Raw genomic sequence first — 57,671 nt, forward strand, 5'->3', positions numbered from 1 at the left:
GTCAGGTTCCTGGCCGCCCGGATATCGGAGGCCCTCGACGAGGCCGGGGCCCTCGAGGCCGAGACGGCGGGGCTGCTCGAGGGCGACGAGACCTACGCGTGCCTGCTCACCGTGCCCGGCATCGGCCCGAGGACCGCGGCGCAGCTCGCGGTGTCGGTCGACATCGCGAGGTTCCCGGACCACGACCACCTGGCCTCGTACCGCGGCATAGCCCCGAGGGTGAGGAGCTCCGGCACGTCGGTGAGGTCGGTCAGGGCGTCCAGGCGCGGCGACGCGAGGCTCAAGTCCCTGCTGATCTTCTCGTGCAACAGCCTGGTGAGGTCCTCGGGGCGCTACGGCGAGTACTACCGGGCCTGCAGGGCGCGGGGCATGGGGCACGGGCGGGCGCTCAAGGCCGTCGCGAGGAAGCGGCTCAGGGCGATATACGCCGTGATGCGCGACCGGGTGCCCTACCGGGAGTAGCCCCGACGGTTGACAAAACTATAGGAACACCCAACGACTAGTCATTGGGGACGTTCTTCAACGACTAGTTGTTGGGGACAGTCTTTGCCAAAGGCCCCGTTGGGCGAGATGTCGAACGGGAAGGTGCCGCAGCGATTGAACGCGGCGATAAACATGCGGATGGCGTTGGACGGCGTGGTGCCCACGAGCTGGGTTGCCACCGCGAAGGCCGCCTTTTCCTCGGGCAAGACCTTCGCGACAACCGGGGTCATGTGTTCTGCCATGGCGCTTCCTTTTTGAAACGACGGTGGTGCGGATAGATGCGGGCCACGCGGCTGGGCGACGGGCTGTGAAGGCAACCCGATTGGCCCGCATCCGGAGTTTGTTTCTGCGGCGTTGGTATTACTTGGTATTCCTAAGTATTACCCCGCAGATAGAATACCACATTCGCCCTACCCTTACAGGTAGATTTTTGGGACATGCCCGTGAATCTACTTTTGAGTCTTCGAGCGACGGATCGGAACGCCCGTAAAGCAAAAAGGTGGATTTTCGGGCATGTCCCAAAAATCCACCTGCAAGGCGTTATGAGATTGGAGCTTTTTAGGATGGGGCGAAAAGCGTACTTTTCCCAGTTGATAGGCTGAGCAAATTAGGACACGGCTCGGCACGCAGTAGTCCCCGGCGGCAGTTCATTGCCGTCGGGGACTACTGGATAAAGGCGTTATCAACCGCTCCTCACGTCAATGCATAAGCAAAGCGGTCAAGCGGCTATCCCTCCTGCTGGGTTCCAAAACGACCCCAGAGGCCAAAGGAGAGCACAGCAGCGATAACCCATGTGACCGCGATGCATGCCACAATCATGATGAGGTTCATCGGATTGCCGCTAGGATCAGCATAGACGGGCAGCGAGGTAATACCGGGCATTACAAAACCAAAGCACTTGGCACCCAGAATAACCGTAAGCGCGCCGCCGATTCCGTCCGCGATCATGGCAGCGGCGAGCGGGGTCTTGTTGGGCACCTGAACGGTAAAGAGCGCCGGCTCGGAGATGCCCATAAAGGCCGAGAACGCGCAGGTCATTGCTGCGGACTTAAGCTTCTCATCCTTCATGCGCAAAGCCGCTCCAAAGGCCGCGCCGCTCTCGGCAAGGTTATGGCAGAACGAGACGGGCAACAGATAGTCGTAGCCAAGCGTTGCGATGTTCGAAATCTGGATCGGGCTCGTGGACTGATGCATGCCAAAGAGAACGATCAGTGGCATAAAGAAGCCGAGCAGGAAACCGGCGACAGGCCCCAGAGTCGAGAACAACCAGACAATACCGTTTGCAAGACCGATGCCGCACCAAGCACCGATGGGTGCCAGCACAAAAAGATTGACGGGGATAACGATGGCCAGCGAAAGCGCTGGTACCACAACGAGCTTGAACAGGTCGGGGATAAACCGATCAATTGCGCGGTACACATAGGCCAGGCCGATCACGCCAAAGATCACCGGGAACACCGAGTCCGCATAGCTAAATACGGGAACGGCCATGCCGAAGAGCGTGAGCGGGGTCTCACCCGTGCCCACAGCGTTAACGAGCGTGGGATACATCAACGAGCCGGCAACGCACAGGGCGAGAGAGCAGTTAACATGGAATTTGTCCGCCGTCGACATCGCCAGCAAAAACGGCAGGAAGTAGAACGGGATATCGGAGATCATGTTAAAGATCGCAAAATCGCCCGCACCTGTATCGATTCCAAAGGCCGCAACCACAGCTAGAATGCCCTTGACGATACCGCCGGCCACCAACGCCGGAATGATCGCGGAAAAGATACCGGTAATGATGTCAAAGATGCGTGCCGAGCGCCCACCCGCGGAATCAGACTGCCCGGGATCGGCCGCGACCTCGCCCGCCATCTTGTCGCCGAGCAGCGGCTCGAGCTCGTTGTACACCGCCTCGACGCCGGCGCCGATAATGACCTGCCACTGACCGTCCTTTATCTGGGCGCCCAGCGCACCGTCGAGTTTCTTAAGTGCATCGAGATCCGCTTTACTGTCATCCTTGAGGTTGAAACGCAGGCGCGTGATACAGTGCGTTGCAACCAAAACGTTCTCGGCCCCGCCGACCTTCTCCAACACAGTCGCGGCCAGTTCCTTTTTATCGGTCATCAGTATCACTCCCTATTCCAGATTCTTGCCATTGGACTCGATGCACTTCTGATACCAGTAGAACGAATCCTTCTTGTAACGCTTGGCCGTTCCCTTACCGCAGTTATCGAGGTCAACGTAAATAAGTCCGTAGCGTTTATCCATCGTGAGCGGACCGCAGGCAACAAGGTCCAAAAAGCCCCAGATCATATAACCACGCACGTCCACGCCGTCGATGACGGCCTCCTTGAGAGCCGCAACATGCTGCCGGATGTAATCAATGCGGTACTCGTCGTGGACCGTCCCGTCCGCCTCGAGCGTGTCACTCGTACCCAGGCCGTTCTCGGCGATATACAGCGGCAGGCCATAGCGATCGTACATCTGATTGAGCGTGATACGCAGGCCCAGGGGATCGAGCTGCCAGCCCCATTCGCTCGTCTCGAGATAGGGATTCTTGTTGGCCATCACCAGGTTGCCCGCAGTCTTCTCCCAACCCTGGTCACAGGTGGAAACCTGGGAGAAGTAGTACGAGAAGGACAAGAAATCGACCGTATTGGCCGCGATGATATCCAGATCACCCGGTTCCATCTGGATTTCAATCCCCAGCTTGTCAAAGTAGCGGTCCATGTATGCGGGGTATTTACCGCGCGCCATGATATCGGTGTAGAACCAGTTGGAATACTGGTCATCATGGATCGCCTGCAGGTTGTCCTCGGGACGGCAGGTGGCTGGGTAGGTACAGAAGCGGGCGATCATACCGCCGACAGGAGTGCCGGGAGAGAGCTCGTGCACCGTCTTGACGGCAAGCGCGTTGGCGATGAACTCGTGATGCAGGCACTGGAAAATCGCCTGGTCAAAGTCCTCTCCTTCCTCATCCTTTACCAGACAGACGCCGTCCCACGGGGAGAAGCGTGCAGCATTAAACTCGTTAAAGGGGAGCCAGAAGTCAACGAGGTCACCAAACTCCCTCACGATGGTCTCGACATAGCGAACAAAGAAGTCGATCGTCTTGCGGCTCTTCCAGCCGCCGTACTTAACCACCAGGTTGACGGGGATATCGTAGTGCAGCATGGTGACGAACGTCTTGATGCCGTGGCGCTTGCACTCCCCCAGCATGCTGCGGTACCACTCGATGCCCTCGCGGTTGGGTTCGGCGTCGTCGCCGTTGGGAAAGATGCGGCTCCAGCACACCGAGGTGCGGAAGAGCTTGAGGCCCATCTCGCCAAACAGCGCGATATCCTCTTTATAGTGGTGGTAGAAATCGTTTCCTCGGCGGAACGGATAGAACTCGGTGCCATCGTCTGCAAGTGCGGCCACCAGCTCATCATGGCTAAAGGGGTTGTTGTGGTGCTTCTCCTCGATCTGGTCGCGCGTCCACGTGCCGTCGAGCCAGCGGCAATCTTGAGTCGACTTGCCTTTGCCGCCCTCATTCCAGGCTCCGTCTGCCTGCGAGCACGAAATCGCCCCGCCCCACAGGAAATCGGAATCGAAGCCGGTCTTGATCTTGCCCATAGTTCCTCCCTCTATGTGACGTCCCTTTCGACGCCATCAATATACGAAGGATTTTGAGCAAGAAAAATAGCATAGAAAAGGCTAATCTATGTCAGATTTTTTGATAGTCTGCCATTAGGAAGGCAAAGGATACCGTTCAACCAAACCCCTTGGAGGCATCGCATGAAAGACCACAGGCTTAAGCACCTCCTCTATGCCCACTCCCCATCGGAGGACTGGCATCTGGAACACCCGGGGCAGCTAAGTCCCCGATACCGAAACATCCCGCAGGTCGAGATCAACGAGCGCCAGGTCTACCTCTTTGATTGGGAGAGCACCCTACAGGAAAGCCCCATCGGCCTGATCAGGGAGACGAGGTTCACCGACGTCCCCGCCCATATCAATCACGATATGGAACTCACCTTTATCTATGACGGAACCTGCGAGTTTGTTATCAACGGGCGCGCTCTCAGCCTTAAGACCGGCGATATCCTCATCTGCAACACCGGGGTCGTGCGCAGCTCGCCCAACATCAAGGGGGAAAACGATATCGTCATTTCGATGGTCTTTCGCAAGGAGTTCTTCGACTCGGTCTTTCTGAGCCGCCTGCCGGGCGCAAGCTCGCTCACCAATCTCCTCTTTGATTTTGTATCCAAGAACCGCCAGGCAACGCGCTATTTGGTGCTTCCGGAGGACTATGCCCGCCAGGCCCGAGGAATCATCGAACTACTCTATGTTGAGTACCACTTTAAGGATCTCTACTCTAACGAGCTGATGACCGATCTCGCAAGCGCCCTGTTTTTAACCATTATCCAAGGGCTCTACCGCAGGCGGGAATCGTTTGACCAAAAATCAACCGACGACGACCGCATCGTACGGGTGCTCAAACACGTGGAGCAGGAGTACAAGACCTGCACGCTCGAGAGCGCCGCGGCCATCGCAGGATACAGTCCCGCCTACCTCAGCAACCTCATCAAGGAGAAAACAGGGCGCACGTTTTCGCAGATCAAGCTCGACCAGCAGCTCAGCGAAGCCGCTTATCTGCTCAACAACACCGGGCTCTCGATTACGCGCGTGGCCCAAAAGGTGGGCATTTCCAACATGTCGTATTTTTACGCCAAATTCAAAGACGTGTTTGGCATGACGCCCAAGGCGTACCGGGGGCTTTCAAAATAGGAGTACCGAAGGACGAGGTACGGCACGTAAAGCAAAGAGGTAGATTTTCGGGTATGTCCCAAAAATCTACCTGCAAGGCGTTATGAGATTGGAATTGTCGGAGGACCGGGTTTGCCCCGCGCATCTAAAAGGTAGATTTCTAGGCATGTCCCAATAATCTACTGGTAGCGATGTTGAGGGCCTGAGCGTCGGAGGCGTCGTGTGTGGCGAGTAGGAGCGTGCGACCGTCGAGCAGATCGAGCACGACCTCGGCCGTCGCATCGCGCGCGACGACATCCAGGCCGGTAAAGGGCTCGTCAAGAATCACCGCGCCGCCCGGGCACAGCAGGGCTCGAGCGATCTCGACGCGACGGCGCTGCCCGCCCGAAAGCTCGGCCACGCGAGCATGCACATCGACCCCCGGCACCAGCAAGCGCAACAGGGCCGCAGCACTCGAGGCGTCCACGCGTGCATCGGCGCACACCAGCACGTTATCCAGCGCCGAGGCGGACTCGACCAAGCGTGCATCCTGAAACACCATCGAGCACGGTGCGCACTCCCCTGCCGCAAGGGCAAGGAGCGTCGACTTACCCGCACCCGAGGCGCCCATCACACAGATACGCCCACCCGCGGGCACGTTGAGCACCAGTCCGTCGAGCGCCGGTGCCCAGGGCGCGCGATCGCCCACGGCAAGCGCAAGCTCCGCCGCAGCGCCATCGCCCGCAGCCCTCGCACGCCCGCGCAGCCCATGCCTATGCGCCCGCACGGCCGCACCCCACGCCACGGGCCCCGAAACCCGCAGCAGCCACACCAGCACGCGCTCACACGCCCACGAGGCGGCAACGACCAGCACGGTCCAAGCCAGCAGGTCGGCCGTCTCAATCAAAAGCTTCGCCTGATAGATGCGCTCACCCACGGTGCCCACCGCCATGCCGATCAGCTCGGCTGCCACACCGGCCTTCCAGCTCATGCCGATCACGGCACGCGCACACGAAAGCACAAACGGCAGGACTTCGCGCCAGGTGTGGGCGCAAAACAGTCGCCAGCCCCGCACGCCATGCAGACGAAACATCTGCTCCAGTGGCTTATCCACCTGCGACAAGCCTTCGACCAGTGAGAAATATACGCCCGGCAGCGCCATCAAAAAGACCGCCGCGATGCTCACACGTGCCGACCCCAGCCAAATGAGCAGCAGGACCACCACGCAGGCAACCGGCGTCGCCTTTACAAACGACAGCGCCGGAGCCACCAGGTACGCAAACGCCCGCGAACGTGACGAAATCCCAGCAAGCACGCCACCACACACCGCGGCAAGCGCCAGCCCGCCCAGTATCCGCGCGCCCGAGCCCGCCAGAATCGCCCACGTGCCGGCATCGCATATCAGGCGCAGCAGCGCCAAGGCAACAGCACCCGGCCCCGGCAAAATCAGCGGCTGCGCCACCAGCACCGCCACCAGCATCCACACGGCAAGCCAAAAGGCGGCGACGGCACCTGCTGCCGCCACCGCCTTCACACGCTCTGTCATTTGTCGAGCAAACGCACGCACGGGCTACTCCAAGTAGTAGAAATCGTCAGCCGGGAGCTTGCCGCCCACGGCGCTCGCATCCGCATCGGCCAGCACCTGCAGGTACCCACCGAGCGCCGCCTTCATATCCTTCCCCGTCTGGCACACGAGCATGCACCCGGGAATCGCTTTTTCGGCGATCTTGGCGTTGTCAACGATGCCGGCATCGACCACGGCCTGCGCCCAGTCTGCCGGCGCCGCATTGACAGCCTTAACGCTCGCCGCATGGCAGCTCAAGAACTCCGCCACGGCATCGGGATGTTCCTCGGCAAACGCGCGTCGCACCACGGTCACGCCCGTCAGCAGGCGCGAACCCGTGTCACCTGCCAGCTCGTCCCACACATCGGTCAGACTCACCGGTGCCGACAGCTTGCCCTCGCTCTTGGCGATGGCAGCGGTCTTGAACGGCTCCGGCAGCACGCCCACGGCGGACGGGTCGGCAAGCAGGGCCGACAGCACCTCGGTGGGCTCACTCTTAAACTCGAGCGTCACCTGGCCGGTCAGGCCCGCGCGCTCCAGCAGGTAGTTCATGACGTACTCCGGCGTCGTGCCCTTGCCCGTCATGTAGACGGTGCGACCCGCCAGGTCGCCAAACGAAGTAACGTCCGCGTTACCCGTCACCACGTTCAGCACACCCAGCGTGTTGATGTCGATGACCTGCACCGCGCCCTCGGTCTTGTTGTAGAGCACGCTCGCCACGTTGGCTGGCACCAGGGCAATGTCGATATCGCCCTGAATGACCTTGGGCACGATCTCGTCGGCGGCAGTGTTGATCGCAAAGTCGAACTCATTGTCCGTCTCGCCATCGGCAGCCTGGTCCATAAACTGCACCAGGCCAATCGAGGTCGGTCCCTTGAGCGAGGCGACGTGCACCGCGACCGGCTCTGCAGCAGCACCGGCGCCGTCCGTGGCAGCCGAGTCCGCGGCGGACCCGGCACCGGCAGCCCCGCCGCCACAGCCCGCGAGCGCAAGCGACAGCGCGCCCGCGGCAAGCGCCGAGGCAAACCCCCGGCGCGACATCTCAAAATCAAACGCGCGCATCGTTAGCACGTCCCTTCGTTAGGCATCGACCAGGCGCGATGATCGGTATGCAGCAGCTCCTCGGCCAGCGGCGAGAGCGGCGCGCCCAGGAACTCGCGGTAGCACGCCTGGACATCGGGATTCTCGTGCGAGAAGCGAATGTCCGCAGCGGCATCCAGGCCCCACAGCACCTGACCGCGCTCGGCTGCCAGCTCGCAGCCGTCGTGGATGGGCTGACCGCCGCCACCGACGCAGCCGCCCGGGCACGCCATGACCTCAACGAAGTCATAGCTCACGCGACTGTCGCGAATCGCGTCGAGCAGACGGGCGGCGTTGCCCAGCCCGTGTGCCACGGCGACGCGAACCTTGGTGTCATCGATATCGGCCACGGCTTCCTTCCAGCCGTCCAGGCCGCGCACGTCGGTAAAGAAGTCGGCGTCGGGGTTCTTGCCCGTCACCAGGTAATAGGCCGAGCGCACGGCGGCCTCCATCACGCCGCCCGTGGCGCCAAAGATCACACCCGCGCCTGTGCCAAAGCCCAGCGGCGTATCGAGCGGCTCCTCGGCCAGCGTCTCCACGCTCACGTGGCTCGCGCGGATCATGCGCACCATCTCGCGCACCGTCAGCGCAACGTCCACGTCGGGCGCACCGCCCTCGCCCACCATGCTCGGCAGCGCACACTCGGCCTTCTTGGCCGTGCACGGCATCACGGACACCACGAACAGGCGCTCGGGCTCCACGCCCAGCACCTTGGCGTAGTAGGTCTTGGCAATAGCGCCGAACATCTGCTGCGGCGACTTGGACGTGGACAGACTGTCGACAAACTCCGGATAGCGCGCCTTCACAAAGCGCACCCAGCCCGGGCAGCAGCTCGTGAACATGGGCCAGCCGCGGCTATCGTCCTCACCCTTAGCGGCGGCTCCCAGGCGCTCGAGCAGCTCGGAGCCCTCCTCCATAATGGTGAGGTCGGCCGAGAAATCGGTATCGAACACGTATTCAAAGCCCACGCGACGCAGCACGCACGCCAGGCGCTCGACGGTAGCCTCCTCGCGCGGAATGCCGAGTTCCTCGCCCCAAGCGCTACGCACGGCCGGCGCGATCTGCACCACCACGATCTTGTCGGGATCGGCGAGCGCGTCAAACACGGTCTCGGTATCGTCGCGCTCGCGCAGTGCGCCCGTCGGGCAATGCGTAATGCACTGGCCGCACGCGACGCAATCGGTCTTGCCGATCGGCGCGCGCCCACGGGTACCCACGGCGGTATGCGTGGCGCGGTTGGTCAGGTCCCAAATCCCCAGGCCCTGCACGCTCTCGCACACCTTGATGCAGCGCATGCATTTAATGCACTTGTCGTTTTCGCGGATGATGGGGAAATCGAAATCCCAGCCCTCGCCCGCCAAATGTCTTTGATACGGCAGATAGAAAATGCCCAGGTCGTTGGCGATGGTCTGTAGGTTGCAGTTGCCGCTGCGCACGCAGCTCGTGCACTGCGAATCGTGCTGGGACAGCAGCAGCTGCACGTTGGTGCGACGGGCCTCGCGGGCCTTGGGGCTGTTGGTGTGGACCATCATGCCGTCGAGCACGTAGTTGTTGCAGGCGGCAACCAGCTGGTCGCAGCCCTCGACCTCGACTAAGCACACGCGGCAGCCGCCGATTTCGTTTAAATCGCGCAGGTAGCACAGGGTGGGAATCTGAATGCCGGCGGACTTGGCCGCATCTAGGATCGTGGTGTGCTCGGGCACCACAACCTCGCAATTATCGATAATGATCTTGACCATGTTGTGCGCTCCGTTTTCGCTGTTGTCGCCGACGGTGGTTTTGTTGAGCTCTACCATTCCAGGTTCCTCCCTCCGCGGAACGCGCCAAAGCCAAAGTGGTCGCAACGCAGGCAACGACTCGCCTCTTGGCGTGCCTCCTCCTCAGTAAGGCCCTGTTCGACCAGATTCCAATCGTGAATACGTTCGCCGGCCTCGCGCTCGCCCAGCTCGCAGCGGCCGCACTCGTGCTTGCCCTTAAACTGGACGGTCGGCAGCTCGACCTCGAGCTTGATCTTGTGGTCGAAGCCCAGGTAGCGGTCGATATTTGCCGAAGCCACGCGGCCGGCGTTGATGGCGCGGATAACGGTGGCGGGGCCGGTCTGGCAGTCGCCGCCGCTAAAGAGGCCGTCGAAGTTGGGCACGGCGCCATCCGAATCGGTGACCACGCAGCCCCACTTGCAGGCAATGCCTATCTCCCCAAACGGCTTGGAATCGATGTCCTGGCCAATGGCCACAAAAACGCGCTCGCAGGGAATGACGCGCTCGGGCGTGACGGCGGCACGCGGGGCCGGACGCCCACGACGGGGCTCGCCGATAATCTGCGGCTGCACGCGCAGGCCGCTCACGCGACCGTCTTCGCCCGTCTCGATGGCGAGCGGAGCCGTCAGCTCCAGCACCTCGCAGCCCTCGGCCTGGGCACCGGCGATCTCGGCGTCCTGGGCTGTCATATCGCAGATGCGCCGGCGGTAGACGATGCTCACCTTTTCGGCACCGCAGCGCACGGCGGAGCGCGCCACGTCCATGGCCACGTTACCGCCGCCGATGACGCACACGCGCTGGCCGCTCAGGTCGGGCAGCTCGTCATCGCCGATGGCGCGCAGCATCTTGACGGCCGACTCCACGCCGGGAGCTTCTTCGCCCGGAAGGCCGAGCTTCTTATCGCTGTGGGCGCCAATGGCCAGGTAGACGGCATCGAACTCGTCGCGCAGGCGGGCAAGCTCCTCGCCGTTGACGGAGTGGTCGAGCTCCACGTCGATGCCGGCGCTCAAGATCCAGTCGATCTCGGCCTGCAGGCGCTCGCGCGGCAGACGATAGCTGGGGATGCCATAGCGCAGCATGCCGCCCAGGTGGTGGCGCCGCTCAAAGATGGTCACCTTATGACCCATCACGGCCAGGTAGTAGGCACAGGAAAGGCCGGCCGGGCCGCCGCCGATCACGGCGACGCGCTTACCGGTGTCGTCCACTACATGCGGCTTGTGGTCGTTGAGGTCGCTGTGCTCAACGGCAAAACGCTTGAGGGCGAGAATGTTCATGGGGTCGTCGACCATGCCACGGCGGCAATGCATCTCGCAGGGATGCTCGCACACCAAGCCGCAGACGAGCGGCAGTGGGTTGTTCTTGCGGATGACCTTGACGGCGTCGGCATACCGGCCGGCCTCGACCAGCGAAATGTACCCGGGAATGTCGACGTGCGCCGGGCAGCCCGAAACGCACGGGACGCGGGCCTCGCGGTCAAAGCCGCAGGAGTGCTCGCGGATGTGATGCTCAAAATCGTCGCGGAAGCCGCGAATGGCCGTGAGTGCCATGGCGCCAGCTTCGTAGCCGATGGCGCAGTCGCTCGAAAGGTAGATGGTGCGGGCCGTGCGCTCAATCAGGTTGAGCGTGGACTCATCGGCGCGCCCTTCGAGCACATCGGCGAGCAGGTCGCTCAGCGCGCTCAGGCCCACACGGCAGGGTGTGCACTTGCCGCAGCTCTGGGTGGAGCACAGGTTAACGAGCGCTGCCGTAAACTCAACGGGACACGGGGCGAGCGAACTCACCGCCAGACGGCGTCCGAGCGCATCGTGCAGATCGTCCATGACGGCCTGAGCGTGGCTGCGTTCCATTACGTGCAGTCGAGCCATAAGATCCCCTCTCACATGGCAGCCCGGAGGCGAGACCGGGCGAAGTTGCTACACGCACAACACTGACCTATAAAATTGTTTGGCAGCGACACGCTTCGGCAGGCGGTATGAAACGTCGTCCTTAGCGGTGAAAACGAACATTTCCGCAGATAAATGCCATATTTGATAAAACGCGTTACCAAATGACAATGCCCCGTCCACGCAATCACGTGGACGGGGCATTGCTCTAGGTATGCGGCCAGCGACCCTGTTGCTTTTACTTAAGCTCGGGCCAGTAACCCTTGTTGGCCTCGATCATGTCGTCGAGAACCTCCTTGGCGACTTTCATCGACGGTACGGTCTTGTTGAGCGTGAAGGCCTTGAGCGCCTTCTCGTAAGAACCCTCGATCGTAGCCTCGACCACGAGCTTCTCGGAGTTCAGCTGCTGCATCATGAGGCCCTGCTGGAACAGCGGAATGTTGTCGCGGCTGATGACCTCGGGGCCGTTCTTGCCAATGTAGGCAGGCAGCTCGACCATAGCGTCGTAGGGCATGTTGGGGATAGCGCCCTTGTTCTCGCAAATGACCAGGAAGCGCTGCTTGGTATCGTTCTTCAGAGCGATAGCCAGGTCGGCAATCCAGTCGCCGTGGCTGCCCGCATAGAACGTGCTCTCGTCGATCTCGCCCGTCTTCTCGTAGTGGTCGATGCCGTCGAAGAGGTTCTTCTCACGCGTCTCCTCAACCTCGTTAGCACGGGTGCGCTCGGGGTTGGAATGCTCGACGAACTCCTTCTGCTGCAGGTAGTAGTTCAGATACGTGTTGGGCAGGTACTCCGGGAAGCACTCCATGATCTCGTACTCGCCCTTCCAGACGTAGTACCAGCTGCCCTTGGTGTGGCGGTTCTGCTCGGGGTGCTCGTCAGTGGCCTCCTCGGGCTTCTTTGCCATGAGCGAGCCCATGCCCTTGAGGTAGGAGTCGGGCAGCAGAATCTCATGCTCCTTGATGTACTCGCGCAGCTGCGGGAGCACCTCCTCGCCCTTGTGGCGGATCGAGGTGAACCAACCAAAGTGGTTGAGGCCAAAGTAATCGTACTCGACATCCTTCTTGTCGATATCGAGTGCGGCGCAAACCACGTCGATGATCGCGATCGGCATGTCGCAGATGTTGATGATGCGAGCGTTGGGACGCAGCACGCGGCAGCCCTCGGACACGATGGCAGCAGGGTTGGAGTAGTTGAGAATCCAGTAGTCCTTCTTAGCGTACTTCTCAACGTCATCGATCAGCTCGACCATGGGGAAGATGGTGCGCATGCCGTAGGCAAGGCCGCCGCAACCGCAGGTCTCCTGGCCCACGCAGCCGTGACGCAGCGGAATCTTCTCGTCCTGCTCGCGCATGGCGTAGCCGCCCACGCGCATCTGGGCAAACACGAAGCTGGCATCCGTAAAGGCAGTCTCCTTGTCGGTGGTCACCGTGAGCTTGATGTCCAGGCCGAGGTCCTCGTGCAGAATCCAGTCCACGAGCACGCCGATCTTGCGCTGGCGCTCCTCGTTGATGTCGTACAGACGAATCTCGTCAACGTCGAGCTCGTCCTTGCGCAGAGCGATGGACTTGACGATGCCGGGGGTAAAGGTGGATCCGCCACCACACAGAGTAATGATCATTGTTTACTGCTCCTTCTCAATTGCGTTTTCGACCTTGTCGCGCATCTCGGCGACCTTCATGCCAAAGATGATCTGGATATTGTTGCCGTTGCGGTTGATGCCGCTGTTGGGCACGTGGTTGATGAGGTCCTCATTGATGAGGTCCGGGTTCTTAACGTTCACGCGGAGACGCGTAAAGCAGTTCTCGAGCTCCTCGATGTTGTCCTTGCCACCAAGACCTGCGACCAGGTCGGCAATACCTGCATCGACGCCCTCTGCGGGGGCCGCGGCAACAGCGCCCTGCTTCACCGCGACAGACGCGGCGGCCTCGCCCTCGGCAACGGACTCAGCAAGCTCGGACTCTTCCTCGCGACCAGGCGTGTGGAGGTTGAGCTTCTTGATAAGGAAGGTGAAGAGGAAGAAGTACAGAGCGGCGTTGACGACTCCAAGCACCAGCATGACCGGCCAGTTGGTCTTATCGACACCGAGGACCAGGTTGGAAACCACGATGTTGATGATGCCGCCTGCAGTCGAAGCGGGCACGGAGAGGACCTTGAGCAGGACCAGGAAGATGCCGGAAAGAACCGAGTGAACGACAAAGAGCACGGGAGCGGCAAAGACAAAGAGGAAGTCCATGGGCTCGGTCACGCAGGAAAGCACGGCGGTGATGATCAGCGGTATGATGACAGCCTTGGTCTTGTCCTTGTTCTGCTTGTAGGCGGTGAAGATAAAGGCGAGACCGATACCGATGTAGGGCCACAGGTTGTTGAAGGTGTAGCTGTTGAAGTAGGTGCTATCGGAGAAGGGCTGGCCCGTCATTGCCATCTCGGCGACACGGATGGGATAGGCGCCGGCGATAACCTGATCACCCAGCGTAAGGGTGCCGCCCACATCGGAGAACTGGAACGGGGTGTAGATGAGGTGGTGCAGACCGGTGGGAACGAGCAGCTTGTTGAGCATGCCGTAGATGAACAGACCGATGTTGCCCGACTCCTTAATGATGCCGGCAACGGAGGAGATGGCACCCTGAACCGGAGGCCAAACGATGCAGAAGCCAGCGCCCATGATCCAGGAGATGATGATCATGATCAGGAACGGGAAGCGAACGCCCGAGAACATCGAAAGGGCAATGGGGAACTGCTTGTTCGAGTACTTGTTGAACACGGCACCGGTGATGCAACCAAGAATGATGCCGCCAAACACGCCGGTGTCGAGCACCTGAATGCCCATAACGGTGCTCTGACCGGTTCCGGTAAGACCGAGCATGCCGCTCGCTTCGGCAAGAGAGCCGGTGGCGTTGAGCACGATGTTGTTAGCCTGCAGGAACAGGAAGAACGACATCAGGGCGATCAGCGAAGCATGGCCCTTGTTCTTCTTTGCCATGGCGCCGGCGATGCCCACGCAGAACAGAATCGAGAGGTTGTTGATGATAAACATCAGCGACTGATAGACAACGGCGCCCACAAGCTGGAACGGACCGGAGCCCAGCACGGGGACCACGGCGCAGATGGTCTTGTTGGTCAGAATGATGCCCACGATGAGCAGGATGCCGGCAACCGAGAGATACATCATCGGCTGAACGATCGACTTCGCGAACACCTCCAACGGCGCTTTGAAATTGAACTTCTTTTTTGCGGTCATAGCGGTACTCCCCTTCCTTTTCCGCAAATTGAGATAGGTGTGCCCTAGACAAGACCGTGAGCCTTGCCTTATATCAATCGATGTGTGGGCACGTTATGCCTAGAGACCAGGTTCTCCAAGCAGGTTAACAATGTGATATGCGAGATAACTCTTCTCGGCATCGGTAACGACAACGTTATAGGTAGACGCCAAGTGGTCGGCAATTGACTCCGCGCACGAGAACGCCCTCGGATACGCCGTTTCATCGATACGGAACAGCGCGTCGCCATTGACCTGCCCCGCCGCGGGATCGAGCGCTCGCTGCGCAAAAAACTGCAGATGGCGAACGAAACGCTCGTACGGCAACGAGGTGACGTCAAGGGTCGTGGCATAGTGCTCGGAAACAATCGCGAGCACGTCGCGAACAAGCTGGACCGAAACAATCAGACGGTCAGAGCGCTGCGGCATAGTGGCGTTGACGATATGCAGCGTAATGAAACCCTGCTCTTCTTCGCTCATCTGGATGCCCATATACTCCTTGATAATCTGCAGCGCACGGCCCGCAAGCGCGTACTCCTTGCGATAGAACTGCTGGATCTCGAGCAGCAACGGATTCTCGCAGGGGACGCCCTTACGCTCGCGCTCCAAAGCAAGACTGATATGGTCTGCGAGAGCAATGAGAATCTTGTCGTTGATATCAACATTGAGCTCTCGACGGAGCATCTGAACAATGTCCTCGGAAATCACGAGGTTGACGGTGGGGATGGACTCCAAAAGATGTGCCAAGCGGTCAATCGTACGCGAATCCTGAGAAGTTCCCTCCTGCAACGCGTAGGTCTTTTCGATCGACGCCTCGTCGATGGCATCACCGACATGACGGCCAAAGCAGAGACCTCGACCGATGACGATGAGCTCGGAGCCATCGTCCGAAGTGACCATTGCGACGTTGTTGTTAAAAACTCGCTTGATAACCACGGTACCCACCACAAGAATTTACTCGGAAAGCCAGACGACAGGCTCTTTAACAGCAACAGGGCCGGAAGCATGCTCACGAAGAGTCGAGTTCTCCGAGCGCTCGCACACGATAACGAAGACCGTGGGATCAAAACCGGCAGCGCGAACCACGTCGAAATCGACCTCGACGAGGGGCTGACCCGCGTCAACGTGATCACCCTGGGCAACAAGCGCATGGAAGCCCTTGCCCTCAAGCTTAACAGTGTCGATTCCGATATGCAGCATCACCTGAGCAGAGCTGTCGTCGGACATGATGCCCAGCGCGTGCTCAGTCGGAAACAGCGCCGCGACGGTGCCGGAGACGGGAGCGCACACCGTTCCCTCTTGGGGAACCACGGCAACGCCATCGCCCACGGCACGGCTGCTAAAAGCGGGATCATTGGTTTTTTCTAGGTGAACAAGCTCGCCGGAAACAGGAGCGAGGATTTCGAACTCGGAAGTTGCAGTCTTCTGCTCATCCGAACCGCCCATCAGGCGAGAAAAGAAACCCATGGTGGCATGTCCCTTCATAAATATAGCCCAACCAAAATCAAGCGAATGCGTCCATAGAGACACATCCGTTCAAAGACTTTGGTTAGGCCCACGTCCGAGGGACTCGGTAACCTTCCGCATTTCTTTTTACGGGAGCTATTGTAGACAAGCCCAAAGCCAGAATAATCATTATGACCGGTGAGCGGTATTTATTCTTCGATAAACGGTATTTTAAGCGGCACTTAGGGACGTTCCTTTACTGCCGGCACCAGGGACACTCCTTGCAGCAATTTCGCATGCGTTAGATGAAGAGCTCGCATTCCTTCCGCACGACGCAAGCCTTGCTCAGCATCTGGGAAACAGCGGATAGCTTGTTGGGATCAAGCTTGCGAGCGCCTCGCGGGCATACGGCGATGCAGCGCATGCAGGAGATGCACGCCTCGTCAGCTGCTCGCTTGGGGTCGCCCTTGTCGATAGCACAAACGGGACACGCCGCGGCGCATGCACCGCAGGAGACGCATTCCTCTGTTGCCTCGGGTGCCATACGGCGACCTCCAGCTTGTTTATAAGGGCGATTGCCGGGGATAGAGGGCTCGGACGCATCCTCAGCCAACAGCTTTTGCTGAATTTGTTGCGCAAACTCTGCGAGCTGCGCCGCATCCTGCGCATCCGGTCGCCCAGCAGCAAACTGACGAGCAACGGAATGCTCAGCAATAGCAGAAACAGCTGCAACCACCCTAAATCCGGCGCGCTTCGCAACGTCCTCCAGCTCTACGAGCGTGTCCTCAAACGCGCGGTTTCCGTATACACAAACCAAAACAGCCCGAGCCCCGTTGCCGCGCACCATGCCCAACCGGTCAGCCACCACAGCCGGGATTCTACCGGCATACGCCGGCACAGAGATTACGGCCACGTCGTCCTCAGTCATCGAGACAGCGCTGAGATCTAGCCCGCTATCGGTCAGATCGACGGTAACGGTATTATTGTCCAGCGCCCCGGCCACAAGGCCAGACACCTTCCGCGTTCCACCCGTCGGACTAAACACAATTTCGAATACGCTCATCGAGGCACCCTCTCCCTACGCCTAGCAACGCGTCAAGCCGTTTTCACATTCAGACAGAGTATACGGCGCATGGGGGGAGCTCCCCGTTTTGGTGCGCCAGGCACCCCAATGCACCCACCCTACGCTGTCTGCCTCTTCGTTTTGTATAAATTACGGTACAGATTGTATATATTTACGGGATACCGCCACGTTCTCCTGAGGTACCCCATCCTGGCCCGTGCAAAAAACGGAGTATTCTGCAACGTGACCGCGCCAGCACCGCCGCGGGTGGGCAAAACTGTAGGGCGCCGTATCATTCTAAGTCCCGACATGGCGAGAATGACGCGCCCCCTGCTCCGGAAAACGGCGAAATCTGACTCGGAACGCTCGCTAGGGATATCCGAAGGCCACCGTTGGCGACTTCGAATCATATGCAGACAACTCGAACTGCAGAATACTCCAAAAAATGCACGGCGCACCCCATAGAACCCATTGCTGCATGGCAGGAAACAAGCCCACGGCATCCTCTAGATGCATTCCCGAGGAAATCACATTTGAACTAGCGATCGGATACGGCAAACAAAAGGGCCCCGAACGTAGTTGCTCGGGGCCCTTGGTTCACCTCGCTCTAGCGGGCGATGCGTATGTTATTTGCGCTTGCCGCCGCCGTCGCCGGGACGACGGGAGCTGCCGCCGCGCTTGCCGCCACGATTGTTACCATAGCTGCTACGGTTATCGCGACCGCCGGCACGACCGCCGCGGGAGCCGGCCTGGTTGCCGCCGCGCCCGCCGCGATAGCCGCCACGGCGCTCCTCGCGGGTGTCGTCGTAGTTGCGCCAGTCATCGCGACGATCGCGGCTGGCACGCGGATCGCGACGATCACGCGACTCATTCGAACGACCGGCGCCGCTGCGACCACCGTTGCCACGAGCGCCCTCGCGACGCTCGCCACCGCGGCCACCCTCGCGGCCTCCGCGCTCGTCAAAGCGCTTGCCGCCGCGGGACTCGCCGCCGCGGGTACCACGCTCGTCACGCGAGCCACGGCCTTCGCCGCCACGGCGCTCATCGCGCCCGCCGCGCTCGCCATCGCGACCGGAGCGACGACGGTCACCCGAACCGCGCTTGCCACCGCGCGAACCGCGGCCCTCGTCTTCGCGCTCAACACGACGACGACCGCCACGGTCCTCGTCTTCACGACGACGGCGGTGCGCTTCGCCCTGGAACTGCTTGGCACGGCGCTCGGCACGGTTCCCGCGCGGGGTCTGCTCGACAGCAGCAGCACCCCCGCGCTCCTCGGCAGCCACCTCGCGAGCCACGCTCTCCACAGCCTCGTCCACGCGAGCCTGAACGCCCTCGCGCACGCGGGTCTTGCCGCCGCGCTTGGGACGGCTCGGACGCTCGCCGTCGCCGCGACGCTCATCGCGACCGCGGTTGGAACGACCGGCAACATCGCCGTAATCGTCGCCGTTGCGCTTGCCGTCGCGACGTGCCTGCTCGAGCTTCTTCTTGCTCTTGGACTTGCCGCGCTTGGTCTTCTTCTTCACCTTAAAGGCCGCAGGGTCGCGCTCGGGATCAACCGCGGGCGGGTTGGGACCCACATGCAGGTCGCCGGCCTCGTAGATGTCGGCGGTCTTGTCCATGAGCTTCTCGATCTCATAGAACTCATCGACGTCCTGCTCGGTCACAAACGTGATGGCCCAGCCCAGCTCACCGGCACGGCCCGTGCGGCCGATGCGGTGGATGTAATCGGTCGGCTCGGCCGGCACGTCAAAGTTCACGACATAGCGCACGTCGCTGATGTCGATGCCGCGAGCGAGAACGTCGGTTGCCACCAGCACGTCGACGGTACCGTCGCGGAAGGCCGAGAGCGCGCGCTCGCGCTGGGCCTGGCTGCGGTTGCCGTGGATCGCGGCGGCCTTGATGCCCTTGCGCTCCAGACGACGGCAGCAGCTGTCGGCGCGGTGCTTGGTGCGCATAAAGACGATCGTGCGCTCCGGACCCTCCTTTTTTAGGAACTCGGGCAGCAGGTTGTTCTTGGCCTCAATGGACACCGGGAACACAAACTGGTCGACGGTGTCGGCGGTCGACGTGGCAGGCGCGATCTCCACGCGGGCCGGATCGCTCACCAGGTCGGTGATCTCGCCCACGGCCTCCTCGTCGAGGGTCGCCGAGAACAGCAGCGTCTGGCGCTCGGCCGGCGTCTCGCGCACAATGCGACGGACGGCAGGCAAAAAGCCCATGTCGAGCATGCGGTCGGCCTCGTCGAGTACCAGCACCTTGACCTCGTTCAGGTGGCAAGCGCCCTGCTCAATCAGATCGACCAGACGGCCCGGCGTGGCGACCAGGATGTCGCAGCCGTACTTGAGCGCCGCGGTCTGGGGCTTGTAGCTCACGCCGCCCACGACGGTCACGGCAACATGGCCGGTGACGTCGGCAATCTTGCTGGCGACCTCGTCGATCTGCTGTGCGAGCTCGCGCGTGGGGGTAATGACGAGCATCACGGGGCCGCGACCGTTGCCCTCGGGCTTCTTGGCGCCGCGACGGCGGTTGCGGCCGCCGCGCTCGCGCACGGGCTTGGGCGGAGCAATGTACTCCAGATTGTTCATGGTCGGCAGCAAGAAGGCGGCCGTCTTGCCGGTGCCGGTCTGAGCGGCGGCAAGCAGGTCGCGGCCCTCGAGCACCACGGGGATCGAGCCGGCCTGCACGGGCGTGGGCGTCGTGTAGCCCAGGTTCTCGATGGCACGAAGCATCTCGTCCGAAAGTCCCAGCTCGTCAAAGGCGGGCAGGTTCTCGGTCGCGGACTCGACGGCCTGGGCAGCATTGGCCTCGTCGGCAGCATCGAAGGCAGCCTGGGTCATGGCCTCGCGGGTCTCGTCCAGAATCTCGGCGTCCGTGACGTCAGATACAGAATTACGCATATGTTGTTGTTCCTTATCTGCACGCGTTATGGGCACGGCATGCAGCCGCGCGGGGCGTGCTTGGTAGTGCGCTAATACATACAAAACAGGTGCGCACAGAGAGGACGTTGCTCAGCACGCTGGCGATCGCTTTGGCAGCCCTATCACGCGCCGTCCAGACGCAGCGGCCCTAAGCGATGGAGCAGATTCGCCGCCGGTTAGTATACCCGCGCTTCGCATGCCCCCACGTAAACCACAGATGACGAGGCGGGTCTGGGCCGATTGTCTCAATCTGTAACAGTTACGAGACAAAACCGGGTCTACACGTTACAGATTGAGACGAACTCAAACATCGCAAAACATAATCTCGATCTGTAACAGTTAGAGGTCATTTTCCCCGCTAGATGTTACAGATCGAGATGTTTGACATGAGCTGCCAACGATTGAGCAGCCACCCTCATCTGTATCGAAATGTCGTACATTTCTTTCTGTACTGGACACCCCCAGGGGGTATGGGTGTATAGTATCGGCGGGTTAACAATTTCAACACCGAACTGCAGAAAGGAGAAGCCATGGCTCAAGATAAGTTCGACGTGGGCGGCATGACGTGCGCCGCCTGCCAGGCACATGTGGACCGCGCCGTGAGCAAGCTCGACGGCGTCCAAAGTGTCGCGGTCAACCTACTCGCCGGTTCCATGATGGTCGACTACGACCCCGCGCAGGTCTCCCCCGACGATATCTGCACCGCCGTCGACCGCGCGGGCTATTCGGCCTCGCCCGTCAGCACGGGCACCGATGCCGCCAACTCAAACGGCAACGCGCAAGCCAGGTCCGGCGCCGCCCATATGGAGTCGCCGACCAAAAAGCTGGAGGCCGCCGCCTCTGCCATGCGCACCCGCCTCATCGTCTCGATTGCCTTCCTCATTCCGCTGTTCTACATAGGCATGGGACACATGCTCGGCTGGCCGCTGCCCGGCATCTTCACCGACCACATCCACAGCATGACGCTCGCCCTCACCGAGCTCGTCCTGCTCATCCCCATCGTCTATGTCAACGACGCGTACTTTATCAACGGGTTTAAATCGCTCGTTCACGGCGCGCCCACCATGGACGCTCTCATCGCCGTCGGCGCCACCGCTTCCGTCGCCTGGTCGCTCTATGCCATGTTCATCATGGCCGACCAGTTAGCCGCGGGTCAGGTCCACGAGGCCATGATGACGGGCATGGACAATCTGTATTTTGAGAGCGCCGGCACGATCCTGTCGCTCGTCACCGTGGGTAAATACCTCGAGACGCGCAGCAAATCCAAGACCGGCGGCGCCATCGAGGCGCTGATCGACCTGGCACCCAAGACCGCGACCGTCGTGGCGGAGGACGGCAGCGAGACCACCGTCGACGTCGACAGCATCCTTCCCGGCCAGGTGCTGCGTGTGCGCCCCGGCGAGTCCATCCCCGTCGACGGCGTGGTACTCGAGGGCGCGTCGGCCGTGGACGAGAGCGCGCTCACCGGCGAGTCCATCCCCGTGGAAAAGACCGCCGGCGACACCGTCAACGCCGCCACCGTCAACCGCACCGGTTCGTTTACCTTCCGCGCCACGCGGGTGGGTGCCGAGACATCGCTCGCCAAGATCATCCAGCTCGTCGAGGACGCCAACGCCACCAAGGCGCCCATCGCCCGCATGGCCGACAAGGTCGCCGGCGTGTTCGTGCCCGTGGTGTTCGTGATCTCGGCCGTGACCTTTGCGGTATGGATGGCGCTGACCGGCAGCGTGAACGAGGCGCTCACTTCTGCCGTGGCCGTGCTGGTGATCAGCTGTCCGTGCGCACTGGGTCTGGCCACGCCCGTCGCCATTATGGTGGGCACCGGCAAGGGCGCCGAAATGGGCATTCTGTTTAAGAGCGCCGAGGCGCTAGAGAACCTGCGCAGCGTGGGCACCGTCGTGCTCGACAAGACGGGCACCGTCACCCGCGGCAAGCCGGCCGTGACCGATATCGTGGTTGCCGCACGCGCCGACGGCTCGCCCGCCATGAGCGAAAAGGCGCTGCTCAAGCTGGCCGCCGCGCTGGAGCGCTCGAGCGAGCACCCGCTGGCCGAGGCGATTATGGCCGAGTGCGAGTCGCGCGGAATCGTCGCGCGCATGGTCGAGGACTTTGCCGCCGTGCCCGGGCGAGGCGTTACGGCACGCGAGGGGCAGAATGTCATCGCAGCCGGCAACGTACGCTTCATGGGCGAGTTGGGTGCCGCCGTGCCTACGGACCTTGCCGAGCAATTTGCCACCGAGGGCAAAACGCCGCTGTTCTTTGCCAAGAACGGCGAACTCGTTGGCACCATCGCCGTGGCTGACGAGGTCAAAGAAACGAGCGCCGAGGCCATCGCCGCGCTCCGCAAGCTCGGCGTCGACGTGCGCATGCTCACCGGCGACAACCGCGTGACGGCCGAGGCCATCGCCCGCCGCGTGGGACTCACCAGCGAACAGGTTATCGCCGACGTCCTCCCCGCCGACAAGGAACGCCACGTGCGCGAACTGCAGGATGCGGGCGGCAAGGTCGCCATGGTGGGCGACGGCATCAATGACTCCCCCGCCCTGGCGCGCGCCGACGTGGGCCTTGCCATTGGCACCGGCGCCGACATCGCCAAGGAGGGCGCCGACGTGGTACTCATGCGCAGCGACCTCATGGATGTTGCGCGGGCCATCGAGCTTTCGCGCGCCACGATTCGCAACATCAAGCAGGACCTGTTCTGGGCACTGTTCTACAACGGCATCGGCATTCCGCTGGCGGCGGGCGTGTTCTTCCCGCTCACCGGATGGCAGCTCTCGCCGATGTTTGGCGCCGCGGCCATGAGCCTGTCGAGCGTGTGTGTTGTTTCCAACGCTCTGCGCCTACGAACCTTTAAGCCTAAAGTGGCAAAATAGGCTCACCATTAAGTCCATTTAGAACGGGTTTTCCGGGTGCCCGAGATTGACCTGAAAGAGGAGCGACGCGTACTTTGGTACGCGAGCGACGGCTTGAAGGTCAAGGTCGGGTGCCTGGGAAAGCCGACACAACAGAGAGGAATACCCATGCGTTACACAATTAAGACTTCCGGCCTTATGTGCGGCCACTGCGACGCCACCGTCGAGACGGCGTTGCTCAACGTGGTCGGCGTGACCGACGCCGACGCCGATCACGAGACTCAGACCGTACAGGTGGAGTGTGCCGACACCGTGACCGCCGAGCAGCTCGCTGCCGCCGTCGAAGGCGCCGGCGAGAAATTCCATGCTCTGTCCGTAACTGCCGCGTAACGACCCACGCGCACCCCGATCAGAAACGAGAACCCGCCATGATGGCAGACCATAAATCGGTGACCCGCATGCTCAAGACGGCACGCGGTCAGATCGACGGCATCCTGCGGATGGTCGATGAGGACCGCTACTGCGTCGATATTTCTACGCAGCTCATGGCCACACAGGCGCTCCTCGCGCGCATCAACGCCGACGTACTCAAGGCGCATATCGAAGGCTGCGTGACTTCGGCAATCGAATCGGGCGACGAGGAGCTCAAGGCCGCCAAGCTTGCCGAGATTGAACGCGTCGTCGACAAGCTCTCCAAGTAATTGGGGCATTGGGAACAATCTTCTTTGCACCGTCTTGGTGTTCTGGGGACAGGTATGCTTGCACCACACTGGTGCAGATTAACCTGTCCCCCTTGCTCTAAATCGGGTATAAAGGCGTGCAGCATATCGAACGAAAGGCAATGTGCATGAATGACTTTATGAAGGGTCGCAATGGCGCCGATGAACTCACCATCGTAATGGGTTTTGCCGGCATCATCATCGCGATGATCGGATCGATGGCCCGTATTCAGTGGCTCAGCTGGATCGCCATCGCCGTGATCGTGTTGGGCGTGCTGCGCGGCCTGTCCAAAAACATCGACGCGCGCCGCAAGGAGAACGATGCCTTTGTCACGGCGACCGCAAACGTCCCCGGCCTGGGCAAGTTCGTCGCCAGCTTGGGCGGCGGGGCTGCAGCTGCCAACGCCTCGCGCACGGCCGGCACCAGCAAGGAAGACTTTGAGCGTGCCAAGCGCACGGCCAAGAAGATGTGGAAGGGTCGCAAGACCACGGCCTACCTCAAGTGCCCCAACTGCGGCCAGATGCTGTCCGTCCCCAAGGGCAAGGGCAAGATCCGCGTCACCTGCCCCAAGTGCCACGCCAAGATGGAAACACGCTCCTAGGCATCGCGCCGTGGGGCAAATGAATCAGTAGTGTTTGTCTCAAATCTGAAGCATTTATTCGATAAAAAAGCCGAGGCCTCTTGCTGAGACCTCGGCTTTTTTGTATAAGGCGGCGGCGTTCGACGAGCCGACTGTCCACCGTCACACCGGCGCTTACGCCACGCCGTCGCGGGCGAGCTCCTCGGCCAGCGCTTCGGCAGGCATGGCCATAATCGCGTCGAGCTCGGCGTCCACCTCGGGAATACGCTTCACCTTGAGTTTGCGCACCAGGTTACCGCGACACATCACGTGTATCGGCTCACGCAGAGCGCACAGGTCATCGAGCGGGTTCTCGTGCGTCACCAAAATGTCGGCCGCCTTGCCGCACTCAATCGTGCCGGTCTCGTCACCCAGGCCCAGTAGCTCAGCATTGACTTGCGTGGCCGTATGCAGTGCAAACGCATTGCTCACGCCCACGTACTTGGCATAATAGGCCACCTCGCGCCACATGTCGTACTGGGTCACGAACGGGCAGCTCGAGTCCGTGCCCAGGCCCACCTTAACGCCGGCTTCCAGCGCCGCACGAGCGCTCTCGATAATGCCCGAGCACACGATGTCGCCGTTCTTCTTTTGCGTGTCGGTCGAATGGGTCTTTTCCGGATCGAGCAGTACAAACGGCAGCGCCGGACTAATCGTGCAGGTCACGCTCGGCGCGCGTCCCTCGAGCTGTGTTCCCGCGGCGCCGCGGTACAGCTCCAGGATCTCGGGGGTCATCGGAGCGCCGTGCTCGATTGTGTCGACACCGGCCTGAAGCGCGGCCTTCACACCTTCGGTGCTCTCGACATGGGCCATGACCGGAAGGCCAACCTCGTGCGCCGACTTGCACGCCGCCGCGGCGACATCGACCGGCATGCGCAGCACGCCCGGCTCGCCTACTTCGGTCGCATCGAACACGCCGCCCGTCACGAACAGCTTGATGACGTCGGCACCGCGCGCATACAAGTCACGCACTTGTTCGGCCGCCTCATCGGGGGTATCGGCGACCTGCGCGAACAGCCCCGCACCGTGACCGCCCGGCACCGTGACACCCGTTCCCGGCGCCACCAGACGTGGACCCTGATACTTGCCGACGTCGATAGCGTTGCGCACGGCAATATCGGCAAACAGCGGGTCACCCGCACCGCGCACCGTGGTCACGCCGCTTGCCAACTGTTGCTGGGCACTGCCTTTGAGGATGTGGCGAACGATGGCGCGGCCCACGGGATTGTCGAGCTTCTTCATCAGTGCACCCGCATCGCCCGCCGAAACCGGCTTGCCCGAGCCGCACAGATGCACATGCATATTGATGAGACCTGGCATGAGATACGCCCCTGCCAGGTCGATGACCTCGGCACCCGCCGGCGCCTGCGCCACAGCACTCGGCCCCATCCATGTGATGACACCGCGCTCAACGGCCACGGCCATATCGGGCTGCGGCTCCATATGCTCCGAGCCATCCAAAACGGTCGCATTGATAAACAACGTGGGACGATCGGCAGTCGCCATATCGAGCTCCTCCCTCTCAGAAAACTTCAACATTTGTCCATTATTACCTAGCGCGGCGGAATTGCTGCGGACATATCGGTCAACGGAGAAAGGAGGAGATGCGGAGAATGGAATGCGTTGCAGCCCCATCCCAGCGACATCCGGGAAATGTCTAGATCTGTAACAGGTGGACCGTCTTTAACCTTCCAAATGTTACAGATCGAGATCTTTCGGCACCGCGTCCAACCTTTGTCTCGATCTGTAACAGTTAGAGCGGTTTTTGGCCGTTAGATGTTACAGATTAAGATATTCTCCAGCCCTGTCGTCAAACGTCTAAATCTGTAACAGTTAGACAGGTTTTCGGCCTCTAGATGTTACAGATTGAGATCTTTTAGCGGCAGCCAACCTTCTGTCTCGATCTGTAACAGCTACGAGGCCAAACGGCCCCTTGTTGTTACAGATCGAGACAAACTCGGCAGGAACAACCACATTCGCGTCAGTTGCACCCCTTAGCACCCATACCACTGACGCTTCCATTCCTCAGCCAGATCGGCCCGCTGTGGAATTCCCGCCAGTCTCATCTTTTCAGCCAGGTTCCCCGGGTTCTTGAGTTCGTTAAACGTAAACCGAAGCACCTTATGCCCGAGCATTGTCAGATGAGATTCCCGCTGACGCTCTGCCACGAATGGGTCAACCGACTCCCGACCCTCGCCGCTCTGCAAGGTGTACTTCCCCTTTCCGTCGAGCTCGCCGATGACACACGTCCCGTCCTCGAGCCGCCAAAAATAGTCGACGCGAAACACCTGGCTCGGATCGAGCGGGTCGCGAAACTCCACCTGCAGCTCCGGAACCGGAAAGCCGTACGCAATAAAGAATGCTCGGAACCGAGACTCGCCGCCGTTTTCAAACAGCCCGTCCGCATACGACGCAATCACCTGTGCCCTGCGATACCCTCGCCTGCCCTCGCAATCGGCGCGGAGGCGCTCGCACAAATCCCCACGTGATACGCCTTTCGCCCGCAGTGCAGAATCGGCGATCGCCAGACCATACGAAAACGGCGCACGCAGCAGACAGTCCTTCACCGTGCGCCAAAACGGCGTCACTCGCACGCCGTCGACGCGCTCAAGCGCACCCGCCGCCTGCGGACGCAACAGCCGGCATCCTGCACTCAGCGGCACCGAGCAACCTGTCTTAACAAGAAATCGCGGCCCAAGCAGATCATTTGGCACCTCCAGACCCCACAAAAGTGCCGCGTCGTAACCCCAAAACGCCCAATCGGGATGAAACTCCGCAAGCCCTTTGATGGTCCGCAGCGCTCGCTCCGTCGGCGTCAACGCATCCCAATCATGCTGAAAACAGAACAGGTGCGACTCAGGCTCCGCGATATCGTCGGTTCCCACATGGCGCCGCAGCCACATGAGCTCGGCATTGTCGTGCGTCACAAGCAGCACGCCTAGTTCAGCCGCCTCCGTGAGCCTGGCAAGCATCCTATTCCGCGCCAACGTGTTGCGAGCCGTATGCTTGTGTTTGAGAACGGTATTAGACACTTCCATCACCACCACATCGGACAAATGGACCATTGTCACCGTTGCCTCCGCTGATAAACGTCTTGATCTGTAACAGTTAGACGTTCTCCAGGCCCCTAAACGTTACAGATTTAGACAAACCAGCGGCGCCCAGGTATTCGTCTCGATCTGTAACAGGTAGACCGGTTTTTTGTCCCTAAACGTTACAGATCGAGACATAAAGGCAGAAGGCAAGGCAGGCGACAACCGTCCATCCCCTACTCCCATTCCTGTTCGTAGATGTTGAGCGACTTCACATACCGCCCCTGGGCACCCATGATGTCGCGGACCAGGCGCAAAAAGAAGCTGATGCACGAGGTGTCGAAACCGTCCTCCAGGTCCTCGGGATGCACCGAGCCCGGCCCGTCGACCGTCGTGTCGCTCAGGCGCGCGATGTCATACAGGTAGAGCTGCCCCGCCGTCAGCCAGACATCGTCGACGCACGCGAGTCGCACCGCAATCGCACCATCGTTCCAGCGCTCCTTTTGCACGATATGTGGGTCGTAGACGTCAAAGCGACGGTCGGTGCGCGTGTCCTTCAGCACGACCATGCCAGTCGCGGGATCCTTGTCCAAAATGCCAAAGCGCGAGAAATACTGCGTGTCACGCACCTGCTTAAGTCGCCCGAGCGAAGCAGGAGAAATTGACGCTGGCGGCTCGTCCACATACAGCTCCAACAGCGTCTTGCCGTGGTAATAGGGGCGCTCAAACAGCAGCCAATCGGTAAACGCCATGTTGTAGGCCATGATTTCGTTTTGAGATGGTTCCTCGCAATAGCTGAGCCACGGATCGACGATAATCTCGAACTGCTCGCGCGCCGGCTCCAGAAATTGAAACTTCCGCAGCATCCAAAAGTGAGCCATGTCGGCAATATCGTTGCCGACGGCCTCGGCCAGCTGCGCTCGATCAAAAACTTGGTCAGTCATGGCATCCTCCTCAAACTGATGGACCTCAATTTGAGCTTACGAGGAGGGTGGGCAACCGAGGCAAGCGCGGGCAAAATAGGCCTTCGACTGCAAACCAGATGCTAACCAAACACTTGACGGGACACTTGACCGAATGAGTCCACCGCAACAAAACCGCAGGTAGACATAGACAGCCAACCCGCCCTTTTGAGCCAGATGCCCGCAGCCACCACAGAAACAACAGGTGACCACAGCCCAAGAAGTCGACAAATGAACACCCGTACGTCGACAAACGAGCAAATCGCTCGCAAATCCGCAAGGAGTGTCCCCAACGACTAGACAAAAAATGACTAGTCATTGAGGACGTTCTTAAATGACTACTTTACAGCTCCAGCGCCTCGGCGACCTCGGCTGCGCAGGCCAGGGCATCGGCCATAGCACTCACCACGAGCGAGCTGCCGTTGCGGGCGTCACCGGCCACGTACACCGGTGCGGCATCCGCGGCGACACCCTCCGTGCGAGCCGCGAGGTGCGAGCCCTCGGCAGCCATCACCGGCAGCGGACGACCAGCGGTGGCAACAGGCACGCCCACCGCATCGAACACGCCGTGCTCGGGACCCGTAAAGCCGCAGGCGATGAGCACCAGCTGCGCCGGCACCTCGTGCTCGGAGCCCGCGATGCGCTCGGGCTTTCCCGCCGACCAGTCCAGATCGACCACGCGCAAACCCGCAGCCGCACCCTTCTTGTCCAGCAGCACCTCGAGCGTATCCACGCCCCAGGCACGCATCTCGTCACCCATCGCAGCGATAGCCTCCTGCTGGCCGTAGTCGGTCTTCTTAACGTTGGGCCACTGCGGCCAGGGGTTGCTCGCCGCGCGCTTATCGGGCGCAGCCGGCAAGAACTCAAACTGGCGCACGCTGCGCGCGCCCTGACGCACGGCGGTACCCACGCAGTCGTTTCCAGTATCGCCACCGCCAATGACCACAACGTCCAGGCCGCGCGCGTTCACCGCGGGCTCGCTGCCATCGAGCACCGAGGCGGTCGAAGCCGTCAGGTAGTCCACCGCGTACACCACGCCCGGAGCATCCACGTTCGCAGCCGAAAGCCCGCGGGGCGCACGAGCGCCGACAGCCATCACGACGGCGTCAAAGTCATCGAGCTCGGCCGCCACCGCAGGGTTCGTCACATCGGCGCTCAGCTCAAACACAATGCCCAGCTCGCGCATGAGCGCCACGCGACGCTCGACCACGGACTTCTCGAGCTTCATGTTGGGAATGCCGTACATGAGCAGACCACCCGGGCGGTCGTCGCGCTCAAACACCGTCACGCGGGCGCCACGACGCGCAAGCTCCCATGCTGCCACCAGACCAGCAGGACCGGAGCCCACCACGGCAACCGTGGGCGCGCCCTCCCCTGCCGGCTCAAAGCGACGCGGGCCGCCGTTTGCCCATTCGCGGTCGCTGATCGCACGCTCGTTGTCATGGATCGTCGTGGGCTGGCCATCGACCGAACCCAGGTTGCACGCGGCCTCGCACAGCGCCGGGCAAACGCGACTCGTGAACTCAGGCATGGGCGAGGTGAGCGACAGGCGCTCGGCAGCCTCGTCCCAGCGGCCGCGGTACACCAGCTCGTTCCACTCGGGAATCAAGTTGTGCAGCGGGCAGCCGCTCGGACGTGCCTTGCCAAAGCTCGCGCCCATCTGGCAAAACGCCACGCCGCACATCATGCAGCGGCTCGCCTGGGCACGGCGTGCATCGTCGTCGAGCTCAACGTACAGCGGATCGAAATCACGGCTGCGCTCCTCCACGGGGCGAAGCTCGTGGGTCACACGATCGATATCAAGAAAAGCACCGGGCTTACCCATGGCACTTACGCCTCCTTCTTGGTCGAAGCAACAGAGCTGGCAGCCACAGACGCAGCGCCAGCAGCACCGCCCGCCACATCAAAGCGATCGACATCCGCGGCGCTCGCGCGACCGGTCACAATGTCAAACGCCAGCTCCTCGGCCTGCGCATGCGTCTTGCCGACGGCCTCGGCGGCGGCGACAATCGCCAGCACACGCTCGTACTCGGTCGGAATGACCTTCACAAAGTGCTTGCTCATCGTCTCAAAGCTGTAGAGCAGCTTGATGCCGCGCGGGCTCTGCGTCGCGTCCACGTGCTCCTGGATGAGCGCACGGACCTGCTCCAGCTCGCCGGCCGTCGGGGCCTTGAGCTCGACGCTCTCGTGGTTCACGCGGGCATCGAGCGTGCCGTACTGGTCAAAGACATAAGCCACGCCACCCGTCATGCCGGCAGCGAAGTTCTGCCCGACCTCGCCCAGGATGAGCGCCAGGCCACCCGTCATGTACTCGCAACCGTGGTTGCCGCAACCCTCGACCACCACGGTGGCACCGGAGTTGCGTACGCCAAAGCGCTGGCCGGCCAGGCCGTTGATGAAGCCACGGCCGCTCGTGGCGCCAAAGAACGCAACGTTGCCCACGATGATGTTTTCGTCGAACTTATAGGTCGCATGCGGGTTGGGGCGCACCGACACCTCGCCGCCCGAAAGGCCCTTGCCAAAGTAGTCGTTGGCGTCGCCGCACACGTTGAGCGTAATGCCGCGCGGCAGGAAGGCGCCAAAGCTCTGACCGGCCGATCCATCGCAATCGATGGTGATGGAGCCGGCGGGCAGGCCCTCGGGATGTGCCTTGGTCACCGCGTTACCAAGGATGGTGCCCACGCAACGGTTGACGTTGGCGATATCAGCGCGGAAGCGAATCGGACGCAAGTGGGCACGGGCATCGGCCGTGTAGGGCACGAACAGCGTGGAGTCGAGCGTCTTGTCGAGCTCGCTGTCCGCGGCCATCTGCGGCAGGAAGTGACGACCGTCGGCACCCGGGATGTGGGCACCGAACTCGCAGGTCGCGCTCGCCAGCACGGGCGTCAGATCGAGCAGGTTAGCCTTGCGGTTGCCCGGGACCTCGATCTGGCGCAAGCACTCGGGATGGCCGACCATCTCGTCGACGGTGCGGAAGCCCAGGCTCGCCATGACCTCGCGCAGTTGCTCGGCAACAAAGAGCATAAAGTGCTCGACGTGCTCGGGCTTGCCGCGGAAGCCGCGACGCAGGCGGCAGTTTTGCGTGGCGATGCCGGCGGGGCAGGTATCCTGCTGGCAGTCGCGCTGCATGAGGCAGCCCATCGAGATGAGCGGCATGGTCGCAAAGCCAAACTCCTCGGCGCCCAGCAAGCAGGCGACGGCAACATCGGTGCCGTCCATGAGCTTGCCGTCGGCCTCGAGCACCACGCGTGAGCGCAGGCCGTTTTGCAGCAACGTCTGCTGGGCCTCGGCAAGGCCAAGCTCCAGCGGCAGACCGGCGTGCCAGATCGAATCGCGAGCAGCGGCACCCGAGCCGCCATTGTGGCCGCTGATCAAGATCTTGTCGGCAGCGCCCTTGGCCACACCGGTGGCGATGGTGCCGACGCCGGCCTCGCTGACCAGCTTGACCGACACGCGTGCGCCAGGGTTGGCGTTCTTAAGGTCAAAGATGAGCTCGGCCAGGTCTTCGATGGAGTAGATGTCGTGATGCGGCGGAGGCGAGATCAGGCCGATGCCGGGCGTGGACTGACGGACCTCGGCAATCCAGGGGTAGACCTTCTTGCCGGGCAGGTGGCCACCCTCGCCGGGCTTGGCGCCCTGGGCCATCTTGATCTGAATCTCGAAGGCGCTGCACAGGTAGCGGCTCGTCACGCCAAAGCGCGCACTTGCCACCTGCTTGATCGCGGAGTTCTTGGAATCACCGTTAGCCAGCGGGGTCTCGCGACGCGGATCCTCACCGCCCTCGCCGGAGTTGGAACGGCCGTGCAGGCGGTTCATGGCGATGGCCATGCACTCGTGTGCTTCCTTGCTGATAGAGCCGTACGACATGGCGCCGGTGTTAAAGCGGCGGACGATGTTGAGCGCGGGCTCGACCTCGTCGAGCGAAACCGGCGTGCGGCCGCTGGCATCAAAGTCGAGCAAGTCGCGCAGGCGCACGGCACGGCCGGTACGGTGCAGACGGGCGCTGTACTCCTTAAAGGTGTCGTAGCTGTCCTCACGGCAGGCGGTCTGCAGCAAGTAGACAGTCTGAGGGTCGATCAGGTGATCCTCGCCGCCGATCGGGCGCCACTTGGTCAGGCCCAGCGTGGGCAGCTGATCGGGAGCCGGGCTCTTAAGGATGGCGAGCGCGGCGTCGTAGCGCTCGTTTTGCTCGCGCTCAACGTCCTCGACACCCATACCGCCCACACGGCTCACCGTGCCGGCGAAGTACGCGTTGACGAACTCCGGCGTAAAGCCCACGGCCTCGAAGATCTGCGCCGAATGGTAGCTCTGCACCGTGGAGATGCCCATCTTGGACATGATGGAGACGATGCCGGCGGTCGCAGCCTTGTTGTAGTTGGCGATGCCCTGCTCGGCCGTCACGTCCAGGTCGCCGTGTGCCGCCAGATCGCGGACGCACGCATGTGCGCTGTACGGATAGATGCCGCTCGCGGAGTAGCCCACCAGTGCCGCAAAGTCGTGCGGAGACACGGCGTCGCCGCACTCCACCACGATATCGGCAAAGGTACGCACGCCGACGCGGATCAGGTGGTTGTGCACGCAGCCCACGGCAAGCAGCGACGGCACGGGCACCTCGCCCGCTCCGGCGCGATCGCTCAGCACCACAATGTTCGCGCCGTCGCGAACCGCGGCCTCGACGTCTTCGGCAAGCTGCTTGAGCGCAGCCTGCAGCGCGCCCTCACCCGCGTCGCGGCGGTACACGGCACGGAAACGGCGGGTCTTAAAGCCAACACGGTCGATGGCACAAATGCGGTCGAACTCCTCCTCGCTCAGCAGCGGGCGCTCCAGACGCACCAGCTGGCAGGCCGTGCGGGAATCCTCGAGCAGGTTGCCGTGGTTGCCCAGGTAGAGCGTGGTCGAAGTTACCATATGCTCGCGCAGGGCATCGATCGGCGGGTTCGTGACCTGGGCGAACAGCTGATAGAAGTAGTCAAAGAACGAGCGGGTCTTCTTTGACAGGCAGGCCAGCGGCGCGTCGATACCCATCGAAGCGAGTGGGGCCTTGCCCTGCTGGGCCATAGGACGCACGACCTCGTCGACGTCATCCCAGTGGTAGCCGAGCTTGGCCATGCGCACAGCGGCGGGCACCTCGGCATCCTCGGCGGACGCGGGCGCGGCGGGCTCATCGAGCGCGTCGACGGTCAGCGTCTCCTCGGCAATCCAGTCGCGGTAGGGCTTCTCCTTGACATAGCGGGCGCGCAGCTCGTCGTTGTAGATCACGCGACCGCGGGCAAAATCGACCTCGAGCATCTGACCCGGTCCCAAGCAGCCGCTCGTCAGGATGTTCTCGGGGCGCACCTCGATGGTGCCCACCTCGCTTGCCAGCATAAAGCGACCGTCGCGCGTCACGTAGTAGCGAGCCGGACGCAGGCCGTTACGGTCGAGGGCAGCGCCCAGGGTGCGACCGTCGGTAAAGGCGATGGCCGCCGGGCCATCCCATGGCTCCATGAGCATGGACTGGTAAGCGTCGTAGGCGCGGCGCTCCTCACTCAGACTGTCGTTGTGGTCCCACGGCTCGGGCAGCAACATGGACGCGGCACGCGTGAGCGGGCGGCCGTTCATGACCAGGAACTCAAGCACATTGTCCAGAATCGCGGAGTCGGAACCCTCGCGGTTGATGATGGGCATCACGCGCTCAAGATCGTGCTGCAACACGGGGCTGTACAGGTTGGGTTCGCGGGCGCGAATCCAGTTGACGTTGCCCTTGAGAGTGTTGATCTCGCCGTTGTGAATGATAAAGCGGTTGGGGTGCGCGCGCTCCCAGCTGGGCGTGGTGTTGGTGGAGTAGCGCGAGTGGACGAGCGCCACGGCCGTCTTGACGGCGGCGTCGTTGAGGTCGATGAAGAAGCGGCGCATCTGCGTGGCGACCAGCATGCCCTTGTACACGATGGTGCGCGAGCTCATGGAGCACACGTAGAAGATCTTGTCGCGCAGGGCAAACTTGGCATCGGCCTTCTTTTCGATGGTGCGGCGGCACACGTACAGGCGACGCTCAAAGGCATCGCCGGCGGGCGTGTCGTCCGGACGGCCCAGGAAGGCCTGCAGGATAGTAGGCATGCAGGCGCGGGCCGTCTCGCCCAGGTCGTGCGGGTCGACCGGCACCTCGCGCCAAAAGAGCAGCGGCACGCCAGCCTCGGCGCAGCCCTCCTCAAACACGCGGCGGGCATCCTCTACGCCCTTGTCGTCCTGCGGGAAGAACAGCATGGCCACGCCATAGTCGCCCTCTGCCGGCAGAATCTGACCGCACTTTTGAGCCTCTTTACGGAAAAAGTGATGCGGAACCTGGAACAGGATGCCAGCGCCATCGCCGGTATTCTTCTCGAGTCCCGTGCCGCCGCGGTGCTCCAAGTTGACCAGAATGGACAGCGCATCGTCCAGAATCTGGTGATGGCGCTCACCGTTGATATCGGCAAGCGCGCCGATGCCACATGCATCGTGGTCGAATTCGGGGCGATAAAGGCCCTGCTGCTGAGCGGAATCTGCCTGCATCGCGATCCTCCCCTAGATATTAGTCAGTCAGTTGAATAGGCATACTAGGAGCATCGCCGGCCCGCTGTGTTTCCCGCCCGTTTCGAAACAATCGCGTAACGCACGCAATTATTTTGTTAGTCGTGGTTAACTTTAAAGTCCAAAACGGGTATCCTTTGCGGCGTCAAGCAAACGGCACGTCGCCCATACACAGGAATCGACCATGCTCAACCATCTCAAACAACACTTTGGCTCCCGACGCACCGGTGGTCACGGAGGCCTAGACATTGCGCGGCATATCGGCCCCGGGCTGCTCGTGACCGTCGGCTTTATCGACCCGGGCAATTGGGCCTCCAATATGGCCGCGGGCTCGCAGTTTGGCTACGCGCTGCTGTGGATCGTCACGCTGTCCACGATTATGCTCATTGCGCTGCAGCACAACGCGGCACACCTGGGTATCGCCACGGGCGCCTGTCTTGCCGAGGCCACGACCCGCTTTCTCCCCCGCATCGTGGGACGCGCGGTGCTCGGCAGCGCCTATCTCGCGACCATCGCCACCACCATGGCCGAAGTCCTGGGCGGCGCGATTGCCCTTCAAATGCTCTTTGGGCTACCCGTGCGCGCGGGCTGCGTCATCGTGGCGGCAGTATCGATGGCGATGCTCATGACCAACTCCTACAAGCGTGCCGAACGCTGGATCATCGCCTTCGTAGGCGTGGTAGGACTCTCGTTTTTGGCCGAGCTTGCGCTGGTCAAGGTCGACTGGCCGCAGGCCGCCGCAAGCTGGATCACACCCAGTATGCCCACTGGCTCTGCCGCGATTATCGTGAGTGTCCTGGGCGCGGTCGTTATGCCCCACAACCTCTTCCTGCACTCCGAGGTCATCCAATCCATGCACTTCGAAGGCCAAGGCGAGCAGGTTATCGAAGAGCGTCTACGCTACGAGCTCTTCGACACGCTCTTTTCGATGGGCGTGGGCTGGGCAATCAACTCGGCCATGGTCATCCTGGCCGCAACGACCTTCTTTGCGCACGGCATCGTCGTAGACGACCTCGCCGTCGCAGCGGCCACGCTCTCCCCCATCTTGGGCCCGGCGAGCTCGGCCATCTTTGCGGTAGCGCTGCTGTTCGCGGGATTATCGAGCAGCGTGACAGCGGGCATGGCGGCGGGAACCATCACTGCGGGCATGTTCGACGAGGAATACGACATCCACGACCGACATTCCTCGGTCGGGGTGGCGGCCTGTTTTGCCGGCGCAGTGGCGGCGTGCCTGGTCGTTCCGAATCCTTTTGAGGGTCTCATTTGGAGTCAGGCACTGCTGTCGCTTCAGCTGCCGATTACGGTCTTTGTGCTCATACGACTCACCAGTTCGCCCCGTGTCATGGGCAAATACGCCAACTCGCGCCCGCTCAACGCGCTGCTCGTAGGGATCGGTGCCATCGTGACGATTCTCGATGTCGTGTTGTTGACAGGGATGTAATGGGGCGGGGCACCTACCCAGGCAAACGTCTCGATCTGTAACATCTAGACCCGCTTTTGATGTCTAGATGTTACAGATCGAGATCATTCCGAGGGACAGCTCCGTTTGTCTCGATCTGTAACAGATAGACCCCGTTTTCGCCGTTAGATGTTACAGATTGAGATCTTCTGCCGAACGGGTTTGGTTTGTCTTGATCTGTAACAAGTGGACCCAATTTCCGCTTCTAGATGTTACAGATCGAGACATTTCTTCAGCTCCAACCTTTTGTCTCAATCTGTAACAGATAGGCCCGTTTTGAGCCGCCACATGTTACAGATTGAGACAAACGGTCGGCCGGACTCACGACAGGCAGGATCGGCTAACAGCAGCCGTGATCCCTTAGGGACGGAAGAAAAGGGCCCCGGCCGAGAATTCGACCGGGGCCCTTGGACAGAGTTATGTGTTGCTGCAAGTCGTGTGCCTGCGAGCTACTCCTCGACGAGCTCAAACTGATCGGGACCGACGCCGCACACCGGGCACACATAATCCTCGGGCAGCTCGGGCGTATCGACCTCAACCTCGTAACCGCAAACGACGCACACGAACTTATACGTCTTCTTCTCCTCAGCCATGATGTTCTCCTCTCGAACGTGACTGGTGATGTACTTCATTTATCAGTATAGATTCTCAATAATATAATGCAAGTATTTTTAAAACATTTCTAGCCTTGATACGAGGACGCCTTCGGAGGCGTCTTGCCCTTCAGGACCTTATGGTAGTAATCGTAGGTGAGCGGCGTCTCGTCACTCAGGCGTTCGGCATCCTCGACCTCGCCGATAAACAGTAGATGCGTGCCCACATCCACAGTGTCGATCAGACGGCAGCTAAACAGGGCCGCCGCATGCTCGGGCACATAGGGCATGCCCAGAGCCGTCTCGCGGGTCTCGTATTTGGCAAACTTGTCATAGTTGCTGCTGGTGCGAAATCCAAAGTTGCCAATGTAGAGCATATCCGCCGTCTGGTCGATCACGGTCAGCGCAAAGGCCTTGGCAGTCTCGATCACGCCAGCGGTCACATTTTCCTTGTTTACGGCAACCGAGATGCGAGGTGGTGCTGCCGTCACCTGCACCGCCGTGTTGATAACGCAGCCGGCACGCAGCCCGTCGGCCGCGGCACTCACCACATAGAGCCCACTCGGCATGGTAAAGAACGCAGTTTTGTCCATAACAAGTACTCCCCTAACCCGGGATTGAACCTTAAGACTGTATGTACCCATAAAAAGCGGCGCCCATAACGGACGCCGTCTTTTGGAAATGTATAGCAAAACAGCAAGGAAGACGGGGCGGGCGCGGTAGGGCACCTTCCCGTGAACTCGCTCCTAGCGGTTGCGTTCTTTAAGGGCGCGATCGATTTCGCGTTGAACATCGCGTTTGGCCATGTCCTCGCGCTTGTCGTAGAGCTTTTTGCCTCGGCCCAGGCCCAACAGCAGCTTTACGCGGCCGTCGGTATTAAAGTAGAGCTCCAACGGTACCAGCGCATAACCACGGTTGCGAAGTTTGCCGTCGAGAAAATCAATCTCCTTGCGGTGTAGCAGCAGACGACGACGGCGATCAGGATCGCGATTCCACACGCCGCCATGGCTATAAGGGTGAATATGCAGGCCAACGAGCCAGCACTCGCCGCCACGAATCAGCGCGAAGGTATCGGTGATCTGGCAGGCGCGCTCGCGAATCGACTTGACCTCGGTGCCACTCAGCTCAATGCCGCACTCAAACGTCTCATCGATAAAGTACTCGTGATGTGCCGAGCGATTCTTGGAAATGAGCTTGCGCTCGCGCTTACTGGGCATCGCCGGCCTCCTTGGCGCCATCGGCGTTTGAGCCCGCGGCGTCGCGCTTTGCCTTGCGCTCAGCATTGAGCTCGGCATCGCTCTCGCGCACCAGTTTGATAATCGCCGCGCAGGCCTCCTCGCCCACCAAATCGCGAGCACGCACCGTCAGGCGCGTCGCCTCCTGCTTGTCGCCGTCGCTTGCAGCATCGGTCGCACACATGATCAGGCAAATGGCAATCTCAGCCGAAGGCGAGGTCGGCACGCCTTGCAGGCTCAGCTCGCCCATCACGTGCTCATCGCTCTCCTCGGCGGCATCGGGGTAGGCAGTATGAATCTTGTTGAGCAGACGCGTCGTATGCGCATCGCCAGGCGCCAGACGCAACGCCAGGCGCGCACAACCCACGGCGGCCGAGACATTCTCGGTCTCGGGCTCCAAGAAGTACTGGCCCAGGTTGGCATAGGCGCGGGCGGCGCACTTGCCATCGCTTGCACGCTCCAGCACCGAGTACGAGAGCGATGCCCATTCCTGCTTGTCCTCGAGCGCGCGGAACAGCTCGGCCAAGTCCAAGCGGTAGTTGCAGTTCATGGGATCCCAACGCACAGCCTGCATCAGGGCATTACGAGCGCTCACATAATCCTGCTGGCGAATGTAGGCAAACGCCATGTCGGAGTACAGACGGTCAAAGGGCGGCTCGACCTGCAGGAGCTCGCGCGGATCCTTCTCCACGCGGCGATAGGCCAGGCGCTCAAACTTGCTGTCGAAGCTAAAGTACTGGCGCTTCTCCTCCGTCTTGCACTCAGCGTCGATATACTCCTCGGCGAGCTCCACCAGACGCTCAAGCAGCGGCGTCGCCGTAGCCAGGTCGCCCTGCGCCAGATAGTTCTCGGCATACGTGATGTCTTCCAAGCTGATAGGCAGGTCCATGACAACTCCTCGGTCCGGGCGGCAGACTCAACGCGCGCCTTAAATATCGGTCAATACACAAAACCCGGGTCTCTTACGAGGCCCGGGCGTTCAATTTTGGTAGCCCGTACCAGATTCGAACTGGTGATCTCCGCCTTGAGAGGGCGGCGTCCTAAACCGCTAGACGAACGGGCCATATGTAGCAAATGCAATGGCTGGGATGGAGGGAGTCGAACCCCCATTGACGGAACCAGAATCCGCTGTCCTGCCATTAGACGACATCCCAATGACTGCATCGCTGCGCTCGGCTGTGCCTTTGCGCAAGAAAGAAATATACGGGAAGTCCGGCCGTGACGCAAGCCCCAATTTTGACTTTTTTTGAAATTCAGTCAAATACGGCCAACACGTGAAGGACCTGTGAAGTCGACCGCTGCACACGAAGGGCAAAACGCCGCGAGCGGTAGCCGTCAACCGTTGGCAGATTCTACCGCGAAAACGATAGCACCAGGCAACACAATCGAAGTATCAATGATCACGTAGATATCGAGGCGCCATGGACGAAGAGCTTGATTACCTATGGGAGACCCTGGGCCTCGAGATCACTGCTGACCTTTGGCCCGAACGGGACAAAATCCATCCCACTCTGCGCCCCGCCATCACGGTGATGCAGGCAAAATACCGCCGTGCATCCTTTTTGATCATGCGGATGTCATGGCACGCGGGGCTCCCCGACCTTAAGCGAATCCAGGCAAGCCTCGTCGAGCTGTCCGGTATGCCGACTGTCATATCCGAGGCGCACCTGGAGCAGCGACAGCGCGAGCGACTGCAACAGCAGCGGATTCCCTTTATCTGCCCCGGTGTTCAGGCATATCTGCCCTTTATGGACGAGGAGTACTGGAGCGGCAAGCCCAACAAGCACGTAAAGGTCTACGATCCGCACGAATGGGCACAGCTCGAGGATTGAGCCGAGCGAGCCCGCCGATGGAAAACACGTCCCACCCTGAGCACTCAAAACGGGTCGCACTTTCCGCAGCCGCTACAGCAACGCCTCGACCCAAGCCGATTCCCTAAAGCCGGGAATCGCAAAGTCGTCGCCCACCAACAGCGGACGCTTAACCAGCATGCCGTCGGTCGCCAACAGCTCGTAGCACTCCCGATCCGTCATGCCCGCATCTAGACGCGCCTTCAGGCCCAGCTCTCGATATTTCATGCCCGACGAATTAAAGAAGCGCCGCACCGGCAGTCCCGAACGAGCAATCCAGGTCGCAAGCTCATCAGCCGTGGGATTGTCCAAAACGATATCGCGGTCGATATACTCTACCCCGTGTTCGTCCAGCCATGCCTTGGCCTTCTTACAGGTCGAGCACTTGGGATATTCAACAAACAGTACGGTCATGGGAATCCTCCGAATATAGATCGGCCAACGCAGGCACACGCCACACGAGGCGCCTTCGCATGATGGGCCAATTGTAGCCCACGGGTCACACGCTAAACGAACCGTACCCCGAATCCGCGTTTGATGAACGGCAGCAGCTCCATTGCCTCGGGCGTGATATGGCCCGCAACGTTCATGCGCTCGTCACTGGGAAGATCGACCCGCGCAATCTCAAGCTCGCCTTCGTAGCGCCCATAGCCGCTATTGCTCACAGCGATCGACCCCGTCTTTCGTGACAGGCCGGCACCGGCATCCATCGGCACGGAATCCGGCTTAAGCGTCGTACGCGACTCCTGAGACCTAAAGATGAGGGTGCTCGAATCGGGTCGGTCGTGATGAATCTGCCCACGTACATAGGCATAACCGGGCTCAAGCTCGCATTGCAGGTCCACGTATCCGGCGGAAACATGAGCAAACTGCGTCCAGCCCGCATCGGAAAGATCGGGGTCGCCGGCCAACACAATGTCGCAATCGGCGCCATGTGCAAGCTCAAGCATATTGAGAGCAACCTTTGACGCGCGACCGCGCTGTGCCTCGACCGTCGGCAGTCCCTCGAATACCGGCCCGCGAACGTTGGCATCACCCGGCACAAAAGCCATGATTTCGAATCCAAGCGCCGCAAGACGAAGATTCACCCGAGCAATGTCCTCCAGAGCTAAACCGGTATAAGGCTTGGGGTAAAAATTGTGACAGGCGGCAAAACGAGTCACATCGGCACCGGCCTCACACCACGATGCGATTTCATCAGAACTCACCGTCGATGCATTGACCACAATGCGAAATACACCGGACAGCTCCGCGACCCGCTGGGCGCTAAAGCCATAGTCCAAACGAAGGTATTCCAACCCCAGATCGCGCAGGTCCTCGATGCGCTCAAGCCCGAGCAAATCGCACGTGCGCGGCCCCACATCGGCGATGAGCGCAATGCCGCGGGCGGAAAGCAGCGACAGCACATGACGGACCTTATCGGCATACGCCGCTCCCCCATCCTCGGGAATATGCAGTGAGGTGAACGCGTAGCGCGCCCCCGCCGCGGCACCACGCTCAATCGTCCGCTCAATATCCTGCAAAGGGCTGGAAAGATAAATCGAAATACCCGTTTTCACGCTTCAACACTCCTTTAAAAAAGGCCGGCGGAGCAGTTAGCCCCGCCGGCACAACCATAGCATCAAGAAATCTGCCGCGCGCCGCGAGCCCTGAGCAACACGGCTCGCGATATCAAACTACTCGCCAAAGAACTCGTTGATCTTCTGCTCGTCGACGCCAAAGAACCACGTCAGGACAAAGCCAGCGGCATAGGCAAGCAGCATAGCGGCAACGTAGCCGAGCTGCTGACCAGGAACGACGATCAGCAGGCCAAACAGACCGGAAACGCCCTGAGAAACCGTGCCGATGTGAAGCAGCGCCGCGAGCGCGCCGCCAAATCCGGCACCCAGGCAGGCCGTCACAAACGGACGAACGAGCGGCAGCGTAACGGCATACATCAGAGGCTCGCCCACACCCAGGATTCCAACGGGAATGGACTCTGCAACGTACTTCTTGAGCTTGGCGTTCTTGGTCTTAAAGTACAGCGCCAAACCGGCACCGACCTGGCCGCCGCCAGCCATCATAAGGATGGGAAGCAGGTAATTGATACCCTTGGTAGCGCCGTCGGGATCGTTGAGCATAGCGTGGATCGGCGTGAGCGCCTGATGCAGGCCGACGGAAACCAGCGGCAAGAAGCCTGCCGACAGGATATAGCCACCCAGGACGCCCAGCTTCTCGAAGATAAAGGTCAAAACGCTAAAGATGGCAGTCGTCAGCCATGCGCCAACCGGCTGGATGACGAGCATCAGAGCAAAGGCGCCGATGATGAGCACCAGCAGCGGGGACAAGAACGTGTCGAGCGCGTTGGGCATAACCTTGCGAATCTGACGCTCCATCCAGGCAAAAAATGCGCCAGCGATAAGAGCCGCGATCATGCCGCCCGCTGCGGGGTTGTACTGCGCATTGGTGAGCGGCAGCAAGATGGCAGTGGCAGGATCGGCCGCGCCAGGCGCAAGCAGGGGCATGGCACTGTTGGCAATACACATCATGCCGGCGATGCCGCCCAGCGCAGCGGAGCCGCCAAACTCACGTGCCGCGTTATAGCCCACCAAGATGGGCAGATAGGCAAACAGGGCCCAGCCCATGGAGCGAATGCCCTGGTACCACCACTCGCCTGCAAGCGCGCCTGCCGTCGAGACGTTAATGACGTTGCAGATACCGTTGATGAGGCCAGCCGCAATGATGCCGGGAAGCAGGGCGACGAAGACATTGGAAATCTTCTTGAGGAAGGCCTGAACCGGCTTGGACTCGTACTTGGCCTTCTGCGCGGCCTTGTTTGTGGCCGCAGCGTCAACCACGCTCTCGTCAGCAACGCCTTTCGCAAGGCCGGTGAGCTTGGAGAACTCCTCGAGCACCTTATTCACCTTGCCCGGACCCAGCACGATCTGCATCGTGTCGTCCTCGACCAGGCCCATCACGCCGTCGAGTGCCTTAATGCCCTCCGTGTCGACGTTGCCCGCGTCTTTGACGGTCACGCGCAGGCGCGTCATGCACGCCGCGTTTGCGAGCACGTTGTCTTTACCGCCCAAAAGGTCCAGCAGCTTTTGAGCCAGCTCTTTGTTCGTCATAACTCCTCCTTGTATTGGGTATCTCGTCTGGATGTCATATCAGCTCACGCCGCGCACCTATTGGGCGTCGGCATTGCTCTTCTCATGGCCACTCACCGCAGCACGGACATGGCCTCTCGCTCGCTCAAGAGCTACCGCAGCCTGCTCGGCATCGCAGTCCAGCAGTACCGAGACAATAGCGGTTTTTACGTGGCCGCCGGCATCTGCAAGCGCCTGAATAGCGCACTCGCGCGTGCAGCCGGTCGCCTCCATCACGATGTTCTGGCCGCGCACCACCAACTTCTCGTTCGTCTGCTGCACATCGACCATCAGGTTTTGGTATACCTTGCCGATCTTGACCATGGCACCGGTCGAAATCATGTTGAGAATGAGCTTTTGAACCGTTCCCGCCTTGAGCCTCGTTGAGCCGGTCAGTACCTCGGGACCGGGCACGGGTTCAATGGCAAGATCTGCGCTCTCCCCGATCTTCGACCCTTGGTTGCAGGCAATTGCGATCGTCTTGCACCCAGTTGCCTTGGCGTACACAAGGCCGCCCACCACATAGGGAGTACGACCGCTTGCCGCCAGGCCAACGACAAGATCCTTGTCCGAGAGTCCACGCTCCCGCAGGTCGCTCGCGCCAAGCTCCTCGCTGTCTTCGGCACCTTCGACAGCCTTGATAAACGCCGTCTCGCCTCCGGCAATGAGCCCGACAATCAGATCGGGTGACACGCCAAACGTGGGCGGACACTCCGAAGCGTCGAGTACACCCAGACGACCGCTGGTGCCTGCGCCCATGTAAAAGACGCGCCCGCCGCGCTCGAGTGCCTCAGCAGCCCAGTCGATTGCTGTGGCAACCTGGGGCAACACCTTCGTGACCGACTGGACGGCACGAAGATCCTCATCATTCATCGTCGTGACGATTTGCAGCGATGTCATCGTATCGAGGTCCATAGACCTTTGATTACGCTGTTCGGTCGTGAATTTTGTTAAATCGAGCATTTCATTCACCTCATCTTTCCTGTTTCTCGATGTAGTTTTGCTTAATGACATGCGTCGCCCGTTCGTAGTCGCTGGCAACGTAAGCAGCGTACAGGGCATCGACAACCATAAGCTGGGCCATACGCGAAGCCATGGCACCGCTGCGGACCAAGGGCTCACTCGCAGCGACGCCGAGCACGGCATCGGCCATGGTGGCAAGCTTGGATGATCCATCTACTTTGGTAACGGCCACAACGGGACAGTTGTGACGTTGAGCCTCGGCGGTGCAGTCCAGCACCTCTTGCGTCAAGCCCGAGTAGCTAAAGGCGATCGCCATATCGCCCTCATGCATGTTCTTGGCACACAAGAGCTGATCATGCCAGTCGTCGTACAGATGGCACTCTTTGTCGACACGCATGAGCTTTTGCGCCAGATCGTGCGCGACCAAACGAGAGGCACCGATACCGAACAGATTGACCGCGCGTGCCCGCTTAAGATAGGCCGCACATCGCTCCAAGACGGTGTAATCGAGCGTTCGCGCCGTCGCTTCGATCGTGCGCACGTTGCTTTTCATCACCTTCCCCACGATACGTTCGACGCTGTCATCCATGGAGATGTCCTCGAGGGCAACGTCTTTCTTGTCACCCAAGAGCGCCAGCTCGGCAATCAGTTCGCGCTGGAACTCCTTGTAGCCCGCAAAACCCAAGCGCTTGCAAAAGCGCAAAATGCTCGAGGGCGAGGAGAACGTGGCATCGGCAAGACCGCGAACGGACAGCCCGACCACCTCGTGCGGATGAGCGCTTACATATGCGATGACATTGCGTTCCGCCGGGCTCGCGCTGAGCTCACGCTCGCGAAGCCGCAAAAGCAATCCGTTTGCCATCTCAAACACCTCCGTTGAGAAGAATTAAAGACCAACGAACGATTCGTACCGGATACAAACAGCTTTTACGGTACATTGTGCCGCATCGTGGCGCACAAAGGGCGAGCGTTCTACCGCTCGCCCCTCAAATCCGACCGCTCGGAAATACGCGCGACACAAAATAATTCAACAAGGTCGCATTATCGGTAACAGGGCTGTTACCGATACCGCCTCGCGTGGGCGCCAATCGGACGTGCCGCAAACCCCTACCCCGCCTCGCGCATCCAGCGATCGAACGTCCCCACGCACACGCCCAGGCACTTTGCTGCCTGGCTGCGGGTAATATTGCCCGCCTCATAGCTATCGCGTACCAGATCAAACTGAGGAGGGCACGGCTTGCGAGGTCGACCGAAACGGACCCCTCGCGCCCGCGCCGCTGCAATTCCCTCCGCTTGGCGCCGATGGATATTCTCGCGCTCCACCTGCGCCACGTAGCTCAGCAGTTGCAGCACAATATCGGCAATCAGGGTATTAGTCACATCCGGCGTGCCGCTTGCCCTGGCGCGCGTGTCAAGCAATGGCATGTCCAACACCACAATGGCAACCCCGAGCTCCTTGGTAATGCGACGCCATTCCTCAAGAATCTCGGAGTAATTACGACCAAGTCGGTCGATAGAAAGCACCACCAGCACGTCCCCGTCTCCCAGGACGTGCAGCAGCTCGCGATAGCGCGGTCGATCGAAGTCCTTGCCGCTCGCATGGTCGGCATAAATATTCGCCGAGCCCACGCCATAGGCGCCCAGCGCATCCAGCTGCCGATTAAGATTCTGATCGCGCGAACTCACCCGCGCATAACCATACACCGTCGCCATCTCATCCCCGCTTTCTTGTAAACCTGCCAAAAAGGGACAGGTTTATTTTGGTAGGTTTTACCTCTCGAATAGCAGGTAAGCGGGCGGCCGAGCAGACGGCAAGGTAGCCATGATCCAAATGCGGAGGGCGGCCCCGAAAGACCGCCCTCCGCTCTCCCGCCATGAGTCGAGATTTGGCTAATGGATAAGCTTAAAGTCCAAGTGCCCACGCGTGGTATTGACGCGCGAGACCTCGATAATCACGCGCTGACCCAGTTCATAGCGAGTCCCCGTGTCGGCACCTGTGAGCGTGAGCGCATCCTCGTCGAACTCGAACCACTCGTTGCCCAGGCTCTTGATCGAAACCAAGCCTTCGACCTGCGTCAGGTCCAAGCGCACAAAGAGGCCCATGCTGCTGACCCATGAGACCGTTCCGGCATAGCGCTCGCCCAGGCGATCCTCATAGTACTGGGCAATCTTGATCTTTTGCGTCGCATGGCTAGCGGCATCTGCCGCGCGCTCGGCATCGCTGCATGCGCGGCAGATCTGCGGCAGAATGCGCGGCAGCGACTCGCGCCCCTTGCCGATCAGCCGCGGTGTACGGACCAGGGCGTCCTTGCCGCCGAGCTGCTCATAGGCCAACTGCAGTTTGAGCACGCGGTGCACCACCAGATCGGGGTAGCGACGGATGGGACTCGTAAAGTGACAGTAGCACGGCGCGGCGAGCGCAAAGTGGCCCTCGTTGCGCGGCTTGTACAGTGCGCGCTGCATGCTGCGCAGAAGCAGCGTGTTGACGAGCGGTGCGTTGGCCGTACCGGCGGCAGCATCAACTGCAGCCTGTAGCTCATCGGGACTCCCCAGGGCGATACCGGCAGCACGGCGATCGTCGATGATGCCCAGCTGCGCCAGCGCAACGGCGGCACCGTGCAGGCTATCGGGGCTCGGATCCTCATGCACGCGATAGCAGGCCTCGATATCACGGTCTGCCAGCCACTCTGCAACGCACTCGTTGGCGAGCAGCATGGCTTCCTCGATAAGCGACGTGGCACACGAACGCTCGCGCGCCACAATCTGCACGGGTACTCCGTCCTCATCCAATAGAGCGCGAATCTCGGCCGTGTCAAAATCGACTGAGCCGCGGGCACGACGAATACGACGGCGAAGTTCGGCGAGTTCGTTGGCGGCGACAAGAAAATCGCCGAGGTCGACGTTATAGCCGCGAGCAGTTTCCTCGCACGCAAGACCGCGCTCAAGCGCCTCCTCGCGCGAGGCCTCAGCAGCCGCAACATCCTCGGCCGCACCCTCCAGCACCCCATACTCCACCGCGCCGGCACGCACCAGCAGCGCCTCGGCGCCGTCATAGTCCATACGCACACGCGAGCGAATCACGCTGGGGTACGGATCGTAATGCCGCACGCGACCCTGCGCATCGAGTTCAATGTCAACGGTAAACGCAAGACGGTCCTCGTCAGGGCGAAGCGAACACAGGTCACAGGACAGGCGTTCGGGCAGCATGGGAAGCACGCGATCGGCCAGATACACCGATGTCGTACGATGGCGAGCCTCAAGATCGATATGCCCGTCCCAAGCCACATAGTGAGAAACGTCAGCGATATGCACACCCAGCTTGTAGCCACCCTCGGGCGTGCGCTCAAGCGAAATGGCATCGTCAAAGTCGCGCGCGTCGACCGGGTCGATCGTGATAACAAAGCGGTCGCGCAGATCGCGGCGGAGCGGGTCCTTAAGCGCCGCGGACACATCGAGCGAAAGCCCCTCGGCCTCGTCCAGCGCGGCCTCGGGATAGCTATCGGTATAGCCGTAACGCGCCATCACGTATTGAACGCCCAAATCGGGCGCGTCATCTCCGCCAATGCGGCGTTCGATCGTCACGGTGCCCGATTCCAGGCGCGTCGGGTAGGTCAAAATGCGCGCGACAACGGCATCACCCGGGTGAACGCCCAGACGATCCGCCGAGGTATCCTCGGGCAGAATGAAGAAGTCGGCCTTCAGGCGCGAATCGAGCGGCTCGATCACACCGAGCGGACCAGCGGTCTGGTACGTACCCACCACGCTTATGGCTGCGCGCTCAACCACGCCTTCGATCACGGCGCGCCGCTCACCGTGCGGGCTGTTCTTAATGCTCACGGCTACGGTATCGCCATCCATGATCTCGCGCTTACCGCGGCCCATGACCTTGTAGTCGCCGTTTTCGGTTACAACGTAGGCGCTATGCTCATGGAGCTGCACGCGCCCGGTCAGGCTCGGACGGCGTTCGCTGCGCACCGGCCCGCGCTTATTGCGAGCTCCACGCTTATGCTTGTTATTGCGCCCCATGGCGCCTCCTAACTATCGATTGCGAACTCCAAAGAGTCTACCCAAATGATCCGTTTTCCTGCCGTCCCCTAGGGATCAAAAAACGGGCCGCCCCGCAAGAGACGACCCGTTGGAAGGGATGAATTCCAGGCATGCCTACACGCGCAGGTAGCGGCGCATGGCGATGGCAGAACCAAAGAGACCGATAATCACGCCGACCAGAATCAGCGCAGCATAGGTCACCAGGTAGTACTGCATCGGCAGGGCAAACGACATCCAGCCGATGCTCTCCTGCAAACGCGGAATCATCAGATTGCGCAGCAGCTCCAGAACGCCGATGGAAAGCAGCGAGCCCAAAATGGCCTGCAGTACGCCCTCGGTGATAAACGGGCCGCGAATGAAGCCGTTGCTGGCGCCGACCAGACGCATAATCGCAATCTCACGACGACGCGCCGTGATGGACAGGCGAATCGTGTTGTTGATGAAGATGAATGCGATAAAGGTCAAAAGGCCAACGAGCACCACGGCGGCGATGCGGATGTAGTTGGTCACCTGGAACAGGCGGCTCACTTCCTCCTGGCCGTACAGCACGCTCGCGTTGACGTCGCCGTCATCCGCGATCTTCTGGAAGTCGGCGTTCTTCTTGAGCTTCTGGGCCGTGCTCTCGACCTTGGACGGATCGTCCATCTCAATTGCAAACGAAGCCGGCAGCGGGTTCTGGCCATCGAGCGCGCTCATGGTGGCGTCGGCGTTGCCCGACATCTTGCTCGTATACTCGGCCAGCGCGTCGTCCTTGTCCTTATAGGTCACGGACTTGACGTTATTCCACGTCTTAAGCTCGGCCTCAAAAGCCTGAACATCGGCCTGATCGGCGTCATCGCTAATGAACGCGTTGATGACAACCTGATCCTCGACGGTGCCGATCACGGAGTTCAGCATCGCGGAGCCCATGATGAACAGGCCGATGATAAACAGCGAAAGGAAGATCGTGATGACGGCGCCGAGCGAGGTAGTCCAGTTACGGAAGAAGTGACTGATTGCCTCTTTGAAGGAGTAGCCCACGTTAGTTGGTGCCATAGTTGCCGTAACCTCCCCTCTCCTGGTCGCGGATAACGTGGCCGCCCTCGAGGGCGATCACGCGACGGTGCATGCTATCGACCATCTCGCGGTCGTGCGTGGCGACGATCACGGTGGTGCCGGTGCGGTTAATACGCTCGAGCAGCTTCATGATGCCCAGCGAGATCGCCGGGTCGAGGTTACCCGTGGGCTCGTCGCAGATCAGCAGCGGCGGACGGTTGACCATAGCGCGGGCGACGGCGACGCGCTGCTGCTCGCCACCGGAAAGCTGGTCGGGCAGCGAGTCCATCTGATCGGCCAGACCGACCAGACGCAGCACCTCCGGCACCTGGCTGCGAATGACGCCCTTGGGCTTGCCGATGCACTGCAGGGCAAACGCCACGTTTTCGTAGGCGGTCTTTTGCGGCAGAAGCTTAAAGTCCTGGAACACGGCGCCAATCTGGCGGCGCAGGAACGGAACCTTGCGGTTCTTGATCTTCATGAGGTCCTGACCGGCAACCAAGATGCGGCCGCTCGTCGGCTTGACGTCGCGGTTGAGCGTCGACAGCAGCGTGGTCTTACCCGAGCCGGAATGACCGACCAGGAAGACGAACTCGCCCGGATAGATCTCGATGTTGATGTCGTCGAGTGCAGGCTTGTTGGGCTGTGCCGGATAGATCTTGGTGACATGCTCCATAAGGATGACGGGCTCGACACCGGCCTGCTTGGCCATCTTCTTGCGGCTGGCTTGCGGATCGATGGGCGCAAACACCGACGTAAAATCGGGGTTGTTGAGCGCGTTATCGAGGCTTGCGACCTCGGCGGCCTGATCGCTCTCGACCACCGGGGCAGCAGGCTGCGTGGGATCGGGAATAGCGGCAAAGAGACCGGACTGCGCAGGCTGAGGAACCGGCGTCGCGGGGGCCATGGGGTCGGGAATGCCGGCCATGGTAGGCTGCGGCGTGGCGGCGCCAGCCTGAGGCTGCTCCACGCGAGCGGTCACGGCCTGAACGGGCTCAAAACCCGCCGTGCCGGAAAGCGCGACATCGCTGGTGGGATTGTAGGCAAAGGGATCGGATGCCGGCTGTGCCTGATCTGCCGGCTGAGCGGGGGCCTGAGCAACAGGCTGGCCCTCTGAATCCGGAGTGGCGAAACGACTGCCCTGGACGCCCGTCTGCGTCTTGGGGGCATCATCGCCCGCACCGGAGGTACGGAAGTGGTTACCCACTGGTGCTCCTTATCGTCGTGCGTTTAAACTACATGAGCGCTTTGTATTTTAGCAGCATTAGCTTTGCTGCACATAAGAAGCATGGCGGGGTTTGGGTCTCACCGGCCGGGCGCAGGGTTACCTCCCAAATCGTCCTCGCGCATGGCCGGCATTTGTCCTGCTCCTGCGGAGCTGCGGACAAACGCCGGCCTGCGCTGCGGAAAGATTTGGGAGGTAACCCTGCGCCCGGCCTGCGGCTACTATGGGGCCGACGCACCAACTTGAGATGCTGCGCATACAAAGTTGGAAGGGTCTGAATTGCACTTTGTTGGGATGGGCCCGTTTCCCCATGGGAACTTTGCTTGGCAGGACTCTAATTTAAATTCAGCATAAACAGGGGCGCCCTCTTTGAGGACGCCCCTGTTCTGGCTTGTTTGCGGTTGTCGACGCGATACTTTGCCTCGTCTTGCCTTATGCCAAGAACTCCTTGGTGGTCGCCACGATGTTGGCGGCGTCCAGGCCATACTTGTGCAAGAGCTCGGCACCCGGGCCAGACTCACCGAAGGCGTCGTTGACGCCGATCTTCTTGAGCGGCGTCGGGCACTGCTCGCACAGGACGTCGGCAACGGCGCTGCCCAGGCCACCGATCACAGAGTGCTCCTCGACGGTCACGACGTGGCCGGTCTTGGTGGCGCTCTTGACGATCAGGTCGGCATCGATGGGCTTGATGGTGTGCATGTTGATGACCTCGGCATCGATGCCCTCGGCAGCAAGCTGCTCGGCGGCCTCGAGAGCCTCGCCGACCATCAGGCCGCAGGCGATGATGGTGACGTCGGCGCCCTCGCGCATGACAATGCCCTTACCCAACTCGAACTTGTAGGTCTCGGGGTCGTTAATAACCGACGAGGCCAGACGGGCGAAGCGCATGTACACCGGACCGTCGCACTCGTAGGCGGCGCGCGTCACGGCGCGGGCCTCGACGTCGTCGGCAGGAACGATAACGGTCATGCCGGGGATGACGCGCATGAGGGCGATATCCTCGCAGCACTGGTGTGTGGCACCGTCCTCGCCCACCGAGATACCAGCGTGCGTGGCACCGATCTTAACGTTGAGGTGCGGGTAGCCGATGGAGTTACGGACCTGCTCAAAGGCGCGGCCGGCGGCGAACATGGCAAAGGTGCTCGCGAAGGCAACGCGACCAGTGGTCGCGATACCGGCGGCGACGCCCATCAGGTTGCTCTCGGCAATGCCCACATCGAAGAAGCGGTCGGGGCAAGCGGCCTTAAACTTACCGGTCTGCGTGGCGGCGGCCAGGTCGGCGTCGAGGACCACAAAGTCATCGTGCTCGTTGGCGAGCTCGACGAGGGCCTCGCCGTAGCTTACACGCGTGGCGATTTTCTTGACGTCTGCCATCCTAGAGCTCCTCTCCGGCGGCCGTGAGCTCTGCCATGGCCTGCTCAAACTGTTCATCGTTGGGGGCCTTGCCGTGCCAGCCAACCTGGTTCTCCATAAAGGACACGCCCTTGCCCTTTGTGGTCTCGGCGATAATGGCGGTCGGCTGCCCCTTGGTGGCGCGAGCCTCGGCAAAGGCGGCGCGGATCTGGTCGAAGTCGTTGCCGTCGGCGAGCTCAACCACGTGGAACTTGAACGCGCGGAACTTGTCGGCGAGCGGCATGGGGTCGTTGACCTCTTCGACGGGGCCGTCGATCTGCAGGCCGTTGTGGTCGACGATCACACAGAGGTTGTCGAGCTGCTGGTTGCCGGCAAACATGGCGGCCTCCCAGACCTGGCCCTCCTCGCTCTCGCCATCGCCCAGCAGGGCGTACGTGCGATAAGTATCGCCCCAGTGCTTGGCGGCAACGGCCATGCCCACGGCGGCGGAGATGCCCTGGCCGAGCGAACCGGTGGACATGTCAACGCCCGGAGTGTCGTTCATGTTGGGATGACCCTGCAGGTGGCTGCCGATGTGGCGCAGCGTCTCAAGATCCTCCTTGGGGAAGAACCCACGCTCGGCGAGCACAGCGTACAGACCAGGTGCACAGTGGCCCTTGGAAAGCACAAAGCGATCGCGGTCGGCCTTGCGGGGATGGGCCGGGTCGACGTTCATTTCCTCAAAGTACAGATAGGTCATGATGTCGGCAGCGCCGAGCGAACCGCCCGGATGGCCGGACTTGGCAGCGTGCACGCCGGTGACGATGCCCTTCCTTACCTCGTTGGCAACCTTTTTGAGCTCTTCGTCGCTCATTGTGCCTTCCTTTCATCCTCATTAGACAAAATGCGCACGGCACCGAAGGTAATCCCAACACAGCCGCAATGCACGTACGTCATTCATTATGCTGGAAACTGATGGCTTTACCAGAGTTTTTATCATTATTTGAACAATTTAGCAGGCAGAACCGCTGATGAAACGGTTTATCAATGTGAACGTCTTTTGGATGGGACGCAGTCGGCCCTACGCGCTAATGTCCTTGAATCCCTCGCCGAAAGCTTCCGTAACGTCGGCGACCGTCACAATGGCGTGAGGATCGCGCTCGCGCACGATCGTCTTGAGGGTATTGAGCTCTCGACGGCTCACGATGACCATGATCACCGGCTTCTCGGCACCCGAATACATGCCAGTCGCCTTAAACTTGGTACAACCACGACCCAGGCCATACATGATATCGGCAGCGATATCAGGGAACTTGTCCGAGATGATGAGTACCATACGGCGTTTGTTGCCACCATCGACCACGGCATCGATCACGTAGCCGCTAATGACCATCGAAAGGCCTGCATATAGTGCATTTTCGATTGAAAAGACCGGAGCCGACAGCGCACATACGGCAACATCGATCGCCATGACGGTCGAGCCCACGGGCAGCGAGGTATTACGCGAGATGATTTGGCCAATCGTGTCCGAGCCGCCGGTGTTGGCGCCGGCGCGCAGCACCATGCCATAACCGATGCCCGTGATGATGCCGCCCCACATAGCGGGCAGCATCAGATCGGCATGTGCCAGCGGCGCCACAAACGGAGCGAACAGGTCGGTGAAAAAGCCCAGCAGCACAAAGCCCGTCGCCGTCTGCACCACGTAGAACATGCCGCCCTCGCGCATAACGACCAGCAGCAGCAAGGCGTTCATCACGATCGTCTGAATACCAACGGGAAGCGATAGACCGCGCGATGCGCCGACCGCCTGGATAATGGTGGCAAGGCCCGTAACGCCACCGGCAGCAAGGCCGTTGGGAATCAAAAACAGGTCGGTCGCAATAGCGGCCAGAGCGCACCCCAACATAATCTGGGGCAGGTCGTGAAAGAAGTTCATCGAAAGAATGCGCTTAATGTCCAGACGATATGCCATGCTGCCTCCCTCAAAAAAGCGCACCCAAACGGATGCGCTTCGAACTTCTTGCTGTATTCGATTCTACCGATTCGCCGGACAAAAACCACCCCTGCGCAGGGTTTATTCCGGATACAAACCCGTCCAACCGTTGGGCTTAGCATCGGCTTGAAGCCGCCCGATGTTTTAGATCTCCGAGCCTTCTGCGTCAGCGTTGCCGGTGGCCCAGCGATGGTAGCCAATAACAAATGGGTCCAGGTCACCATCGTCAAGAACGGCCTCGACATTGCTGGTCTCCACGCCCGTGCGTAGGTCCTTGACCATCTGATACGGGTAGAGTACGTAGCTGCGAATCTGGTTGCCAAAACCAATCGTGGTCTTGGGTCCGCGGATCTCATCGAGCGCCTCAGCACGCTTCTCGAGCTCAATCTCGTACAGGCGAGCCTTGAGGATCTGCATGCACGCGGCCTTGTTCTGGATCTGGCTGCGCTCGTTTTGGCAGGTGACCACAATGCCGCTGGGAAAATGCGTCACGCGCACGGCGGAGTCGGTGGTGTTAACGCCCTGGCCGCCCGGGCCGCTCGCGTGGTACACGTCCACGCGGATGTCATCGGGACTGATTTCGATGTCGATATCATCGGGTAGCACGGGGATGACCTCGACGCCGGCAAACGTGGTCTGGCGGCGCTTCTTGTCGTCGGTGGGGCTAATGCGAACCAAGCGGTGGACGCCGGCCTCGGCGCGCAGCATGCCAAATGCGTCCTTGCCCTCGACGGTAAAGGTCGCGCGGTCGATGCCGATGACCTCAGCAGCGGGGCAGTCGTTAATCGTGACCTTCCAGCCGCGACGCTGGCAGTACTTCATGTACATCTTAAAGAGCATGAAGGTCCAGTCCTGGGCCTCCAGACCACCCTGTCCGGGCTTGATGGTCACAATGGCATCGCCGTGATCGAACTCACCGGTAAACCAGCTCGAAAGCTCAAGCTCATCGATGGCACGGGCCAGGCGCTCAGCCGTGGCTGTAGCCTCCTCGCGAAGGGCGGCGGCATCGGGGTCATCCCCCATCTCCTCGGCAAGCTCCAGCGCGGCGCGGGCATCGGAAAGCTCGCCGCGCGCGTTGTCCACGGCAGCAATATCTTCCTTGGTGCGCGCGATTTCCTCCATGGTGGCACGGGCGGCGTCGGCGTCATCCCAAAAGCCGGGGGCCACGCTTTTGGCCTCGAGCTCGGTCACGCGCGTGCGCTTTTCGTCCAAGTGGAGATACGACTCGACCTCGCCGAGCCGGTCCGCAAACGCGTCCAGCTCGGCGGGCGTTACCTCTAAAGCCTCAGCCATTAACGATTCCTGCCGTGGCAGTACTTAAACTTCTTGCCGCTACCGCAGGGGCACGGGTCGTTGCGGCCCACGTTGACGTACGGATCGTCGCTCTCGGACTTGCGATAGGTGGTCACCTTGCCACCGTTGTTGACGGCAGCCGGACCACCCTGGACAGCCGTGCGGGCCTGCACCTGCGCCTGTTTGCGCAGCACCGAGTCACCGTTGTCACCATCGACCTCGGCAGGACCGGAGAAGTGCGCACCCTCGAGCGCGGGCTCCTCCTTGTGCTCCACGGCACGCGGGGCAGCCTTGATCTCGATGCGCAGAACCGTGCGCAGGTAATCCTCGTACATGGTATCGACGAGCATCTGGAACGCGCCGTAGGCCTCGGTCTTATACTCAACCAGCGGGTCGCGCTGGCCAAAGCCGCGCAGGCCGATACCGGTCTTGAGGTAGTCCATTTCCTGCAGGTAGTTCATCCAACGCGTATCGATGACGCGCAGCATGACCTGGGTATTGAGCTCGCGCATCAGGTTCTCGCCCAGTCGCTCGGCCTTCATGTTGTAGCACTTCTCAACATAGGCCAGGACATCGGCGGCCAGGGCCTCAAAGTCCTCGTCGGGGAACTGAGGGGTATCGATATGCCCGGTCAGCTCGACGACCCACTTACGCAGACCCTCAAGATCGCGCTCGCCCTCGTGGCTGTCCTTGGTGCAGAACTCCTGAACACAGCGGTACACGGTATCGTGCATGACCTCGGTGATGTGATCGGTCAGGTCCTTGCCGTCCAGAATCTTGTTGCGCTCGGCGTAGATGACCTGGCGCTGCTTGTTCATGACGTCGTCGTACTCAAGGACGCTCTTACGCATGGAGAAGTTGATGCTCTCGACCTTGTGCTGGGCGCTCTCGACGGCCTTGGAAATGATCTTGTGCTGGATGGGCATGTCGTCGCCCATATCGGCCGTGACCATCATCTTGGAGACGCGGTCCATCTTGTCGCCGCCAAACAGGCGCATCAGATCGTCCTCGAGCGACAGGTAGAACTGGGTCTCGCCCGGATCGCCCTGACGGCCGGAGCGGCCGCGCAGCTGATTGTCGATACGACGGGACTCATGGCGCTCGGTGCCGATGACGGTCAGGCCGCCGGCGGCAAGCACGCGCTCGCGCTCGGCCTTGCAGGTCTCCTTGGCCTCGGCGTTAAACTGCTCGAGCTGCTCGGGCGTCACGTCCTCCATGGTCAGGCCCTCGTACTCAAGGCGCTCGCGCACCAGCTCGTCGGGGTTGCCGCCCAGCAGGATGTCGGTACCACGACCGGCCATGTTAGTAGCGATGGTCACGGCGCCGTAGCGTCCGGCCTGGGCAACGATATGAGCCTCGCGCTCGTGATGCTTAGCGTTGAGGACCTCGTGCGCGATGCCGCGCTTGGTAAGGGCGGCCGACAGCTTCTCGGAGCTTTCGATGGAGACGGTGCCCACCAGGACCGGCTGGCCCTTGGCGTGACGTCGCTCGACGTCATCGGCAACGGCGTTGTACTTGGCCTGGATGGTGCGGTACACCAGGTCCTCATGGTCAACACGCTGAACGGGCTTGTTGGAGGGGATGACCTCAACGGGTAGCTTGTAGATCTCGCGGAACTCGGCATCCTCGGTGAGTGCCGTACCGGTCATGCCGGAGAGCTTGTCATACAGACGGAAGTAGTTCTGCAAGGTGATGGTGGCCAGCGTCTGGTTCTCCTCGCGCACGAGCACGCCCTCTTTGGCCTCGATGGCCTGGTGCAGGCCCTCGGAATAGCGGCGGCCTTCCATGATGCGGCCAGTGAACTCGTCGACGATCTTGACCTCGCCGTTAGTGACCACGTACTGCTTGTCGCGATGGAACATGTACTGGGCCTTCAGCGCCTGCTGCAGGTGGTTGACCAGCTGGCCCGAAAGGTCGGCATAGATGTCCTCGATACCCAGGCGGCGCTCGATCTTCTTAAGGCCGCGCTCGGTGGCGGCAATGGTGTGCTTGGCCTCGTCCATGACGTAGTCGCCCGTGGGCTCTACGTCCTCGGTGGCGGTGAGCATGTCGTGCGAGACGTCCTCGCCGCGCTCAAGGCCGCGCACGGCACGCGCGAAGTCCTTGTAGGTGCTGGCGGACTTGGTGCCGGCACCCGAGATGATGAGCGGGGTACGTGCCTCGTCGATCAGGATGGAGTCGACCTCGTCGACGATGGCGTAATGGTGGCCGCGCTGCACGCGCTGCTCGGGGCGAGTGACCATGTTGTCGCGCAGGTAATCGAAACCGAACTCGGAGTTGGTGCCGTAGGTGACGTCGGCCTGGTAGGCCGGACGCTTGAGCTCGAGCGGCATATTGTTCTGGAGCAGACCGACGGTCATCCCCAGGTACTTATAGATGCGGCCCATCCACTCGGAGTCGCGCTTTGCCAGGTAATCGTTGACGGTAACGACATGCACGCCCTTGCCGGCAATAGCGTTGAGATAGCCAGCCAACGTGGAGACGAGGGTCTTACCTTCGCCGGTCTTCATCTCGGCGATGTGGCCCTCGTGCAGTGCCATGGCGCCAATGAGCTGCACGTCAAAGTGGCGCATACCCATGGTGCGCTTGGAAGCCTCACGCACGGTGGCAAAGGCCTCGGGGAG

Annotated in this window: 44 protein-coding genes and 2 tRNA genes (1 of these 46 running past the window's edge); 8 read left to right on the plus strand and 38 right to left on the minus strand. The window is 61.0% G+C overall.

All coding sequences use genetic code 11. The annotated features are described in order from the left end of the window. Positions 1-462 (plus strand): transposase (locus tag DW024_RS05290; protein ID WP_147352048.1); only part of this gene is annotated, 462 nt, incomplete at its 5' end. 41 nt (positions 463-503) lie between these two features. Here DW024_RS05290 and DW024_RS05295 read toward each other — a convergent pair. The 3 genes from DW024_RS05295 to DW024_RS05305 all read right to left on the minus strand — a co-directional run bounded on the left by DW024_RS05295 (position 504) and on the right by DW024_RS05305 (position 4,083). Continuing rightward, positions 504-725: a hypothetical protein gene (locus DW024_RS05295; RefSeq protein WP_118377139.1), complete on the minus strand. Its 222-nt coding sequence runs from the start codon at positions 723-725 to the stop codon at positions 504-506. A gap of 484 nt (positions 726-1,209) precedes the next feature. Beyond that, positions 1,210-2,592, minus strand: coding sequence for a PTS transporter subunit EIIC (locus tag DW024_RS05300; RefSeq protein WP_118377140.1), 1,383 nt, complete (start codon positions 2,590-2,592; stop codon positions 1,210-1,212). Between the two features lie 12 nt (positions 2,593-2,604). After that, positions 2,605-4,083 (minus strand): glycoside hydrolase family 1 protein, encoded by a 1,479-nt coding sequence (locus DW024_RS05305; RefSeq protein WP_199576934.1) that lies wholly within the window; start codon positions 4,081-4,083, stop codon positions 2,605-2,607. A gap of 162 nt (positions 4,084-4,245) precedes the next feature. Here DW024_RS05305 and DW024_RS05310 point away from each other — a divergent pair, with 162 nt between their 5' ends. Continuing rightward, positions 4,246-5,238 carry an AraC family transcriptional regulator gene (locus DW024_RS05310; RefSeq protein WP_118377141.1) on the plus strand — a complete coding sequence of 331 codons (993 nt, stop codon included), beginning with the start codon at positions 4,246-4,248 and terminating at the stop codon, positions 5,236-5,238. 139 nt (positions 5,239-5,377) lie between these two features. Here the strand turns inward: DW024_RS05310 and DW024_RS05315 are convergent, their stop codons facing one another. From DW024_RS05315 to DW024_RS05360, 10 genes are all read right to left on the minus strand, one after another. Further along, complete coding sequence (locus DW024_RS05315) at positions 5,378-6,763, minus strand: ATP-binding cassette domain-containing protein (RefSeq protein ID WP_158572164.1); 1,386 nt, start codon at positions 6,761-6,763, stop codon at positions 5,378-5,380. A gap of 3 nt (positions 6,764-6,766) precedes the next feature. Then, positions 6,767-7,822, minus strand: coding sequence for an ABC transporter substrate-binding protein (locus DW024_RS05320; RefSeq protein WP_118377143.1), 1,056 nt, complete (start codon positions 7,820-7,822; stop codon positions 6,767-6,769). Positions 7,823-7,824: 2 nt separating this feature from the next. Next, positions 7,825-9,579 (minus strand): [FeFe] hydrogenase, group A, encoded by a 1,755-nt coding sequence (locus DW024_RS05325; RefSeq protein WP_199576936.1) that lies wholly within the window; start codon positions 9,577-9,579, stop codon positions 7,825-7,827. Between the two features lie 50 nt (positions 9,580-9,629). Continuing rightward, positions 9,630-11,462 (minus strand): NAD(P)-binding protein, encoded by a 1,833-nt coding sequence (locus DW024_RS05330; protein ID WP_118377145.1) that lies wholly within the window; start codon positions 11,460-11,462, stop codon positions 9,630-9,632. A gap of 256 nt (positions 11,463-11,718) precedes the next feature. Continuing rightward, positions 11,719-13,101 (minus strand): 6-phospho-alpha-glucosidase, encoded by a 1,383-nt coding sequence (locus DW024_RS05335; protein WP_055310193.1) that lies wholly within the window; start codon positions 13,099-13,101, stop codon positions 11,719-11,721. 3 nt (positions 13,102-13,104) lie between these two features. Then, positions 13,105-14,721 (minus strand): PTS transporter subunit EIIC, encoded by a 1,617-nt coding sequence (locus tag DW024_RS05340; protein ID WP_118377146.1) that lies wholly within the window; start codon positions 14,719-14,721, stop codon positions 13,105-13,107. 99 nt (positions 14,722-14,820) lie between these two features. Further along, a complete protein-coding gene (locus DW024_RS05345) occupies positions 14,821-15,675 on the minus strand; it encodes a PRD domain-containing protein (protein WP_118377164.1) in 855 nt (284 codons plus the stop codon). Between the two features lie 18 nt (positions 15,676-15,693). Then, on the minus strand, positions 15,694-16,206 hold the full coding sequence (locus DW024_RS05350) for a PTS glucose transporter subunit IIA (RefSeq protein ID WP_158572165.1): 513 nt from the start codon (positions 16,204-16,206) through the stop codon (positions 15,694-15,696). A 280-nt stretch (positions 16,207-16,486) separates the two neighbouring features. Further along, positions 16,487-17,248 (minus strand): 4Fe-4S dicluster domain-containing protein, encoded by a 762-nt coding sequence (locus tag DW024_RS05355; RefSeq protein ID WP_117655569.1) that lies wholly within the window; start codon positions 17,246-17,248, stop codon positions 16,487-16,489. Positions 17,249-17,874: 626 nt separating this feature from the next. Continuing rightward, positions 17,875-20,145, minus strand: coding sequence for a DEAD/DEAH box helicase (locus DW024_RS05360; protein ID WP_199576935.1), 2,271 nt, complete (start codon positions 20,143-20,145; stop codon positions 17,875-17,877). Between the two features lie 551 nt (positions 20,146-20,696). On the opposite strand from DW024_RS05360, the gene DW024_RS05365 reads away from it, so the two are divergent. The 4 genes from DW024_RS05365 to DW024_RS05380 all read left to right on the plus strand — a co-directional run bounded on the left by DW024_RS05365 (position 20,697) and on the right by DW024_RS05380 (position 24,339). Further along, positions 20,697-23,039 (plus strand): cation-translocating P-type ATPase, encoded by a 2,343-nt coding sequence (locus DW024_RS05365; RefSeq protein ID WP_118377148.1) that lies wholly within the window; start codon positions 20,697-20,699, stop codon positions 23,037-23,039. Between the two features lie 147 nt (positions 23,040-23,186). After that, the gene (locus DW024_RS05370; protein WP_117634829.1) at positions 23,187-23,408 is read left to right on the plus strand and encodes a heavy-metal-associated domain-containing protein; all 222 of its coding nucleotides are present in this window, start codon (positions 23,187-23,189) and stop codon (positions 23,406-23,408) included. Between the two features lie 38 nt (positions 23,409-23,446). After that, entirely contained in the window at positions 23,447-23,719 is a 273-nt protein-coding gene (locus DW024_RS05375; protein WP_117629570.1) for a metal-sensing transcriptional repressor, read from the plus strand. A 146-nt stretch (positions 23,720-23,865) separates the two neighbouring features. Then, complete coding sequence (locus DW024_RS05380; RefSeq protein ID WP_118259215.1) at positions 23,866-24,339, plus strand: hypothetical protein; 474 nt, start codon at positions 23,866-23,868, stop codon at positions 24,337-24,339. 153 nt (positions 24,340-24,492) lie between these two features. Here DW024_RS05380 and DW024_RS05385 read toward each other — a convergent pair whose 3' ends face one another. The 5 genes from DW024_RS05385 to gltB all read right to left on the minus strand — a co-directional run bounded on the left by DW024_RS05385 (position 24,493) and on the right by gltB (position 34,879). After that, the gene (locus DW024_RS05385; RefSeq protein WP_233541340.1) at positions 24,493-25,863 is read right to left on the minus strand and encodes an amidohydrolase family protein; all 1,371 of its coding nucleotides are present in this window, start codon (positions 25,861-25,863) and stop codon (positions 24,493-24,495) included. Between the two features lie 488 nt (positions 25,864-26,351). After that, a complete protein-coding gene (locus tag DW024_RS05390) occupies positions 26,352-27,413 on the minus strand; it encodes a hypothetical protein (protein WP_147352049.1) in 1,062 nt (353 codons plus the stop codon). 212 nt (positions 27,414-27,625) lie between these two features. Continuing rightward, on the minus strand, positions 27,626-28,333 hold the full coding sequence (locus DW024_RS05395; protein ID WP_118377151.1) for a hypothetical protein: 708 nt from the start codon (positions 28,331-28,333) through the stop codon (positions 27,626-27,628). A gap of 361 nt (positions 28,334-28,694) precedes the next feature. Next, complete coding sequence (locus DW024_RS05400) at positions 28,695-30,176, minus strand: glutamate synthase subunit beta (protein WP_118377152.1); 1,482 nt, start codon at positions 30,174-30,176, stop codon at positions 28,695-28,697. Between the two features lie 5 nt (positions 30,177-30,181). Continuing rightward, positions 30,182-34,879 carry a glutamate synthase large subunit gene (gene gltB / locus DW024_RS05405; RefSeq protein WP_118377153.1) on the minus strand — a complete coding sequence of 1,566 codons (4,698 nt, stop codon included), beginning with the start codon at positions 34,877-34,879 and terminating at the stop codon, positions 30,182-30,184. Between the two features lie 202 nt (positions 34,880-35,081). On the opposite strand from gltB, the gene DW024_RS05410 reads away from it, so the two are divergent. Next, a complete protein-coding gene (locus tag DW024_RS05410; RefSeq protein ID WP_118377154.1) occupies positions 35,082-36,338 on the plus strand; it encodes an Nramp family divalent metal transporter in 1,257 nt (418 codons plus the stop codon). Between the two features lie 467 nt (positions 36,339-36,805). Here DW024_RS05410 and DW024_RS05415 read toward each other — a convergent pair whose 3' ends face one another. The 6 genes from DW024_RS05415 to DW024_RS05440 all read right to left on the minus strand — a co-directional run bounded on the left by DW024_RS05415 (position 36,806) and on the right by DW024_RS05440 (position 39,338). Beyond that, positions 36,806-36,949 (minus strand): rubredoxin-like domain-containing protein, encoded by a 144-nt coding sequence (locus DW024_RS05415; protein ID WP_055251878.1) that lies wholly within the window; start codon positions 36,947-36,949, stop codon positions 36,806-36,808. Positions 36,950-37,038: 89 nt separating this feature from the next. Continuing rightward, positions 37,039-37,542, minus strand: a complete 504-nt coding sequence (locus tag DW024_RS05420; RefSeq protein WP_117839691.1) for a flavin reductase family protein — start codon at positions 37,540-37,542, stop codon at positions 37,039-37,041. A 153-nt stretch (positions 37,543-37,695) separates the two neighbouring features. Continuing rightward, positions 37,696-38,166, minus strand: coding sequence for an SsrA-binding protein SmpB (gene smpB / locus DW024_RS05425; protein ID WP_006235325.1), 471 nt, complete (start codon positions 38,164-38,166; stop codon positions 37,696-37,698). Beyond that, positions 38,156-39,073, minus strand: coding sequence for a hypothetical protein (locus DW024_RS05430; protein WP_118377155.1), 918 nt, complete (start codon positions 39,071-39,073; stop codon positions 38,156-38,158). The genes smpB and DW024_RS05430 overlap by 11 nt, the downstream gene beginning before the upstream one ends. A 97-nt stretch (positions 39,074-39,170) precedes the next feature. Next, a tRNA-Glu gene (locus DW024_RS05435) sits at positions 39,171-39,247 on the minus strand. Positions 39,248-39,264: 17 nt separating this feature from the next. Continuing rightward, a tRNA-Gln gene (locus DW024_RS05440) sits at positions 39,265-39,338 on the minus strand. Between the two features lie 267 nt (positions 39,339-39,605). Here DW024_RS05440 and DW024_RS05445 point away from each other — a divergent pair. Next, positions 39,606-40,016: a hypothetical protein gene (locus DW024_RS05445; protein WP_117564211.1), complete on the plus strand. Its 411-nt coding sequence runs from the start codon at positions 39,606-39,608 to the stop codon at positions 40,014-40,016. Between the two features lie 72 nt (positions 40,017-40,088). Here the strand turns inward: DW024_RS05445 and DW024_RS05450 are convergent, their stop codons facing one another. From DW024_RS05450 to secA, 14 genes are all read right to left on the minus strand, one after another. Then, positions 40,089-40,448, minus strand: coding sequence for an arsenate reductase family protein (locus DW024_RS05450; RefSeq protein WP_117564210.1), 360 nt, complete (start codon positions 40,446-40,448; stop codon positions 40,089-40,091). A 92-nt stretch (positions 40,449-40,540) separates the two neighbouring features. After that, a complete protein-coding gene (locus tag DW024_RS05455; RefSeq protein WP_118377156.1) occupies positions 40,541-41,593 on the minus strand; it encodes a MupG family TIM beta-alpha barrel fold protein in 1,053 nt (350 codons plus the stop codon). A gap of 117 nt (positions 41,594-41,710) precedes the next feature. Beyond that, a complete protein-coding gene (locus DW024_RS05460) occupies positions 41,711-43,141 on the minus strand; it encodes a PTS transporter subunit EIIC (RefSeq protein ID WP_055310344.1) in 1,431 nt (476 codons plus the stop codon). A gap of 57 nt (positions 43,142-43,198) precedes the next feature. Then, positions 43,199-44,122 (minus strand): N-acetylmuramic acid 6-phosphate etherase, encoded by a 924-nt coding sequence (gene murQ / locus DW024_RS05465; RefSeq protein ID WP_118377157.1) that lies wholly within the window; start codon positions 44,120-44,122, stop codon positions 43,199-43,201. Between the two features lie 10 nt (positions 44,123-44,132). Continuing rightward, the gene (locus DW024_RS05470; protein WP_099432014.1) at positions 44,133-44,984 is read right to left on the minus strand and encodes a MurR/RpiR family transcriptional regulator; all 852 of its coding nucleotides are present in this window, start codon (positions 44,982-44,984) and stop codon (positions 44,133-44,135) included. 245 nt (positions 44,985-45,229) lie between these two features. Beyond that, positions 45,230-45,835: a recombinase family protein gene (locus tag DW024_RS05475; protein ID WP_118377158.1), complete on the minus strand. Its 606-nt coding sequence runs from the start codon at positions 45,833-45,835 to the stop codon at positions 45,230-45,232. 177 nt (positions 45,836-46,012) lie between these two features. After that, positions 46,013-48,148, minus strand: coding sequence for a ribonuclease R family protein (locus DW024_RS05480; RefSeq protein ID WP_117757886.1), 2,136 nt, complete (start codon positions 48,146-48,148; stop codon positions 46,013-46,015). A gap of 135 nt (positions 48,149-48,283) precedes the next feature. Next, positions 48,284-49,204 (minus strand): permease-like cell division protein FtsX, encoded by a 921-nt coding sequence (ftsX, locus tag DW024_RS05485; protein ID WP_089572231.1) that lies wholly within the window; start codon positions 49,202-49,204, stop codon positions 48,284-48,286. Continuing rightward, entirely contained in the window at positions 49,191-50,411 is a 1,221-nt protein-coding gene (gene ftsE / locus DW024_RS05490; protein ID WP_117583023.1) for a cell division ATP-binding protein FtsE, read from the minus strand. Before ftsE ends, ftsX begins: the two co-directional genes overlap by 14 nt. 450 nt (positions 50,412-50,861) lie before the next feature. Beyond that, a complete protein-coding gene (locus tag DW024_RS05495) occupies positions 50,862-51,803 on the minus strand; it encodes a transketolase family protein (protein WP_118377159.1) in 942 nt (313 codons plus the stop codon). 1 nt (position 51,804) lies between these two features. Next, positions 51,805-52,635: a transketolase gene (locus DW024_RS05500; RefSeq protein ID WP_117746563.1), complete on the minus strand. Its 831-nt coding sequence runs from the start codon at positions 52,633-52,635 to the stop codon at positions 51,805-51,807. A gap of 207 nt (positions 52,636-52,842) precedes the next feature. Then, positions 52,843-53,733, minus strand: coding sequence for a YitT family protein (locus DW024_RS05505; RefSeq protein WP_117564199.1), 891 nt, complete (start codon positions 53,731-53,733; stop codon positions 52,843-52,845). A gap of 165 nt (positions 53,734-53,898) precedes the next feature. Further along, entirely contained in the window at positions 53,899-55,047 is a 1,149-nt protein-coding gene (gene prfB / locus DW024_RS05510) for a peptide chain release factor 2 (RefSeq protein WP_118377160.1), read from the minus strand. Continuing rightward, positions 55,047-57,671, minus strand: partial view of a preprotein translocase subunit SecA gene (gene secA, locus DW024_RS05515; RefSeq protein WP_118377161.1) — the 3' portion only. Its footprint extends 183 nt past the window's final position; 2,625 of the gene's 2,808 nt are visible here — the last part of the coding sequence; its start codon lies beyond the right edge, outside the window; it ends in the stop codon at positions 55,047-55,049. The genes prfB and secA overlap by 1 nt, the downstream gene beginning before the upstream one ends.

The sequence above is a fragment of the Collinsella sp. AF37-9 genome, from assembly GCF_003475115.1.
In the GTDB taxonomy this organism is placed as follows: Bacteria; Actinomycetota; Coriobacteriia; order Coriobacteriales; family Coriobacteriaceae; genus Collinsella.

Bases quoted from the DNA above. Each gene is read 5' to 3' on its own strand.
- smpB (WP_006235325.1), bottom strand. From the start codon at position 38,166: ATGCCCAGTAAGCGCGAGCGCAAGCTCATTTCCAAGAATCGCTCGGCA.
- gltB (WP_118377153.1), bottom strand. From the start codon at position 34,879: ATGCAGGCAGATTCCGCTCAGCAGCAGGGCCTTTATCGCCCCGAATTC.
- DW024_RS05300 (WP_118377140.1), bottom strand. From the start codon at position 2,592: ATGACCGATAAAAAGGAACTGGCCGCGACTGTGTTGGAGAAGGTCGGC.
- DW024_RS05480 (WP_117757886.1), bottom strand. From the start codon at position 48,148: ATGGGGCGCAATAACAAGCATAAGCGTGGAGCTCGCAATAAGCGCGGG.
- ftsX (WP_089572231.1), bottom strand. From the start codon at position 49,204: ATGGCACCAACTAACGTGGGCTACTCCTTCAAAGAGGCAATCAGTCAC.
- DW024_RS05505 (WP_117564199.1), bottom strand. From the start codon at position 53,733: ATGGCATATCGTCTGGACATTAAGCGCATTCTTTCGATGAACTTCTTT.
- DW024_RS05420 (WP_117839691.1), bottom strand. From the start codon at position 37,542: ATGGACAAAACTGCGTTCTTTACCATGCCGAGTGGGCTCTATGTGGTG.
- DW024_RS05310 (WP_118377141.1), top strand. From the start codon at position 4,246: ATGAAAGACCACAGGCTTAAGCACCTCCTCTATGCCCACTCCCCATCG.
- prfB (WP_118377160.1), bottom strand. From the start codon at position 55,047: ATGGCTGAGGCTTTAGAGGTAACGCCCGCCGAGCTGGACGCGTTTGCG.
- DW024_RS05475 (WP_118377158.1), bottom strand. From the start codon at position 45,835: ATGGCGACGGTGTATGGTTATGCGCGGGTGAGTTCGCGCGATCAGAAT.
- DW024_RS05450 (WP_117564210.1), bottom strand. From the start codon at position 40,448: ATGACCGTACTGTTTGTTGAATATCCCAAGTGCTCGACCTGTAAGAAG.
- DW024_RS05320 (WP_118377143.1), bottom strand. From the start codon at position 7,822: ATGCGCGCGTTTGATTTTGAGATGTCGCGCCGGGGGTTTGCCTCGGCG.
- DW024_RS05325 (WP_199576936.1), bottom strand. From the start codon at position 9,579: ATGGTCAAGATCATTATCGATAATTGCGAGGTTGTGGTGCCCGAGCAC.
- DW024_RS05335 (WP_055310193.1), bottom strand. From the start codon at position 13,101: ATGATCATTACTCTGTGTGGTGGCGGATCCACCTTTACCCCCGGCATC.
- DW024_RS05460 (WP_055310344.1), bottom strand. From the start codon at position 43,141: ATGACGAACAAAGAGCTGGCTCAAAAGCTGCTGGACCTTTTGGGCGGT.
- DW024_RS05370 (WP_117634829.1), top strand. From the start codon at position 23,187: ATGCGTTACACAATTAAGACTTCCGGCCTTATGTGCGGCCACTGCGAC.
- DW024_RS05385 (WP_233541340.1), bottom strand. From the start codon at position 25,863: ATGGCGACTGCCGATCGTCCCACGTTGTTTATCAATGCGACCGTTTTG.
- DW024_RS05430 (WP_118377155.1), bottom strand. From the start codon at position 39,073: ATGGACCTGCCTATCAGCTTGGAAGACATCACGTATGCCGAGAACTAT.
- DW024_RS05360 (WP_199576935.1), bottom strand. From the start codon at position 20,145: ATGCGTAATTCTGTATCTGACGTCACGGACGCCGAGATTCTGGACGAG.
- DW024_RS05410 (WP_118377154.1), top strand. From the start codon at position 35,082: ATGCTCAACCATCTCAAACAACACTTTGGCTCCCGACGCACCGGTGGT.
- murQ (WP_118377157.1), bottom strand. From the start codon at position 44,122: ATGCTCGATTTAACAAAATTCACGACCGAACAGCGTAATCAAAGGTCT.
- DW024_RS05375 (WP_117629570.1), top strand. From the start codon at position 23,447: ATGATGGCAGACCATAAATCGGTGACCCGCATGCTCAAGACGGCACGC.
- DW024_RS05500 (WP_117746563.1), bottom strand. From the start codon at position 52,635: ATGAGCGACGAAGAGCTCAAAAAGGTTGCCAACGAGGTAAGGAAGGGC.
- DW024_RS05350 (WP_158572165.1), bottom strand. From the start codon at position 16,206: ATGGGTTTCTTTTCTCGCCTGATGGGCGGTTCGGATGAGCAGAAGACT.
- DW024_RS05365 (WP_118377148.1), top strand. From the start codon at position 20,697: ATGGCTCAAGATAAGTTCGACGTGGGCGGCATGACGTGCGCCGCCTGC.
- DW024_RS05305 (WP_199576934.1), bottom strand. From the start codon at position 4,083: ATGGGCAAGATCAAGACCGGCTTCGATTCCGATTTCCTGTGGGGCGGG.
- DW024_RS05395 (WP_118377151.1), bottom strand. From the start codon at position 28,333: ATGACTGACCAAGTTTTTGATCGAGCGCAGCTGGCCGAGGCCGTCGGC.
- DW024_RS05470 (WP_099432014.1), bottom strand. From the start codon at position 44,984: ATGGCAAACGGATTGCTTTTGCGGCTTCGCGAGCGTGAGCTCAGCGCG.
- DW024_RS05355 (WP_117655569.1), bottom strand. From the start codon at position 17,248: ATGAGCGTATTCGAAATTGTGTTTAGTCCGACGGGTGGAACGCGGAAG.
- DW024_RS05340 (WP_118377146.1), bottom strand. From the start codon at position 14,721: ATGACCGCAAAAAAGAAGTTCAATTTCAAAGCGCCGTTGGAGGTGTTC.
- DW024_RS05295 (WP_118377139.1), bottom strand. From the start codon at position 725: ATGGCAGAACACATGACCCCGGTTGTCGCGAAGGTCTTGCCCGAGGAA.
- DW024_RS05445 (WP_117564211.1), top strand. From the start codon at position 39,606: ATGGACGAAGAGCTTGATTACCTATGGGAGACCCTGGGCCTCGAGATC.
- DW024_RS05380 (WP_118259215.1), top strand. From the start codon at position 23,866: ATGAATGACTTTATGAAGGGTCGCAATGGCGCCGATGAACTCACCATC.
- DW024_RS05495 (WP_118377159.1), bottom strand. From the start codon at position 51,803: ATGGCAGACGTCAAGAAAATCGCCACGCGTGTAAGCTACGGCGAGGCC.
- DW024_RS05400 (WP_118377152.1), bottom strand. From the start codon at position 30,176: ATGGGTAAGCCCGGTGCTTTTCTTGATATCGATCGTGTGACCCACGAG.
- DW024_RS05415 (WP_055251878.1), bottom strand. From the start codon at position 36,949: ATGGCTGAGGAGAAGAAGACGTATAAGTTCGTGTGCGTCGTTTGCGGT.
- DW024_RS05330 (WP_118377145.1), bottom strand. From the start codon at position 11,462: ATGGCTCGACTGCACGTAATGGAACGCAGCCACGCTCAGGCCGTCATG.